Genomic DNA, 49672 nt, shown 5'->3' on the forward strand with positions numbered 1-49672 from the left:
ATCCAGAGGGATGAAAGCCTTACCAGGAAGTTATTTCGGGCATTTCAGCCCTATTTCGTTCCTGAACGAATCGCACTACCCTCCCCAGTATAGAGGCACCCAGGAATAAATTAACAATTATTAATTGTTAATTGTTAATTGTTAATTGTTAATTATCCCCTACACCCCCAATTCTACTGGGTCGCTTTTCAGGGTAAAATCCGAGATATCGGGGAGAGCGGCCCGTTTTTGTCGGTGGTGGGCATCGGCGATCGCCTGTTGGAGGGTTGAGAAGTTGGGCATATCTTGCCAACAGGAGGGACAAAACCAGTGGACTTTGCCGTGGCGGATGTGGGGGAGCAAGGGGGTCGAACAACAAGGACAGTTACTCATCAGATATTATTTCACCCAACTCGACGATTGCGATCAGACTGGCGGAAACTGGAAGGGAAGGGAAAGGAGAGTTCAAACTCATGCGGAGCAGACGGCGGTTTTCGATTTCGCCGGTTCGCTCTCTTGGACCGCCAGTTGCCAGCAGGGGACTAACCGGGCCAAATTTTGAATCACCCGACAGCCGGGGTAAATTTCGAGTTGGGCTTCCGAGACGGCTTCAAACAGCAACCGTTCGCCCGGAAACACGATCCGCTCGAAGTACCACCCGGGGATGTTGGTCACGCGCAGGGTCTGTAGTTGGGTGGTGGAATTATTGTAGTAGCACAAAATTGTATTGGTATAAGCCGAGGGAACGGAATCGAAGACTTGAGACATCGTTAAACCTTCCTTCTAAAATCTTTCATCTCTATCTGTCTTCACAGCTTAAAGAGAAAAGATGAGGAATTTGTGAATTTGCCCGAAATCTTCCTTACGATTTGTAAAGTTTTTATTGATCCCCATGACTTTCCCGGGGTGACGGGGGCGGTTACGGCCGTCGGGGATCGCTGAATGCCGCCGATCCCCGATCGCAACCGTTGGTATACAATTCATTGTAACCAATGTCTGTATATCCGATGACAAATCACTCAAAAATATCGCACCCCCCCTAAAATGCAAAGGTCGTTCTCACGGTTCCGATCGCCAGGTCATCATTGCGATCGCTCTGGTTGGGGTTGGTTATCCAAATGATACCAGGGGTGATGGACAGATAGTCAGTCAACTGATATCGGTAAAACGCCTCAAAATGCCAGGACCCATCGTTGGGAAGGCCCCGTCCCGACTCCCCGTCCAGATGGGCCAGGTACGGTTCCCGTCCCACGACGATGCCGCCCAAACTCCCTTCCCGAAACAAATCCGGGAGTCCCAACGTCAGGGCATAATTCCAAATTTGGCCGTCCCCCACCCCGATCGCCCGGGCTGCGGTGTAGCCCCCCCAGGCGCCCAAAATCACTCGGGGGCTAATTTGCCAAGCCAATTGTACCCCGTAGGAGTTGCTCGAAACCGGGGCGGCGATACCGGCGGGATTGAGCCCCTCCGTCAAACCGTAGAGGGAGTTAGCAATACCGGTGCCCGCATAGCCGTTGAAGGCGTCGATACGGACTTCTCCGGTGGTGCGATCGAATACGGGGCCATTTTGCTCTCCGTTATCGAAACCGAAATTTCCCGGAGTGGAATAGGTGTAATTATAAGTGAGGGCGAATTGAACCGTATCCGCCGGGGTGACGGTCAGTTGGGCCAGAACCGAAAAATCGCCGTTGAATAGTCCCGTCCCCGCCGTTGCATCCCCGGCGCCGGCGGCCAAATAGCCCACGGATAGAGAAGTGGGGCCGAAAATGCTGGCAAAACTGCGATCGCCGAACTGATAGTTAATCCCGATCCCGGTGCCTCCCCCGAGGCGGTAGATGGGGTTCCGCTGTCCGAAGGCACTCAGCGAACCGTTTCCGCCGTCGTAGTCGTCGAGGTAGGGGTTGAGGGTGGGGACGAAATCATCCCAGGTGGCACCCTTAGCGGCGAGGGTGAAATTGAGGCGATCGCCGACGGGGAACTGGTACAATAATCTCGCCAACCGCACGGAGTTATCGGTATCGTCCGTTATATTAAATGTCTGGGTGCCCTGGCCGATGACGCCCCCGTTGAAGGGTTCGGCGTCCCCACTTTCCAGGCGGGTGAGTAACAGATCCCGTCCGGTGAAACTGGTGTTGAAGTCGAGGCGGACTCGGTTTTGCCAGACAGTTTGATCCGATCCGGTATCTTCCCCGAAGGCATCGGTGAGGGCGAAAATCGCCTCCCCCCGCAGTTTGGTGGTGACGGAAAATTGATTGTCGTCTATTTCGTCGAGGCGGACATCGATACCCCGCATATCGCCCCGCAACAGGGCCAATTCCGCCGCAAATTCGTTTTGCAGTCGTTTGAGGGCCAGTAATTCGGCTTGGGTGACACGATCGCGGGTTCCGGCTTCGATCAATTCCTCGATGCGATCAACACAGGCGTAGACTCCGGCGGCGAATTCGTACCGACTCAGCGATCGATTTCCCTTGAAGGTCCCGTCGGGATAGCCCGCGATACAGCCGAACCGTTCCACCAAGGATTGTAACGCTTCAAAAGCCCAGTCCGTCGGTTGGACGTCCGAGAGTTGGGAAACCGAGGTGACTTGGGACTGTCGGGATTTCTGTTTTCGTCCTTCCTGGCTGTATTGTTGAAGTTGGTTCCAGGTGTCTGGATTCGGGCCGGGTGTCGCGATCGCCCCCAACGGCAACAAGATCCCCCCGATGGCGGAAAGCGTGAGCGTCAAAATCCACAAGCGTCCGAAACTGTTGCCGTTCATGAAAAAAATGCGCGAGGTGGGAAGTTCCTAAAATTTGAAAATGTGGGATCGGGCCGGATTCGAGCATCGCACCCCATCGATCACTTCAATCAGTTGTACCACTTCCCGGAACGGTTGAGGATGCGATCGCACTTTCCCCACACAAAAAAAGTAGGGACTCCCTGGCATTCGTCCATTCCCTATTCCCCATTCCCGATTCCCGATTTCCTATTCCCTATTCCCCATTCCCTAATACCGACTCCCGACTCCCCATTCTCTACTCCCGATTCAGACGAATTCGATACAATCCAGACGTTGCGGTGATGTAAAGGGTGCGGCGATCGCGATCGCCCCAAGCCAAATTGGCGGCGGTTTCCGGCACTCTGATAATACCCAGTCGCTCCCCGTCCGGCGAAAATATCCACACGCCGCCAGGTCCGGTACTGTAAATATTACCCTCACCGTCCACTTTCATGCCATCAGGGACACCAGAGAGATCCGGATCTTTGAGTTCCGCAAAGCGTCTCCCATTCGCCAACGTGCCATCTTCTCCCACGTCAAAAACTTGGATGTATCCCTCCTGGGAATCGTTGACATAAAGTTGGGATTCGTCCGGGGAAAAAGTGATGCCGTTGGGGCGGATCATCTCATCGTTGAGTAAGGTCAATTCTCCGTCCGGGGCGAGGCGATAAATTCCGTAAAATCCCAATTCTTCCTGTTCCGATTTGATGCCATAGGGCGGATCGGTGAAATAGATGCTGCCGTCGGAGTGGAGGGCGAGATCGTTGGGGCTGTTGAGGCGTTTTCCATTGTAGCGATCGGCGAGAGTCATGATCGTTCCGTCCGCTTCGGTGCGGGAGACGCGACGGTTATCGTGTTCGCCGGTAATCAACCGATTTTGGTCGTCGAGGGCGTTGCCGTTGGCTTTGCCGGAGGGCTGTCGAAATACGGTCAATTCCCCGTCGGGTTTCCACCGATAAATCCGGTCGGCGGGAATGTCGCTGAACAGCAAAAATCCGTCCGAATGCCAGACGGGTCCCTCGATAAATTTGAACCCCTCCGCCACTTTTTCGAGGGTGGCATCGGGGGGAAATAGCCGATCTAAATTTTGATTCTGTTCTTGGGCGACGGCGCGATCGCCCGCCCCCAATTGTTCGGGTTCGTTCTCGGGAATTGTACAACTAACGGGGAGGGATAAAAATAAAATTAAAGCACTCCCCAATATCAGATACTTTTTCATGATTAAATATCAGTGAGTTGTTGGGCTTCAGCCCCCCAGAGAAAGGCACCGAAGCGCTACAACGGATTTTCACAGTTGTTGGGCTTTAGCCCCCCAGAGAAAGGCGCTAAAGCGCTACAACGAATGGATATGAACTTATTTTAGCCGATCGCTTCGGTCAAGGTAGATATTTCTGCACCACGACCCAGCCGGAGAGGGAGACGATCGCAAAACCTAAGAATAACACGATATTGGTACTGATGTGGAGCGATCGCGCCCAGGGTTTTTTCGGCCCGATTTGGGTGGCACTCCAGGCAGACAGCAACACTAAACCCACCACCGTCAACCCCGCCGGGAGGTGGACCGAGTGGCCGAGGTTTCCGTACTGTCCCAGGGTGCCCACAATGCCGATCGCCAGCAATAATAACACCAACGCCACCATCGTGCCGCCGACAATATAATGGGTCGTTCGCAGTCCGGAGGGACGGGGTTGTTTCGTCTTGCGGGAGTAGAACATCCAACCCCCCGTCACCGCCAGCAACAGGTAGGCCGTGACCGAAAGCCCCATCGACCAAGCCGCGATCTTCCACAGCCACAAAAAAGACGGTAAATCCATCGGCAAGTTCCCCAAATCTAGCAATATAGCAATGTGAAATGATCAGTGAAAACTACAGGGTCAAAGCCCCCAGAATTGGGGGTTTGGGGGCCAGATCTGTTTCAGAATGACTTCACACTGCTCTATTGTCTCAGACGATCGCTTTTCGGCATCCCCAAAATATAAAAAAAAATTTAAATTTTGCCGAATTGTTTGATTTAAAACTTCCGCCGTGCTATGATTGTCTCATAATGGAAATAGTGACAAAAATTTTATTTTCGCAACCACTCCCATTATGAAGAAGATACTTCAATTTTATCAAAAATCCCCGCCCCCGTCAACCCCCCCCGATCGCCAATTTTTATAATTATCAATTATCAATTATCAATTATCAATTGCAAAGCCGACGATCGCTCTCTTCTAACCGGGCATTATGCCGCAGGTAATCCCGCACCCAATCACAGGCATATTCGAGGGTGTCGAGGTTCAGGATGGGGTTGATATTCCACAGAATGATCGTTCCATCGCGATCGCCCGAAGCGAGAATTGTGCCATCGGGGCTAAACTCAACCGTTCTCACCAAACTGCGATGTCCCCCCAACTGGCGAATGCGATCGCCCTGCAAATTCCAGATTCCCACCGTGCGATCGTCGCTGGCGGAAGCGATCATCTGACCATCCGGACTGAAGGCAACTTCAATCACATTCCCCCGGTGGCCGAATAGGGTTCGATCCCAATTGTAGCTGTCTCCGGTTGAGTTCAGTTGCCACAAGTTGACGGTGCGATCGCGGCTTCCGGAGGCGATATAATTGCCGTCAGGACTGAATTCCAAAGTCCAGATCCCGTCCCGGTGTCCGGTGAGGCTGTCGATCAAAGTCCCATCCAAACGCCAGAGTTTGATCGTATTATCGTGGCCGCTAGAAGCGATCATCTCCCCATCCGATCGCACATCAACGCCCCAAACTCCCCCGCCGTGTTCGTCGAAGGAATGTTCGATCTGCCCGTCAAGGTTCCACAGAATCACGGTATTGTCCCAACTCGCCGTGACCAGTTGTCGGCCGTCGGGGGTAAAGTCAACGCCCCAAACCCCCCCTTGATGTCCGGCGAAGGTTTTCTCGGCGGCATCCGATCCCGGAATTTCAAAGTCCGTCCGCCAGAGTTTGGCACTCGCGTCATTGGAGGTGGACGCCAACCATTTTCCGTCCGGACTGAAAGCCAGTTTATTGACCCTTCCGGTATGTCCCGTCAAGGTTTGCAGGAGATCTCCTTCCCGGTTCCACCATTTGATCGTGAAGTCAGCGGAGGACGAAGCGATCGCGTCCGAGATGGGACTGAACACCACATCCCAGACCTCATCCGCATGGGCCTGATAGCTGACCATCAGGGGGTGGCGGGTCTTCCAGAGTCTCACCGTCCGGTCCCAGCTACCCGATACCACCGTCTGGCCGTCCGGACTGAAGGACACCCCCGCCACCTCTCCTTCGTGGCCGTAAAAAACTTGGTCGGCGTGATAGGTTCCGTCCACCCGGCTTTTTTTCCACAGCCGAACAGTTTGGTCGCGACCGGCAGAGGCGATATATTCCCCGTCCGGACTGAAAGCAACATCCCAAACGCCATCCTCGTGGCCGACGAGGGTTTGTAGGACTTCCCCTTGCAAATTCCAGATCTTGAGGGTGTTGTCGCGACTCGCGGACACCATCCGCCGGCCGTCGGGACTAAATGCGATCGCCATCACCTGATCTTCATGTTCCTTGAGGGTTTTCAATAGCGTCCCGTCCGCAGTCCACAGTTGAATCAAGCTATTGTTCTCCAACTCCCCACCCCCGATCGCCAACAGCTTACCATCCGGACTGTAGATGACTTCCCGAAGTTCTTCCCCCGGTGTGGCCAGGGTTTTGAGTAATTTTCCCTCCATCGTCCATAATTTTGCCTCTCCGTCGATGCTAACGGATGCTACGGTGCGATTGTCCGGGCTGATGGCCACCGTCATGGTGGATTGTTTGTGGGCTCTCCAGGAAGCCAATTGCGTCGCACTTGTGGCATGAATTTGCCAGATTTTGATGGTTCCATCCCGGCCGGAAGTGCCGATAAAGCGACCGTCGGCACTGAAATTGAAGCGAAAGGATTCATCTTCGTACCCGGCGAGGGTCGCGAATAATTCGCCGTCTGGCTTCCAGAGTTTGACCGTCCGATCTTGGCTGGCAGAGGCGATCAGGCGACCGTCGGGACTGAAGTTAACGTCAATAACTGAACTGGTGTGTCCCGAAAATCGGTTGACTTCTTGAATGCTGTAGGTGGTTTGCCAGAGGACCGATTGCACTTCCGACTTGATTTCGGGGTCGGACCATCGCAGGGTTTGGAGCGATCGCGTCGCTTTGATGGCTTGTAAAAGGGCTTCCAGGGGTTTGTCGAGGGCGAGGAGACTTTCCGAGGATTGGGTGAGGGCTTTAATTTCGCTGATTTTGGCTTTTCGGTACTGCCAAAAGGTCGCCAAACCGAGGGCAAATGTGATGATAAAGGCGCCACTAACGGCCCCCAACAACAGCCGCTGTAGTCGAGCATTTTTCTTTTCTTGGAGGCGCTTTTGTTGTTCGGCGAGGAGTTTAACTTCGATCGCTTTTGCCCGTTCGGCTTCCAGGGCGTGTTGGACTTCTTGGCGATCGCGATCGACGGAAGCAGCCAAAAATTGATAGTCCGCATCGCTCAAACTTTTGCCCTGGGTCCACTGCTGGGCATCTTTCAACGCCTGCCCCCGCAGCAGTCGGGAGGGGTCGGTTTTTCCGGAGTGAATCCAGGCCTCAAAGGTTTGGGAATAGGGTCGGAGTTGGGTGAGTTGCTGCTGCACCCAGGTTTCATTAAAAATGGCTTTGTAAATGGGATTTTTAACGCTCAGTTTGCCATCTTGTTCGACGACCAATCCCGAGAGGAGGAGTTCGATCTGTTCTCGGGAGTCGTCCGCTTTGATGGAATTTAAATGTAAAATTTGTTGATACAAACTCAGCAATCTTCCGGTGAATTGCGGATAGTAAAAGAGGCGATTGCGGATGGTTCTGAGGTGTTCCGGTTCGTCTTGGGATTCCCAGCGATCGATGATGTGGCGGTGGACGATCGATTCGATCCAAAATGCTTCTAATCCTTGTAATTTTCCGTGGGTTTCCGTTTGGGGGACGAAATGCATCATCAATTTGCAAATTTTTTGCGTCAAAAATGGCTGTCCTTCCGTCCATCGGATAATCTCTCGAAGCAGGGCTTTTCCGCAGCCGAATTTAGCCTCCAAACCCACGGCTAAAGGTTCGGCTTCTTCGACGGTGAATCCGGAGAGTTTGATGGCGGTGCCGATGTTGAAGGGGGTGCGGGTGCGATCGCGGATCAGGTCGGCCGGAGTCGCCACGCCGAACAGGGCAAACGTGAGGCGGTTGTAAGCCCCATTGGTCGCCCGCTGATTGTAGCAAAATCGGATGAAAGCAAAGAAATCATCCGTGGGAAAATCCAACCCCAATAAGCTATCAATTTCATCGACAAATATGACAATATTTTCCCCTTCAAATTGACTCAAAACCCCTTCAAAGATAAACTGGTTCAACCGCTGGATGAGGGACAGCCCCTCCGTCTCAGACCACCATTTTTTATAATCAAATTGCTTGCGAAGTTTCAGACCGAACCACAGGTTGACAACCACCCCTTTGTACCACTGTGCCGGCGTGATCATTTCCCCGCCCACCTGGGTCATGTCCAGGGTGACGCATCTCACCCCATCGGCTTCGAGACGGTGCCGCGATCGCACCATCAAGGAGGATTTTCCCATCTGTCGGGCATTGAAAACATAACAAAACTCGCCCCGCGTCAGGGCTTCGTAAAGTTCGCCATCCGCCTGACGTTCGACGTAACTAAAATGGTCAGTCGGAAGACTGCCACCAACTTGATAAATATATTCATTCACAGCCAATTAGAGAGAGTTGGGAGTCGGGAATCGGGAATCGGGAAGAATTGACAATCATCAATTTAAATAAGCATAAAGCCAACCGTAAAATTTGCCAAATTGCAGGCGGGCCAGATAGTCGGGGACTCAATCATCCCCGAGTCCATTCCGTTCGTTGACGGTGGTGTAAAGTTCCCCAGTTTGGGGGTGAAAGCCAGTCAGCGGGGGCGATCAGGGTCGGATTGTCGGGAATGGGGACGACTTGGGGCGGTTGGGAGGCACTGTCGGTGTGGAAGGGTTCGGGGGTGAGGGTTCGGGTGGCGATCGCTCGATTTGGCCTTTCCTGGGCGAGGGTCGCCGTCCTGACGGGTTCCTCCCAAAATTATTCCCTCAATTGCTGGATTTCTTCCACGCTGAGTCCCGTCGTCTGGCTGATAGTTTAGATGGGTAAGATATCGAGCCGGTTCAGTCGGGTAGGCATTGCCCACCTTGCCAATTAATTAACAGCAAATCCCGTGTAGGGACGCATTAAAGGTTCGCGAAAAGCCAAAACAATATCTGATTTAGGCACTCCTTTTTCGACGAGCTGATTGGCGATACCCATTTCTGTTCCATCATGGTGTATCCAAATTTTGTCTTTCCTAATCGACAAGTGTAAAGTACATCCATACTGAGGTCTGCGGTTTTTCCAGCCCGTATGCACGACTTGATAATGGTCGCGTTGGAGATCAAAAATCAGTTCCGTTTGGGCTTCACCCTCCGATTTAAACGGTTTGGCGTGTTCGGTTAAAAGTTCTTGGATATAGGAACGATAGCGCTCTATTTTTTCCATTCTGAAATCACCTCTTCAACGGCATCATAAATAATTAACGCAATTTCACACCGATCGACAACGAGTTGTACAAATGGAAGAGAGAAGAATTGTTGGTAGATATCTAGGGGAACGGCTAGATAAAGAGTGCGTTCTGGCTGTTCGACTTGTAAGGCAATTCGATAGGTTATGAACTGCCCTACGGCTGAGTGAAATTCATAAATGTTAGAGGAGCCAAGAAAGCTTTTGATTTCAACGGCAATCTTCTCGTTATCTCGTTCTGCGGCTAGGATTTGTTCGGCTCCCAGGTCAATTTTTACGGTAGCACCACCGGTCTTGATTTCTAGGGGGTCATCGGTAATGAGCCAACCTCCTTTTTCTAAGGCATTTTTCACGGCATCATGAAATAGGTCTTTAGCCATGATATGGATTGAGTAAGACTCTAAAAATGATTATATAGCAGCGCAAAGCAGAATACGGTGCGATCGCTCGATTTGGCCTTTCCTGGGCGAGGGTCGCCGTCCCGGTGGGTTCCTCCCAAAATTATTATCTCAATTGCCGGATTTCTTCTACGCTGAGTCCCGTCGTCTGGCTGATGGTTTCGATGGGTAAAATATCGAGGAGCGATCGCGCGATCGCTTCGGCTTTTTGCTTCTCTCCCTGCTGCAATCCTTCTTGCAATCCTTGTTGCAATCCCTGCTGTATTCCTCGCTGCATACCTTGCTGTAAAGCATCCTGTTCCGCTTTCAATATGGCATTGCGGCTGTCTTGTAGGAAAAGCTGTTTGCGTTCAAAAATATCTAACTCTTCCCGACTTAACAAACTCAACTGGGCAATTTGAAACGCCCGTTCCAATGTGGCCGGTTCGTTTAAATTCTCGGGGATGATTTCTAAACTTCCCGCTTCTTTGAGAAAATAAATCCATTTATCCGTCACCGTTTCCAACTGTTCGAGGGGTTTTTTTAATTTCGGTAACTCCACAAACACCAGTTTGATATCGTCATCTTCGGAATAATCCGTTGCATCTTCTCGCTCTTTTAATTGATAATGGGAAATGACTTTGGGACGGTCTGGAAACATCTCAAAATCGGTAATTGTTAACGCTATCACCGGATTCACTTGGTCGTAACCTTGTCCCGAATCCAGTTGCATTGAAAAGGCTTTGCATAAGTTATAAAGCACCCGTTTTTTGAATCCCAAAACGTTGAGAACTTGCATTTCAATGATGACCGTTTTATTGCCCGTGATGCGGGCTTTGACATCCCGGAAGGTGTCTTTCATCCCTTGAAGTTGCGGGGCTTGGTACGGGTCGATAATTTCCAAATCTTCGATGACGGTTCGCCCCTCGTAGAGGAGGGCGTTGAGGAAATCGATCAAAATCGGTTTACTCTGTTGGGAACCGAAGATTTTTTTAAAGGCAAAATCGGTTTTGGGGTTGAGGAAACGCATGGCTGTCACCGCAGGTATTCAAAGTTTCTTCTATAGCAGTGTGAAATGATTCGTGAAAAATTGATCGACTCAAAGCCCCCAGTATTGGGGGTTTGGGGGCTAGACAATTTTACAAATGGTTTCTGATTGCTATATATTAATAATGATAGCAAATTTTTGACACTTTTAGGAGGGCGGGTTTGCGCCCGGTCTGCCATTGCCAATTTCCGGCTAATTGTCGTGGCGAATAAATGGATTGGTTCCCTTTCGATGCCGATCGCCCACCCCGTCGCACAAACTGCGATCGCCCAACTGATTCTGATGATAATAATCCGATCCGACCTCCGGACTGGTTTGCAAATAATCCCGCACCCAATTGCAGGCATATTCGAGTTCGTTCGAGGTTTCCATTTGCTGCAAATTCCACAAAATAACCGTGGTGTCGTCTCCGCCGGAAACGAGAAACCCGCCGTCGGCGGTAAATGCCAGCGATATCACCATCCCCCGATGTCCGGGCAAAGTGGACAATAAATTTCCCTGTAAATCCCACAGTTTCACCGTGTTATCGACCCCGGCCGTGGCGATGGTTTCGCCGTCCGGACTGAAGGCAACGCGGGTCAGTCCCCGGCTGTTTCCGGGAAGCGATCGCACCAAAGTCCCGTCAAATTTCCACAGCTTCAAAGTGTCGTCGCGGCTGACGGAAGCGACCAGATTTTTGTGGGGATGAACGGCGACCCCCCAGACCACCCCATCGTGGGAAAAAGTCGCCCTTGCCGTGCCCTCGATATCCCACAATTTTGCCGTCCCATCTTCGCTGGCAGAAACCAATTGTTTGCCATCGGGTGTAAATTCTAATTTCCAAATTCTCTCTTCGTGGGCGAAAAAACTGTGCCGGAGTTCACCATTTCGAGTCCAGAGTTTGATGGTTTTGTCGTCCCCGGCGGAGGCGATGGTTTGGCCGTCGGGACTGACGGCGACGGCATACACGGACGCCGCGTGTCCGTTCAAAACTTGGGTGCGCCGCATCTCCGATAAGGGTCCCTCGCCCCACTCCCAAATTTCCAGGGTGCCGACATTGCTGCCGAAGATCATCCCCCGGGAATCCGGGGTGAAGGCGACGGCCCGAACTTGTCCCTCCGGGTTGGCGAGGGTGTGCAGTCGCCTCCCCGCCGTGTCCCACAATTGCAGGGTTTTGTCCCCCGCCGAAACCACCCACCGGCCATCGGGACTCGTCGCCACGTCCCAAACCGTATCTTCGTGGCCGTAAAGGGGGTTCGCCAGGTTGCTGTTGCGCCCCCACAGTTTCACCGTCCCATCGTCGCTGACGGAAGCCGCCATCAAGCCGTCGGACTGCAAGGCGACATCCCGAACTACAGCATCATGTTGTTTTAAAGGGCGAACCAACGTGCCGTCCGGCTTCCAAATCTTGATGCCATTATCTTGACCGCCCGTGGCGATAAATGTACCGTTTTTACTGCAATCGACACCGATAATTGCATCTTCCGTCTCCACCGAATTCAGCAATTTTCCCTCCATATCCCACAGTTTAAACGTGCGATCGGAACTGACGGAAACCAGCCAATTCATCGGGGGACAAAATGCCACGTCCCAGACCGGCATCCGGTGTCCTTCCAGGGTTTTTACGGCGGTTCCGTCCACCTTCCACAGTTTAACCGTAGTGTCTACTCCGGCGGAGGCGACCCACTTGGAATCCGGACTGAAGGCGACATTCCAGGGGGCGATATCGTGTCCTGTCAAGGTTCGGAGAAGGGCGGGAGTCGAATTTTTATCCCCGGAAATTGACCACAATTTTACGGTTTTATCGCCGCTGGCAGAGGCGATCAATTTTCCGTCGGGGCTGATGTCAATTCCCCACACCGGGGCATCGTGTCCCCGCCATCTGGCGAGCAATTCTCCGCCGACACTCCACAGATGAATGTTGCCGTCCAAACTGGCGGCGACAATTCGATCGCCCTCGGGACTGAACGCGATGCGGTGGACGGTTCCCCCGTGTTTCAACGTGTGGAGTAGCTGTCCGTTGCGCCGCCAAATTTTGACCGTTTTATCGTTGCTTCCCGTCGCGATTAATTGGTCGTCGGGGCTGATGTCAACGGTCAGAACGGAGCCGTTATGTCCGACGATGCGATTCAATTCATTGGTTCCATAAACAGCTTGTTTCAAAGTATTTTGAACTTGAGATATTGTTTCTTTGTCCGCGCCGACTATCAAATTTTGTAGTTGACGTTTGGCGCGGATGGCGGCGACGATGGAATCCAACTGTTGACCCGAGGCGAAGAGGGCTTCGGAAAAAAAAGCGGTGGCGAGGATTTCGCTGACTTTTGCCCGCTGATATTGCCACAGGGCGACACCACCAATTCCGGCGAAAATTAAGGCAGAAAAACTGGCGATCGCCAACAGTATTTTTTGCAGCCGATTGTTTTTTTGTTCTTGCAGCAGTTGTGCTTGAATGGCTTGCGATCGCTCGGCTTCCAGGGCATTTTGCACTTCTTGGCGATCGAATTCCGCAGAACGGGCTAAAAATTGATAGTCCAAATCGCCCAAACTTTTGTCTTGTGCCCAACCTTGAGCTTCCCGGAGTACCCGCCCGCGCAACAGCCGAGATTCATCCGTTTTTTGGGAGGAAATCCAAGCGTCTATTTCTCGATAATATGGGCGGATTTTTTCCAGATTTTTTCTCGCCCATATCAAATCAAATACGGATTCATAAATGAGATTTTTTGCTTTTAAGTTTTCGCTCAAATTTTCAACTATTCCGGACAACAAAAGTTCGACATGAATGGCACTTCCGTCAAATTTTACCGAATATTTTTGCAATATTTTTTGATAGACTGATAGCGCCCCGGCACTCTGATTCGGACTTCTCAACAGGCGGTTCGATATGGTTTTCAAATGTTCCGGTTCGTCCTGGAAGTGCCAATTATCGACGATTTTTGCGATCGCAATTTTTTCCACCAGTTCCGCCTCGGTTTGAACCGATATTTTTTGGGAGTCCCGAACCGTCAAAACGATCAGCTTGCACAGCTTTTGCGTCAAAAAGGGTTGCCCCCCCGTCCAAGATAAAACTTCCCGCAGTAATATCCGAGGATCGAAGCCGGGAATTTGCAATCCCTTTTCCAGGGGTTTTGCTTCTTCCAGGGACAGGCCGGAGAGGGGAATTGCCGTGCCGATGTTGAAGGGCGTTTTCTGGCGATCGCGGATCAGATCCGAGGGGGAAGCGACCCCAAAAATGGCAAACGTTATTCGGTTAAATTCGGGGGCGATCGCCCGCTGATTGTAACAGTATCGGATCAGGGCGAAAAAATCATCGACGGGAAAATTTAAACTCAGGATATTATCGATTTCATCGACAAAAATAAACAGGCGATCGTCCGGAAATAACCGCAGCAGTTCTTCAACAAATTCTCCCAACCGCTGCAACAGCGATACGTCCTCTCGTTCTTTCCACCACTTTTTTAAATTGAAATGGCCGGCTCCGAATTTTTGGCACAAAACGGTCACAATTCCCTTGTACCACTGCAAGGGCGTAATGTCTTCATTGCCGATCAGCGTCATGTCCAGGGTCGCACATCGAAATCCCTCGTCTTTCAAGCGGTAGCTGGTCCGCACCAGCAGGGAAGATTTTCCCATCTGGCGACAGTTGAGAACGTAGCAAAATTCTCCCCTTTTTAAGGATTCGTAAAGTAGCGTATCCGCCGCCCGCATGACGTAGCTGGGAGCGTCTTTTTCCAGGCTTCCGCCGACTTTAAAAATGGCATCTGCATCCATCATTTTTCCTCCGCACGATCGCACAAACTCCGCTTTTCCGACTCCACGCGATCGCTGTAATTCAGATAATCCCGAATCCAACCGCAGGCAAAATTAAGGGGGTCGAAATCGCGCAGTTTTTCCACATTCCACAGGGCGATCGCACCGTCATCTCCCGCCGAAGCCAACCGCCGGCCGTCCGGGCTGAATTCGACATCGAAAATAACGCCCTCGTGGTGAATCAATGTTATCAACTTCGTGCCGTCCGCCTTCCAAAGGCTCAGATTTCCATCCATTCCCCCGGTGGCGATGAGGTCGCCGTCGGGACTGAAAGCGACGGACAATGACCCCCCGGAACCCGTCGCGATCGCCCGCAGCAATTGACCGTCAAAGTTCCAAATTTTGAGGGTATCGTCGAGGCTGGCGGTGGCGATTTTCGTGCCGTCCGAAGAAATAGATAAGCCGGAAATCGCATTGTCGTGGGCGGGGATATCGTGCAGCAGCGTCCCGTCGGATTCCCAAATTTTTAAGGTGTGATCCTGACTCACCGATGCGATTTTTTTGCCGTCCGGACTGAACAAAACTTTGTAAATTCCGCCCCCGTGTCCCCTCAAAGTCCGCTCCAACTCCCCCCGCAAATTCCACAATTTTATCGTTTGATCGTGGCTCCAAGACGCGATCGCCCCCCCGTCCGGACTCACCGCCACCGACGACCAACTGCGGTGGACGGCGGGCAATTCCCGCACCAACTCGCCCGTTTTCGCATCCAGAAATCGAATTCCCCCGCCGCTCGTCCCCGTCGCCAACAGCGGCCGCCGGGGCAGAAATTCCGTCTCCATTTTCGGGGTAAAAAACTGGGGTTTGACCGTCCCGACACCCTGGGGCCAAATTTGCACCGAAGAACCGTCCGCCGCCCACATCCGCAGCGTCTCGTCGGCACTCCCCGAGGCGAGGGTTTTCCCGTCCGGGCCGAAACTCACGCCCCACACCCGCGCCTCGTGTCCCGGCAACACCGTCAGCAGGGGGTGGAGGAGGGGCACGAGTTTCACCGTCCCGCCGTCGGCGGCGAGGGCCAAAAACCTGCCGTCCGGGCTGAAGGCCAACGCCTGGGGCGTGGACTGGGAACTCTGAAACTGCTGCCAGAGCAGGCCCGGGGTCTTCCACAGGTTCACCGTCCCGTTTTCGTAGCGGGCTGCGATCCACGTTCCGCCCCCGCCGACGGCGATCCGGTACACTTCCCGGCCCGGTTCGGGGAGGGTTTGCAGCAACCGGCCTTCGCCGTCCCAAAATTTCACCGCCCCGTCCCGACTCCCCGAAACGATCGCCTCCCGGGTGCCGCCCCCCTCCTCCGGCCACTCCACGAAGGCCACGTCTTTAATAGCATCTCGGTGGACCGGGACGGTATGCAGCAGTTGACCCCCAGAAGTCCGGATTTGCAGTTCGCCCTCCCGAGTCCCGAGGGCGATTTTATCCCCCCCGAAAGAAAACGCCAAACCCACCGCCTCGACCCCCTCCAGCGTCCTCAAATTCTCGCCCCGCCGGTTCCAAATTTTGACGGTTTTATCTTCTCCGGCCGAGGCGATTGTTTCTCCGTCCGGGGCGATCGCCACCGTCCAAATTCCGGAGTCGTGGGCAGGAATAGTCCGCAACAAACGGCCGTCGGGCTGCCAGAAATAAATCGTGCCTTTTTGCGTGGAAGTCACCAACGTTTTGCCGTCGGGGGTGAAGCGCAGGCTGTAGATGCTGGCATCGTGGTCGAGGGTTTGGAGTAACTCGCCGTTTCGCTTCCACAGGCGCGCGATTTTGTCGTAACCGCCGGTGGCGATCGTCCGGCTGTCGGGGCTGATATCGATCGCCGTCACCACCCCCTCATGGGCGGAAAAATGATTGAAAGGCATGGTGGGATCGAAAATGGCTTTTCCCAAAATCGCATCGACTTGGCCCCGTAATTCCACCGGAGTTTCGACCCCATTCAATTTTATTTTGGCTTCGATCGCCCCCAACAAGGCTTCCAAATGGTGCGGAGAAAACAACAATTTCTCGGCGGACAAACTCAGGGCTTTAATTTCATTGATTTTCGCTTTTTGGGCTTCTTCGACAGCCCGCAAATACTGCCAATACAACAATATTCCCAATACGATAGCGACGGAAAAAGCCGTTGCGAGGGCGAATAAAAATAATCGCTGAAATTTCGCGGTTTGTTGTTCTTGTTTCAGCCGCGCTTCGATTTCTTGCGTCCGCTTGGCTTCCAAAAATAGCTGCACTTCCCGGCGATCGCACTCTACAGAAGCCGCCAAAAATTGGTAGTCCAGATCGCCCAAACTTTTGCCCTGCGCCCACCGGTGGGCGTCTTGCAGGGCTCGCCCCCGCAACAGCCGCGAGCGATCGCTCTGTCCCGATGCCGTCCACGCTTCCAACGCCTGAGAATAGGGGCGGATGTCGTCGAGTTGCCGTCGCACCCAGTCCGAGTTGAAGACGGCTTCGTAAATGCGATTTTTGACTTGCAAATAGTTGCCATTGACGGCGACCAATCCCGACAGCCGCAGCTCGATCTGTTCCCGGCTGTCATCGCTTTTGACCGCTTCTCCCCGCACAATTTTTTGATAGATTCCCAACAACCGGCCGACCTTGTTGGAGTCGGAAAAAAGGCGATTCCGAATCGTCCGCAAATGTTCGGGTTCGTCCCGCGCTTCCCAACTTTCGACGATTTCATTTCGGACGACAGAATCGATCCAAAAAGGGGGAAAATCGAAATTTTCTGTGATAAAATTTTTGCTTTTTTTTGCGACTATAGTTGTCAGTATTTTACACAATTTTTGAGTGAGAAATGGTTGGCCGGATGTCCATTTTAAAATTTCTCGGAGGAGCGATCGCCCCACCTCCGAGCGGGGCGACAATCCCCGCGCCAAAGGTTCCGCTTCTTCCGGGGTAAAACCGTGGAGCGCGATCGCCGTCCCGATATTGAAGGGGGTGCGGGTGCGATTCGCGATAGCGCACCCATCGCGGATCAAGTCGGACGGGGTTGCCACGCCGAAAATGGCGAACGTGATGCGATCGTACTCCGGGTTGAGCGCCCGTTGATTGTAGCAAAAACGGATCAGTGCGAAGAAATCATCCGCCGAAAAATCGAGCTTCAAAACGTTGTCAATTTCGTCGATAAAAATGACGATTTTTTGATCCGGAAATTGCCCCAATATTTCCTCGATAAATTCCCCGCACCGCTGCACGAACGGACGCTCTTCTCGCTCCGCCCACCAAGATTTTAAATTCAGCTTTCGGATCAGTTTCAATTTCTGCCACAGGGCCGCGACGATCCCTTTGTACCACTGCTGCGGCGTGATATCCTGGTTGCCGATCACCGTCATGTCCAGGGTGGCGCAGAGATATCCTTCCTGACGCAAACGGTGGCTCGTCCGCACCAGCAAAGATGATTTTCCCATCTGTCGGGCGTTGAGGAGGTAACAAAATTCCCCCCGTTTTAAAGCTTCGTAGAGTTGAGTATCCGCCGCCCGTTCTACGTAACAGGGAGCGTCATTGCGGAGGCTGCCGCCGACTTGGTAATAAGATAAATTCATGACACAAATTGCGATCGCTCGGCGGGTCGGAGAAACTAGAGTTGTTGGTGAAAGGGCGCGGCCGTCAGATCTTTAGCCGTGACCCGATCGCGACCCCGAGATTTCGATTCGTACAGCGCCTCATCCGCCGCCGCCACCAACGTTGAAGGATCGAGGTTTCGCCTCGGAATCATGCTGACGACTCCGACACTCATCGTAACGATTTTTTCGCCGGTGAGAGAGGTTTCGTGAACAATTTGTAACGCTTTCACATTTTTGCAGATGGTTTCGGCGATATGTCGGGCTCCGACCGGGGTGGTTTGCGGCAGGATGACGGCAAATTCTTCCCCCCCGTAACGAGCCACCACGTCCGACGATCGCCCCACGCTCGACTGCAGGGTTTTTGCCACCAGTTGCAAACAGCGATCGCCCGCGATATGTCTGTAAGTATCGTTGTAGGCTTTGAAATAGTCGAGGTCGCACATGATCAGGGAGAGGACGTCCCCCCGCAGGGCGTGTTGTTCCCACTGCGTTCGCAAGTAGGAGGCGAAAAAGCGCCGGTTGGCGACTTGGGTCAATTCGTCCACATTCGCCATTTTTTGCAATTCCCGGTTCATCTCCTCCAACTGTTCGAGCCGCGATCGCTGTTTCAATATGCCCCGTTCGCACAGAATTCTAAAATACTGGCGGTAGAGTTCGCAACCGATCGTGGCTTGATTTCCCGTCAGTTTCACCAACCCCAAACTTTCCAATTTGTAGGCAGCGATGGGTTCGATTTGGGTTCCCCCTTCCGCCATCACAACGGCTTCCAAACCGTCCAACAATTCCGGTCGATCTTCGAGAATAGCCAGCAGTTCGCACAGGTGTTGATTGTAAATCCCGGCTTGGGTGGTGGCGGTGTCGAAAATCGTGTCGAGGCGACGGTTATAATTGCCATTTTTGCCCCCCTCGGACGAACTGACCAGGTCGTACAACGCCAGCCGTACCAAATAGGGATGACCCCCCACCATCTCCATCAATTTTGGCACCATCTTTTCAATCTTATAGTCCAGTCCGTGACGTCGCGCCAAATCTTCGACCTGTTCGCCCGTGAAGGGAGGAAGTCGGATCGGCAGTCCGATATTAAACGGAGATTGATTTAATTTCAGGGGGACGTAAATTTCCGTCGAATGGACGATCGCCAACCGCAACTTTTTTAACACTTCCACCTGCCGCGCCTCTTCGTACCACGACCGCAGCAACGGCAGAAATTCCATCGCCACTCCGGGGTACTCGAAGAGATGATTTACCTCGTTGAGGGCGATAAATAAGGGGCGATCGATCTGGGTCAATATATAATCCTGAAAATAGATCGTGCAGCTAATTTTGCTGCCGATATCTTCGTCCCAATAGTCGTCCAATTGAGGGGGGAGATGGAGGTGATGGCAAACGGCGGCGCAAAACCAACGTAAAAACCGATTCAGATCCGACAAAATCGCAGTTTCTGCCCGGGTAAAATCGATGCTGACCGTATGATAACCGCACTGTTGAGCCCGCGCCAATATTCTGTAAAGGAGGGAACTTTTGCCCATTTTTCTGGGGGCGCGGATGCGAATGACACTGCCCGGTTGCTCAATTTCTCGGTAAATTCGCTCTTCGATCGGCGGTCGGAAAATATAGAGAGGCGAGTCGAGAGGAACGGGGCCGCTGGGATCTTCAAATTGCATGATTTTGACTGGCAACATCCCATAATTGACGAATATCAGAGCCGGTGTCGAACTGGAATTGATCGCGGATTCCCCAGCCCTCCCCTTCGCCGGGGGGGAGTCAAAGCGATCGCTCGACATCTGGGCATTGAACCGGATTTAGCTATAACCCTATCATAATCGCTTGAAATCACCCACCTGACGGACAAAACAAAACCCGGTAGGTGTCGATTCTACCGGGTTTTTACGGGTTTAATGGACTGCGGAACGGGCGATCGGGATTACATCATCCCCATGCCGCCCATGCCGCCCATGCCGCCCATGCCGCCCATGCCGCCCATGCCGCCCATGCCGCCCATGCCGCCCATGCCGTCCATGTCGGGCATCGGGGCTTTCTTCTCGGGCTTCTCGACGACCAGGGCTTCGGTCGTGATCACCATTCCGGCGATCGATCCGGCATTTTGCAGCCCGGAGCGGACCACCTTCGCCGGGTCGATGATGCCGGCCGCGATCAGGTCTTCAAACTCGCCCGTCAGGGCATTGTAACCGACGTTGAAATCGGTGCCGCGGACGTGCTCGACGATCACCGAGCCTTCCACCCCAGCGTTGTTGGCGATCTGACGCAGCGGCGCTTCCAAGGCCCGGGCCACGATCTGGGCGCCGAGCTTCTCTTCTTCGATGGTGAACGTCGCCATCAATTCTTCCACCTTCTTGCTCAGGTGAATCAGAGTCGTGCCGCCACCGGGGACGATCCCCTCGTCCACCGCCGCTTTGGTGGCGTTGAGGGCGTCTTCGATGCGGAGTTTGCGGGATTTGAGCTCGGTTTCCGTCGCAGCCCCGACTTTGATCACCGCCACGCCGCCGGCCAGTTTGGCGATGCGCTCCTGCAATTTCTCCTTGTCGTAGTCGGAATCCGTTTCCGCGAGTTGCTGGCGCAGTTGGACGATGCGCTGTTCGACGTCGCCCTTATTCCCCGCCCCGGCGACGATGGTGGTGGAATCCTTGTCGATGGTGATTTTGGTGGCCGTCCCCAGCATATCCAGGTCCGCCGTCTCCAGGCTCAAACCGATTTCCTCGGAGATCATCTGGCCGCCGGTGAGGATGGCGATGTCTTGCAGCATCGCCTTGCGGCGCTCGCCGAATCCCGGCGCTTTCACGGCCGCGACGTTCAGCACGCCCCGGGCCTTGTTGACGACCAAGGTGGCGAGGGCTTCGCCTTCGATGTCTTCGGAGATGATCAGCAGCGGTTGGCTGGCGCGGGCGACTTTTTCGAGCACGGCGACGAGATCCTGGATGGCGCCGATTTTTTTGTCGGTGATCAGGATGCGGGCGTTATCGAGCTCGACGGTCATCCGCTCGTTGTCGGTGATGAAGTAGGGGGAAAGGTAGCCGCGATCGATCTGCATCCCTTCCACGACTTCGAGTTCGGTGGTCAGGGATTTGGACTCTTCCACCGTGATCACGCCGTCGGTGGAGACTTTATCCATCGCCAAGGCGATCATCTCGCCCACTTCCGCGTCATTGCCGGCGGAAACCGTGGCGACTTGTTCGATCGCGCTCCCTTCGACGGGTTTGGCCAGGGCTTCGATTTCTTTGACCAGGTGCTGGACTGTCTTATCGATCCCCCGCCGCAGTGACACCGGGTTGGCTCCCGCCGCGACGTTCTTCAACCCTTCCTGGATCATGGCCTGGGCTAAAACCGCGGCGGTGGTGGTCCCGTCCCCAGCCACGTCGTTGGTTTTGGAAGCCACTTCTTGAATCAGCCGGGCGCCTGTATTTTCCAGGGGATCGCTGAGTTCGATTTCTTTGGCCACCGTGATCCCGTCGCTGATGATGTCCGGCGCACCAAATTTTTTCTCTATCAGCACGTTGCGACCTCTCGGCCCGAGAGTGACGCGGACGGCATCGGCTAGGGCGTTCACGCCCCGCTCGATCGCCCGCCGTGACTCTTCGTCAAACGCTACAATTTTCGCCATAGGAACCTTAATTTAGCTCTCCAAATAGTCAATTTAGCACTCATGGGGTCTGAGTGCTAATTCGTGGAAACCGTACAGAGTTGGGGTGTGGGGTGTGGAGGGAGCGGAGGGAGCGGGGGGAGCGGGGGGAGCGGAGGGAGCAGAGGGAGAAGAGGGAGCGGGGGAAGCGGAGGGAGCGGAGGGAGCGGAGGGTGGGATATCCGGATCGCTTGGGAATCAATTCCCGAGGGCGCAAACCTTGCGCCCCTACAAGCGAAAATCATATTCAGATGATTGGGGAGTGTGTACGGATCTTATATAAACTAGCCTCCTCGGCCTCCTCCGCTTCCTCGGCCTCCCCGACTCCCTAATACCGACTCCCGACTCCCTAAGCCATTACCATGCCGCCATCGACGTTGAAGACTTGGCCGGTGATATAGGCGGCGGCGGGGTCGGCGGCGAGGAATTTCACCAGGCCGGCGACTTCTTCGGGTTCGCCGTAGCGGCCGAGGGGGATGAATTTCAGGATCTCTTCGCTATTTTTCAGGTCCTTGGTCATGTCCGTGGCGATGAATCCGGGGGCGACGGCGTTGACGAGGACACCCCGGCTGGCGAATTCTTTGGCCAGGGTTTTGGTCAGGCCGATGACTCCGGCCTTGGCGGCGCTGTAGTTGGCCTGGCCGGGGTTGCCCATCTGGCCGGCGACGGAGGCGATGTTGACGATCCGCCCCGATCGCCGTTTCAGCATCAGTTTGCCGATCGCCCGACAGCAGAGAAACACCCCGGTCAGGTTCAAATTGATCACGGCCTGCCAATCTTCCGGTTTCATCCGCAGCAGCAGGGTATCGCGGGTGATGCCGGCGTTGTTGACCAAAATATCGATGCCGCCCCACTCGTCGGTGATGTTTTTAACCAGGTTGTCCACTTCGGCGGCTTGGGAGACATCGGCTTTCAGGGCGATCGCTTCCCCCCCGGCAGCGGTGATTTCGGCGGCCACTTCCTCGGCCGCAGCGCTCGAACTGGCATAATTGACCACAACCCGAGCGCCTTCGCCGGCCAGGGCGATCGCGATCGCCTTGCCGATGCCCCGGGATGCCCCGGTCACGAGGGCGACTTGTCCGTTCAACCGTCCCATGGGTTCGGGTAGTCCTTCCATATCGGTTTTTCCTTTAATTTACGCTCAAACTCAACCATGATATAGCGATGGGGGGATCGCAGTGCCGCGATCGCGCCTTCAACCCCCCCTCCCATCTCCGAGAACCGGGCGGATTTCGCCCCCGAGATGGATGTCGCCTCAAAAAATAATGTCCCACTTTCTCAACCGTTTGACCGCCTCGAAGTCGCCCCCCCCAAAATCGAGCCACGCCGGTGAAGGGGGAGACTCAACTGTTTCCGGAGGTCGAGGAATTTACACTCGGGGGACTGTACTATAATTGGAGAGCAAAACCGACGAACCCGTTCAGATTATGGCCGTTCACAAGCAGTTTAACAACTTTCAGGAACTTCTCGACAGTTCTGACGTTCCCGTTTTGGTCGATTTTTACGCAACTTGGTGCGGTCCGTGCCAGATGATGGCCCCCATCTTGGAAGAGGTCAACCAAGAAATGAAAGAACAAATCAGAATTGTCAAAATTGACACGGACAAATATCCGGACATTGCGTCCACCTACCAGATTATGGCGCTGCCGACCCTGGTTTTATTTAAAAATGGCAAGCCCGCCGATCGCATTGAGGGGGTCAAACGTGCTCCGGAACTGATTCAGTGGTTGTACGGATTACTTTGATTCGTTATATTTGAGGGGGCGATCGCCCGGAAAGTCGGCTCGAATTGAGGGGGGCGAGTTTTTACTGGAGCTGACCTTGAGTCGTTTTTCTGCTGTTTGAAAGCGGGCGATCGCGTCTGGAGAATGGGAAATTTTGTGGCGTTTCGAGCCTTGATAAATATCGGTAGCGATCGCGGAATTATCCCGAATTTAAAATCTTCCCAAATCACTCCCGATCTGGGCGATCGACTTGAAATTCATAAATAAATGTCTTATGATTTCTACGCTTTGTGAGATAACAGGTTGAGTGGGAGTGCGCGGATGTATCCCTTTTCTGGCGAGGGTTGTGGGGAGACGAGACGACCAAATTTGAGTCCGGATGAGGTTTGCCGTCTTCTACCCGTCCCGGAGGGGCCGCTGCGGATTCCTCCGACGGCTTCGCGATCGCCCGATTTGGACCGACCGGAAATTCTCCTCTCGGTCGCCATCCCCACGTTTCGGGAACGCCAGAACCTCCCCATCCTGATCGATCGCCTCGTCGGCTTGTTGGACCCGGCGATCCCCGGACAGTACGAATTGATTGTCGTGGACGACGACAGCCCCGATCGCACCGGGGAAGTGGCCGCGGCCTTGACGGAGTTTTACCCCCAGTTGCGGGTGATGCGCCGCCGGGGGGAACGGGGCCTTTCGACGGCCGTGATTCGGGGCTGGCAGATCGCCCGGGGCCGGGTGTTGGCGGTCATCGACGCGGACCTGCAGCACCCCCTGCACACCTTATTGGAATTGTGGGCCCAAATGGAAACCGGGGCCGATCTGGCGGTGGCGAGTCGCCACGTCGAGGGCGGCGGGGTGAGCGACTGGAGTTTGGCGCGACGGCTGCTGTCTCGGGGGGCGCAGGTGATGGGGCTGATGGTCTTGCCGGGAGTCCTCGGCCGGGTTTCGGACCCGATGAGTGGCTATTTTATGGTGCGCCGGGATGCGATCGCCCAAATCAATCTTAATCCGGTGGGGTACAAGGTGTTAATTGAGGTGCTCGGGCGGGGTCAGATCGCTACAGTGCGGGAGGTGGGCTATGTGTTCCAGGAACGGCAGGAGGGGGAGAGCAAGGTCACTTGGAAGCAATATTGGGAATATCTCGAACATCTGCTGCGGCTGCGGATGGCCCGCTGGCCGGTGGGTCGATTTTTAAGATTTGCGATCGTGGGGACGAGTGGGCTGTTGGTGGATATGGCCATCTTTTACTTATTGCTGGATGGGTGGGGCTGGCCTTTGACGCTGAGTGCCCTGCTGTCGGCGGAAATCGCCCTCCTCAACAATTTTTTCTGGAACGACCGCTGGACCTTCGGGGACATCTCCCGCCGCCAGTCCGGCTGGCATCGAAGGTTTAAAAGATTGTTAAAATTTAATTTAATTTGTCTGGCGGGGCTAGGATTGAATGTAGTTATACTCAACGCCTTGGTTTGGGGCTTGGGTGTCGGCGCTTATCTGGCGAAATTGGGTGCGATCGCGATCGTGACACTTTGGAATTTCTGGGTCAACCTGAAATTGAGTTGGCGGGTGACGGAAGTTGATGAAGATGTCAGATTGAATGAAAGGCGATGAAAAACTAGAGCAAGCGTGAGGAAAACACGAGAATGTCCAGTGGCTCAAGCAGCGATCAATTCACACGAGAAGTCGCTTCTCAACCCTCAATTGCCGTGTTTTACCCAAATTTTGCAGGGGGAGGGGCGGAAAGTGTCGGCCTGTGGATTCTAGAGGCTTTAAAAAATCAGTATGATGTCACACTTTTAACTTTATTTCCTCTCGACTTCCAACAGATCAATTCAGCCTATGGAACCCAACTTTCGCCCCAAAATGTAGCCGTAAAATCGATGTTTCCACGCGCCGCCCAGAAGAGCTTGCAGTTTTTAATCGCCAACAATAGTGGGGTCAAAAAGTGGGTCAATCATTCTTTTATCGGTTGGTTTAAAGCCCAAACTCAAGACGATGATTTGGTGGTGTCAGCTTACAATGCAGCCGACTTGGGAAAAAGAGGGATTCAATACATTCACTGGATCAACGTTTTTGACAAAGACGACAGATTTTATAAGAACATTTCCCACTTTTCTGATGATAGGATGAAAGGCAATATATCCATCTCCAATTCTTACGTTGTGGCTGATTCAGTCCGGGATGAATATGGTATCGAGTCAACCGTAATTTACCCTCCCGTCGTTTTGGAGGTGCAAAATATTCCCTGGGAACTCAAAGAAAATGCCTTTATCTGTAGCGGCCGATTGACCGTTGCCAAGCAACCCCACAAAGCGATTCAAATTCTCAAAAAAATTCGAGAAAAAGGCCACGATGTCCAACTCTATCTCACCGGGGGTGGCGGTGGCTTGTACGGTTGGAAATACGTTCGATTTCTCAAAAAAATGGTCGCCGAAAATTCGGATTGGGTGACGTTGTATCAAAACTTACCCTACCCGGACTACGTGAAGGTTTTGGCCAAGTGTCGCTATGGAATTCACTACAAAAAAGAACCCTTTGGGATTTCAATTGCCGAAATGGTGAAAGCCGGGGCCATTCCGTTCGTCCGCAGTGTCGGCGGCCAGGTCGAAATTGTCGGGCCGGAGAATCGAGATTTATTTTTTGACAGCGAAGAAGAAGCCGTCGAAAAAATCTTATTTGTGTTGGAGCATCCCGAGAAGCAGCAACAACTCCGACAAACTTTAGAGGAACGTCAGTCCATCTTTTCGACCGAACATTTTACGAAGGAAATCGGGGAATTTGTCAACCATGAATTGCAACTCTCTCAGTCCGGGACATCCGAACCCTGAGTTTCCAACGGTTGTGGCCCGTTTAAAAAACCCCCAAAATGCCCCAGCCCTGCCACATTGATTCCCGGATGTGTCGGTCGGGTTCGGCAGTACCGGCGATCGCAGTCGTGACACTTTCAAGGTTTTAGGTTAACCTAAAGTTGAGTTGGCGGGGGGCAGAAGTAGACCGATCAATCAATCTCAGACGGGCGGGGGTAGAAACTTCGTGAAAATTTCCTTAATCGTTAGCGATCTGTCGAGCAGTGGAGCCGGGAGATGGGGGGGCGCGGTCCGCCCTTTTCTGCTTTCCCAAGCCCTGCGACAAATTGGGTATGATGTCGAAATCTTGGGATTTTGCCAGGACGGTTCGCCGATTAATTTTGACAACAGCCCGGTGCCAATCGTTGCCATTCCGAGTTCCAAGTCTTATCCCCAATTTTGGCGATCGGCTCAAAAATTACTAGCCCGAATCACGGGAGATATCATTTACGCTTACAAGCTCAAACCCACCAGCTTTGGTTTGGCGCTGCTCAAAAAAATGCAGACGGGTCGCCCGGTCTTTTTGGATATCGACGATTGGGAATTGAGTTGGCACGGAGGAGACAACTGGAAGTATCGCCCGACGGTCAAACAGTTCGCAAAGGATCTGTTAAAAGCCGACGGCGCTTTGCGACAACCCGACCATCCCTTTTATTTGAATTGGATCGAAAAATGGGTGTCAAAAGCCGATCGCGTCACGTTGCACACCCGGTTTCTGCGGGAGCGTTTCGGCGGCATCTACCTCCCCAACGGCAAAGATACGAAGTTATTCGACCCGGCAAATTACGACCCTGACGCGAGTCGAAATCGTTACGGGTTGAGCGGATATCGAGTGTTGATGTTTCCGGGGGCTCCCCGGCCTTACAAGGGAGTGGAAGAGGTGCTGACGGCGCTCGATTTATTGGACGAATCGGATCTGAGATTGGCAATTGTGGGCGGCAGTCCCTACGACGATTATGATGCTAAACTGAATGAAAAGTGGGGGCGGTGGATCGTCGAGCTTCCCAACTCCCCGCCTCAAATGATGCCGGAGATTGTGTCGGCCGCTCACCTGGTTGTTGTGCCCCAACGGGATCACCCCGCCACTCGGGCACAGTTCCCCCTGAAGCTGACGGATGGCATGGCGATGGCCAAACCCGTCTTGGCGACCCGCGTCGGCGACATCCCCGAAATTTTGGGAGAGACCGGGTATTTGGTCGATCCGAGTTCTCCCCGACAAATTGCCACCCAAATTCAGTGGATTTTCAATCATTTAGATGAGGCAAATCAGCTCGGCATCCAAGCTCGTGCCCGGTGCGTCAAGCACTACGGTATTGATCGGATGTCTGAAATTTTGTCCGAGGTGATAGAAAACTATCGTTAGGGTGATTGGCGTCGGGGGCGATCGCCGTTCAAGTTGAATGAAAGGATCGATTTATGTCTGGCACAAATGCATTTGTTATCAACCTGATAAAACGCAATCCATTCAAAGTATTTTTCAATATTTTATTGGGTTTTTCTAGCGCGATTTTTAACGGTGTCAATACGGCACTGATCGTCCCCGTACTGCTACAGATTGCGGGTCAAGAAATCGAACTCAAAGGCTCTCCACCCATCATCAAAACCCTGTTTTCTCCGTTCGAGTCGATTCCGGAGCAGTACCGACTGATCGTCATGCTGGCGGTTATTGTTTTGACGATCGTCCTGAAAAATGGAACCAATTATCTGAGAAATTTGCTCTCCGTCGCATTCAATCGCAGTTTGGCGAATACGGTCAAATCGGAAATGCTCATCACTTTGATGGACACCGACCTGGATTTTTTTACAAAAATGAAAGTCGGAGACCTGACCAAGCGATTGGGATCGGATACGGCCCAGTCCGTTCAGACCATCAATGCGTACATCAATTTGGTCACACAAAGCATCACGATTTTAGTCTTTGTGGGATTGCTGGTGTCGATTTCATGGCAGCTCACATTAGCCTCGACTATTTTAATTATTTTAATTCTGTTCATCAACCAAAATATTATCCGCCGCTCGAAGCAATATGGAGATCTCCTCAATCAAACTCAAAAGGGTTATTTTGTCAAAGTTATTGAAACCTTAAATGGAATTCGATTGATCAAATCTGTGGGGAGCGAAAATCGAGAATACGAAACCATCAGAGACCTGATGCTGAAACTTGAAAATATCGCTCTCAAGTCGGAGATGAACTCTTCACTCATCCAACCGATCAATGAAATTACCAGCATTCTGGCAATCATCGTTATCTTGGTGTTGGGCCGCAGCTTATTCTCCGATCAAATCGAAGCCATATCGGCCGTCTTGCTGACTTACTTGCTCGTCTTATTTCGCCTGCTCCCGGTGGTCTCCAGTTTGAACGGCATTCGCAACCAAATTTCTCGGGGATCTGCGAGTTTTAATATGGCTTATGACCTGTGGAGACGGGACAACAAACCGATCATGGAACGGGGGTCGATTCCCTTTGAAGGTTGTCACGACAACATCAGTTTCAACGACGTTTTTTTCTCCTACCCGGGGCAAAGTCACCAGGCGCTCAAAGGCATCAACCTGACGCTGCCCAAAGGACAGACATTGGCATTAGTCGGAAGTTCCGGGGCGGGAAAGTCAACTTTTGCAGATTTGCTGCCCAGATTTTACGACCCCACCTCGGGCTCGATTACCATCGACGGCACCGACCTTCGCCAATTCGATTTGGTCAGTCTTCGGCGGTCGATGGGAATTGTCAGTCAAACGACTTTTCTGTTTAACGATACCGTCAGAAATAATATTATTTATGCCCGTCCGGATGCTACGGAAGATGAAATCGTGAATGCCGCCAAACAGGCGAATGCTTACGAGTTTATCATGAATTTGCCCAAACAGTGGGAAACGGAAATCGGCGATCGCGGCGTCATGCTCTCGGGGGGGCAGCGTCAGCGGTTGGCGATCGCCCGAGCCTTACTTCAAAAGCCCCAAATTCTGATTTTGGACGAGGCAACCAGTGCTTTGGATACCGTTTCCGAGCGTCTGGTTCAAGAGGCGATCGACCGGTTGAGTCGCGATCGCACCGTGCTGGTGATTGCCCACCGCCTCTCCACGGTTCAAAAAGCAGATACGATCGCCGTTTTAGAGCAGGGAGAGGTCGTCGAAGTCGGCAGCCACAAACAACTGCTCCAAAAAGAAGACGGTTATTACCGTCGCTTATATTCCATACAATTTGCCGACAAGGAGAAAGAAGAAAACTATTTGGACGAACAGGTTCTGGCCAAAGCGTCTTACGAAGCTCGCGGTTTTCTCAATTCAATTATTGGTTCCCTGAGATTGCTGGCAGACGAGATTGTAGACACGCCCGACGAGCAAGCGGAACTCACCGAAGAAGCCTATCAATCGGCTATCTATTTGTTGAGAACTATAGAGGTGTTTGAAAATAAACTGCATGAAAAGTAGTTGCACCCCCAAAATGAGCCGGGTCAGCCACCGTTTCCGGCAATTGACCCTCCCGGAGCGCGATCGCCGAAACCGTCAGCGAGGGGGCGTTCCGGAAATAGTGGGGCAACCCATTTGTTCTCAAGTCCGCCGTCAAAGCTGCCGCCATTCCGACGATTGCCTTTACATTTCTTTAATATTAAAAAACGTGCAACTCAGCCGGGTGTGTGCTATCATAAAAATGCCAATTCGATCAAATTGATGGGTGTAAACTGGGACTGAATTGACGAAAAGCGTCCTGCAAATTCGAGTTCAATCATTCAAGTCAAGTGAGCGAAAAAATTATCGGAATGTTAACCAGCTATCCGCAGCTCAATCAAAGCGATTGGCTGTGGAAGCAAACTCCTCACAGCTTTGGCAAATGGGGAAATATCATCATGCAAGCCAATCACCCTCGCCCCGATTACCTTCTCCTTTACCAATTCGATTTTGCCCGCAAGAAGCCGAAAAAGAGTCCGACTTTACGTCAGCAGTTGAAGCAGATCCTCAAACCGCAGCCCCAACCCGAAGAACCGAGCCTGCCCGAAAAGCTTCGGGGGGTTCCGAAAGAGCGAATCATTTATTTATTGCGGGAACCTCCCCTGGAAGAAATTCGGGAAATCAACAAGGTCAATTACGAACAAGCCCAGAATTATTGCGGGTATATATCCGGGCCGGATGATTTCGCTCCCGTGCCGGACTATATGCCCGCCATTTGGTATCACAGCAACTCATTTCGCGAACTGGATACTCTCGAAGCTCCCGCCAAAACTAAAGCCTGTTCTTGGATCACATCCGGTATCAACCGCACTTTAAATCACCAGCGACGCCTCGACTTTCTGCGACAAATTAAATCGGAGATGGACATTGATATCTACGGGCGGAACTTGCCCGACTGGTCCCAATCGGGCGGTTCTCTCAGCAATAAATGGCATGGAATGGCTCCCTATTACTACAATCTGGCGATCGAAAATTATGCCGAAAATGACCTGTATGTGAGTGAAAAATTGTGGGACTCTTTGCTGGCCTGGTGTTTGCCGATTTATTACGGGGGGCCGGCGGCTGACAAGTTGTTGCCCCCCGGCAGTTTTTTAAGATTGCCGAGTTTGGATGAAAAGGGCATCTCCTACGTGAAAGAGGTCATTTCTGACCCCGATCGCTGGCATCAGGCATGGCCCGCGATCGCCGAAGCTCGACAGATTATTTTGCACAAGTTGAACCTCCTCAACTGGCTGTCAGAATTTGTTGCTTAGTGGGTTGAAATAATGGATGGAATTTGTACCTTAGCCAATGATAAAGTTTACGATCAGCTCGTCGCCCTCTTAAATAGTATCGAAGCCAATCAGGGGGCTGATATACCGGTTTGCGTTTATCCCTACGATGATAATACGGAGCGGATCGCCGCGGAAATTAACCGCCGCCCTCAAGTGCAGCTTTATGGCGATCGCGAATCCATAGAACGCTGGGACCGTTTCGCCCGCCAAGTTTGGGACGCCCACCCCTCGGCCCGCCAAACTTGGGCGCAGCGGGGCTACGAACCTTATCATCGGGTCGGGACTCATCGCCGCTACTGCGCTTTTGACGGGCCTTTCGACCGGTTTATCTACATGGATGCCGACGCCTTACTTCTGTCGCCGGCGGTGCCCATTTTTCGGCAGTTAGAGCGCAGCGATTGGGTCGTTTACGACTTTCAATTTAAAGATCCCGGCCACGTTTACGACCTGTCTTCAAACAAATTGGGGGAAGTCTTTTCGCCCGATCGCATCGAGTCGGAGATCTTTTGTTCTGGATTTTATGCCACATCGAAAAGAATATTTGAAGAGCAGAAAAGAGAGCAACTGCTGCATCAGCTCGAAGCGGGCGAAGCCGAAATTTTATATTTGATGGCTCCCGATCAAACGGTGCTCAATTATATGGTGATGAGGTCGGATCTCAAGGTGTGCAATTTGGCCCGGAGCTTGCCCGCCGACGAAAAAACGGGAAATAGCGTCACTTCCGCCCACTTCCAAGAAAAAGATCATCTCGTTTACGACGGCGGAAAACGTCTGACCTACCTGCACTATATCGGCGTATCTTCCAAGATTTTTGCCCGGGTCTGTGCCGGAGAAAACCTCGATTTTCCCTATCGAGAGACCTTCCTCTATTATCGCTATTTACACGAACCGGAAAAACGACCTCGATTTGACTCCCAACCCGAACCGTACAAGCGCCCCCCAAATTTATTCCGACGAGCTTTGAATCAATTTAAGTCAACTTTCAACTGATGAGGACAATTCTATGAGTCGCGGCATTTATATCACGGCGAATGACAAGGTGATCGAACAGGCGATCGCACTTATGAAGAGCATCCGGATGTACGACAGCGAGACACCGGTTGTTTTGATCCCCTACGACGATAACTATCAAAAAATTGCCTCGATATTGACCGAATCCTACGGCGTCGAAATCTATCAAGATCTGGAATTTATAGACCGCCTGTCCAACCAGTTATACCAAATCTTTGGCGAGGGGTTTTTCGCCCGACCCAATCAATTTCGCAAACAGGCTTGCTGGTTCGGTCCGTTTGAAAAATTTATTTATATCGATACGGACATTGTCGTATTTGACAAGATCATCGAGACGACCAATTATTTGGATGAGTCCGATTTTATTTGTTACGACTATCAGCATAAGGGGGGAATCACCAATGTGTTCACCCCCAAAATATTTGCAGATGGTGTCCTCGAAGAAAGTGACATTCAAGATCTGTTCAACGGCGGATTTTGGGGGGCGCGTAAAAATTTGATTTCGGAAGAAACTTTATATGAAACGTTTTCCGAATGTGCCGCCCACCCCGAATATTTCGACTTTTCTCAAAAAACGTCAGATCAACCGATCATCAACTATATGATTTTGAAAAAAATCCCGCGTCGCTTCAACATCGTCCGTCGGCCTGGGGGGGCGCCGGGAAGCTGGGCGGGTAGCAAGCATTTTCAGGTGACAGGAGAGCGTCAAATCGTCGATCCTAACGTCAATCAACCACTGGAATACTTGCACTGGGCGGGAATTCGCATCAAACCCGGTTGTCCTTACTGGGAGATCTGGAAATATTATCGGTATTTGGACGAACCCATGCCGGATGATGAGTCCTTACAGCCCAAAACGAAAAGCAATTTATGGCAGACCATCAAAAAAATAGTTGGGGAGCGCTTTTGAAGTGTATTTGCCAATTACTTATTCTGAAGTTTAGCATCAAAATTGAGAGGGCAGAAAAAACGGTCAGATTCAATGGAAGTTGACGCAGTGGCTATTCTAGTTCTTATCTGTTAGATAAGGTATCTGAATATTGATGTTATTAGAGGTTAAAGTATCGTATGAAACTACAAAATAGAGACTTTTGCTTTTGTACCTTTGCCGCCGGCAAAGTCTACCGAAATCTCGTCAAAAATTTGATTCAAGATTGTCAGAAATACGCTCCCGGAACTCCTTTCATATTATTGACAGATAGACCGGGGGATTTTAGTGACATCAAAAATAATGATGTTCTGATCTTTGGTCATAAAAGGCAAGGAGTTTTGTGTTACCACGAACGGAGATTTGCGATCGCAAATGCTTTGTCAAAGTTCAACTCTTGTATGTATTTAGATGCAGATATACGTATCTGCGCTCTCATACCAGACAATCTGTCCTGGTTCCCCGGAATAACGGCTCGAAGTTGTACGAGCATGATGAAGCATATTCGAGGGCGACTTGACAAAACCAATCCCCCGAGGCTAACTTTGGTTAAAGAGTTTAATTTTTACAAAGATATGGCAAAAAAAATCGGCTTGGACTTGGAAAAAGATCCGATTACGTTTGTCAATGAATTTTTATTTGTGGTGACTCGTGATGGGGGCAAAGAAATTGAGTTTTTAGAGCAATGGCAAAAACTCGCACTGTACGCCGAACTACATCAACACCACAAGCACCCCGCTTATGCCATCGGGCTGGCGGCTGCAAAAGTTGGTTTTCCCATTCGACATGATACGATGGAAGGAATCGATTTTTTTGACGATCGCATCGAAAAAGTCAGGATAGCAAAAGGACAATCCGACCCGGAAGCGAAAAAAATGTATTTTGAAGTTCAGAAAAAAATTGAAAATTCAAATTCTTCTATTTTTGATAAAATTGTCCGGAAAATAACAAAAAATATAGAATATATATATCACTCAGTTCGTCTGAGGTCGTATTTTTAGGTGTGGGTCGCTCCTTGGCTCCCGAGTTCAAAACTGATTTCTGGAAACGGAGCATCAAGGAGTTGGGATTGAACTGGTCTTTTAGAGGACCGGGAAAACGAGGATAAGGCTGGAAGGACTTTGGCGACATAGATGTAATGATTGCCGTCCGTCAGTTTGAATGTACCGATAATTTTGCCTGGAAACCGGCCACCAAGCTTTTCAATGCTTGGCATGGGGGCGTTCCCGCCATTTTAGGATGGGAGTCTGCCTATCAAGCCGAACGGAAAAGTCACTTGGATTATTTGGAAGTTACAACAGTAGAAGAAGCCCTGGCGGCCCTCAAGAAACTTAGAGACGATGTGCTGTTCCGCCAATCGATGGTCGAAAATGGCAGACGGCGAGCATACGAAACTCAGCCGAATATCTTAACTCAAGAATGGATCGAGTTTCTGACAGATGTGGCCGTTCCCGCCTATCACAGATGGTGTTCTAATCCGGTGCTACATCGGAAACGGTTTTTTCTCAAACGTCAAACCGCCCTGTCTGCAGACCGACTTCAACGTTTTGTCGGATTCAAAATTGAGGGATTACAAAAACGCTTAAATGCATTCGGCAAGTTTTTTGATGTCCAACAATGAAGCACACAGACCAGCCCTCGAAGGCTCTATTGACAAAATCAACGCCCGCCAGGTTTCCGCAACGCCAGGGGTAGTGGCGCTCGCGATCGCACCCCGAGCCAGTATAATCGACAAAAGCAGCCCGATCGCACCCCCATGAACCCGGAACAGAAACGATCGCTCATCAACCACCTGCAAGAATTCGCCACCCCGGAGCGATCGCGCAAAATCCAAACCATCCTGCGCGAGCGCACCCGCCAGATCGCCGTCGTCCTCGAAGACCTCTACCAACCCCACAACGCCAGCGCCTGCCTGAGAAGTTGCGACAGCTTCGGCATCCAGGACGTCCACATCATCGAAAATCGCAACCGCTTCGACCTCAACCGGGAAGTCAGCGTCGGGTCCGATCGCTGGCTGACCCTGCACCGCTACAATCGACCCGACATTAACAATACCGAAACCTGCCTCAATTCCCTCAAAAAACAAGGATATCTCCTCGTCGCCACCACCCCCCACACCGACGACATCTCCATTCACGACCTCCCCCTCGATCGCAAAATCGCCCTGATGTTCGGCACCGAACTCACCGGACTCTCCGACGGCGCCATTTCCCGGGCCGATCGCTTCGTCAAAATTCCCATGTTCGGCTTCAGCGAAAGCTTCAACATCTCCGTTAGCGTCGCCCTCTGCCTCTACGAAACCACCACCCGACTGCGGGAGCAACCCCCCCAAACCTGGGGCTTGAGCGAAGCTGAAATCCTCGATTTAGAAGTCGCTTGGCTGCGCCAGTCCATCCGGGGCGGGCCGCAAATCGAAGCTCGGTTTTTGAGCCAATCTAGTTGCTAGGGGGAAAATAGGCCTCTTCCAAACCCCCGGAATTTTGAAAACCGTACAATTCATCCCGCAACACTTGCTCGTAAACCCGGGGTAAGGAACTCGTCATCAAATTATCCTCGATGCCGTATCCCAAACTCGTCCAAGTCCCCGAGAGCAACTTCAAAACCTCGTCGAGTTGCCCCCGCCGCAGCATCCCCGAAATGTCCGCATCCCAAAACGCCTCATCCAACAGCCAGCGGTAGACCACCAGATCTTGATATTCCGGATCAAAACTATAGGGATGCCAATACCAAAATCTAGCAGGTTTTGGGTGGTAGCGATCGGCCATCTGTTCCCAGGTCGTCGTCAAAAACTGATACCGTCCAGCCGCGGTGGTGCATCTCCCCCGATTCGGGCCGGCAACGATCGTAACACAGCGATCGGGGTGGCGGCTCAGATCCCAGACGTACTTCCCGCCGTAGATAACATGGTAGGGGTGTGGATAGTTGGACTCGCTGGCCGAAATCGTCCGCATCAGGGCCCGGATGTAGGGGTCGCCCCCCCGCATCACCAGCGGGGGCCACTGTTCCTCGACCCGAAGATCGCCCCCCAATTGTCCTAAAGGCGATCGCGTCACGAGATTCGACCACCCCCAACTCAGACCATACAGGATCAAAAATCCCAGAATCAGCGGTTTGAGCAACCGCCGTCTCGGCGTCGGTCGCGGGGGTCGGGTGACAAATACGGGGGGATCGATCTCGGAGGCCGATTGCTCGATGCGATCGCGCCTCCGCCGGGGTCTGGATGGGTGCATTACAATTAAGCGACACTGGCAAATAACTGTTCCGGGGACTTCTCAGCCGCCTCCGGTTTGGCAATCACCTCCACAATCTTATTCTGAGACGCGGGAACAAACAACGCCTCCACGCAAACCCGGGCCACCTGCGATCGCGGAATACTGCCGTCGGACAACCGATCCGCCGACTCCATCACCACCGGATATCCGTTCTCCTCATTTTTCAGACCCCCCGGCCTGACGATGGTATAAGTCAACCCGCTCTTTTGCAAATACTCCTCCGCCTGCTTCTTCCAGAACAAAATCAGCCAGAACAGATTCAGGGGGTGGAAAAACTGGGACGTGCACAGGGAAGACACGAACACGAAATGCTCGATCCCCTTTTCCTTGGCCACATCCACCAAATGCTTCGTCCCCTCGCAGTCCACCCGGTAGGGGGCGGTGAAATCGAAACTCGGTGTCGCACCCGTGGCACACAATACAACCGTACTGTCACCGATGGAATCGGGCAGCTTTTGCGGCTCGGTCACGTCCCCGACAACAATCTCAACATTCGGGGGCAAAACTTCCTGCGCTTTCTCCAGATTCCGCACCAGGGCGCGGACGGGGATATCTCGCTTCACGAGTTCCTCGACGATGCGGCGACCCGTCTGACCGGTCGCACCTGCTACAAAAGCCTTCATATCTCCCACCTATGCTAAAACAGATGTTATATTTTGTCCGATTCTACTCTCAAAATTTCAGTATATTCATTGTAGCGGTCTCACCTTGTCACGAGGCATTCTAGAGATAGAGGCACATGGCATATTCCAGGAGAACCCATCATGCAGCACGATTTGGTCAAACTTCAGCCTGTGGCAGCATCCGATCCCTACTTGCGCGAGCCTTTCGATCTGCAATCCTCAGATTCTCAAAATCGTGAGGCATCGGGCGATCGCGCCGAAACCATTTGGTTCCATACCCAGTACGAGGACTGCATGGAGATGTTTGCCGATCTCGATACGGTCGCCGAATATCTGGGAACTCACCGGGGTTGGTTCTGTCGGTGTGCCCAACCCATGAAAACCGAACCCATCGGGGAAAACGCCTACGCGCTGATCGTCGGGCGCTTCGGGGCCTTCGGCTACCAAGTCGAAGCCCGAGTCGGTTTGGAACTGGTTCCCCCCGACGAAACCGGGACCTACCGCATCCGCACCACCCCCATCCCGGATTACGTCCCCCCGGGCTACGAAGTCGATTTTCAATCGATCATGAAATTGGTGGAACTGCCCCTCGAACAGGTGTGCGAGAAATACGGCCTCGACCCGAAGGATTGTCCGGCCACCGTCGTCGGCGCCAAGTGGCACCTGGATCTGGCCGTGGGCGTGAAGTTTCCCCAGTTTATCCTGTCGATGTCGCGATCGCTGATCCAAAAAACCGGCGACGGCCTCCTGAAACGCATCGTCAACCAAGTTTCCCGCCGCCTCAGCTACAAAACTCAAATGGATTTCCACACCACCCACAACCTGCCCTTCCCCCTCAAAGGCAAAAAACGGTGAAGGGATGTTCCGATTCTCTGCGGAGATGCGATCGAAAACGCGGGGACGACTGAACTCAGTCGCCCCCATTTTTTTGGGATTACATTTTTTCGAGAATCCGCTGGAGAATTTCGATCCCCGTCAACGCCTGCCAGCCAAAGAGGCCCAACAAAGCGACATTCAGGGCGATGTGGCTATATCGTGCCCAATCGACTCCCTTTTGCATCAAAGGACTCAAGGATGCCGAAACGGCGATCAACCCCGTCATCCCCAAACCGGCCAGCAGGTGGGGGCCGACGAACAATTTGCCATTGTTGATGTAGGTGACGGCCATTCCTCCGATGGCGCCGAGAACCATCAAAGCCAGAAGGATCGAACCGGCTTGATAGTGCCTGACATTAAATTTACCTTTGATCAGTTCCTTTTTCTCGTCTCCCTCAGCGGCCCGGGTGCGGCGGATCTGCACCCCGAGGTACAGCGCGTAAAACGAGAGGGCCAGCAAAACCCACATGATCGCCGGGTGGATAAAATTCAGGTAAGGCTTGATCGACTCTGGAATGGGAAGCTCCATAGTATTCTCCGAATGGTAATATCGTCAGATCTTCACAAAACTTAGTATATCAGCCGTTTAAAGATGGGAGTCGGGAGTTGGGAGTCGGGAGTCGGGGAGGCAGGGGAGCGGAGGGGAAAATCTAAAATCTAAAATCTAAAATCTAAAATCCCCACACCCCTTGCCCTGAGCGGAGTCGAAGGGCCACATCCCACACCCCAACAAAAGGGATTGACGGTTTTTGATAGATCCTGCGAAGATTCAATTGACATAACTGCCGGCTTCCCCTCCGCCGGGGGAATCGTCGTTCTGTTCTCCAACCGACGAGTGGGGTGAAAAGCAGATTTCATGGGATCGACAGCACAGCGGGACAGTTCTTTAATTCGCGCCGTCAAAACCGGCAATCTCATTCATACCCGCGCCCTGCTGGCCAAGGGGGGAAATGCCAACGCCCGCGATCGCAACGGCGCGACGGTTTTGATGTTGGCGGCCCGGGCCGGATATACGGATATTTTACGATCGCTTCTGGATCGGGGAGCCGAGGTCAATTACAGTAGTCGGCACCACAACATGACGGCCCTGATGGCGGCTGCAGCGCACCGGAAACTTGATAGCGCCCGCTTTTTGCTCGAAAATGGGGCGGATGTCAACGCCCGCAATGAGGACGGCAGCACGGCCCTGATGGCGGCCGCGTCGAAGGGCGATCGCTCGATGGTGAAACTGTTGCTGGAGGCTGGGGCGGAGGTGAATGTGGCCGATCGCGATCGCGACACGGCGTTGAAATTGGCGCTCTCCAAAAATCATCTCGATATCGCCGAAGATCTGATCGAGGCGGGGGCGACTCCCGACGACGCCCGGACCGATTCCCAACTGCTGCTGCAAGTGGCCCGGACGGGCAATCCCGAAGCGCTGAAAAGCTGGCTGGAGGCGGGGTCGAACCCGAACGTCCGCAACGCGGAGGGGGAGACGCCGCTGATGTTGGCCGCGGACGGGGGGGACTGGCAGGGGGTGGAACTGTTGCTGCAAGCCGGGGCGGACGCGAACGCCCGAAATGTGGACGGTGGAACGGCCCTGATGGCGGCGGCGGCGGCCGGGGACCTGACGATCGCGAGTACCTTGTTGAAAGCGGGGGCCGATATTTATGCGTGCGATCGCGACGGGGAGACGGCCCTGCACCTGGCGGTTTTGGAGGGATATCCGGACATGGCGAAACTGCTGCTGGGTTGGGGGGCCGACGTCCACGCCGTCAACCGGTTCGGCGATACCCCGCTGATGGTGGCCGCGCTCCAGGGACACGCCGAAATCGTGGCGCTCCTGGTCCCGCGCATCTCCCGCGATCGCCGGGATGCCCTCCTCAACGTCAAAATCGGCGAGGAAACGATCCTGATCCTCGCGATCCGCCAGGGGGATTTGAAAGCGGTGCAGCTCTTGTTGGAGGGCGGTGCCGACATCAATTTGACCGGGGAGGGAAATAAAACGCCTTTGATGGCGGCGGCAGAAGTGGGAAATACGGAGATTTTGGAGCGTCTTTTGGAGGCCGACATCGATATTAATATCAGAGATGATACCGGATCGACGGCTCTGATGCGGGCCGCCTACGCAGGTCACGGGGAAGCGGTGCAATTGCTCGTCGATCGCGGCGCGGACGTGAACCTGAAAAATCGGGGCGGTTACACGGCGTTGATGTTGGCCGAATTTAACCGCCATCGGGAGGTAGTGGAACGGCTCAGAAATGCCGATGCTATCGAATGAAGCGATCGCCGGTCGATAGCACTCCGCATATCGATCGGGATATTGCAAAAAGCCGAACAGCCCTTGTCATCAAGTTTTGAATTTTGAATTTTGAATTTTGAATTGCGCGTAGCGCTATATTGTCGTCAAAAATAGGCAAGAATTTTGAACGAACCGAACCGAAAAAAAATCGATGTAATCGGGTGGCGCGAGTGGCTGGCTCTTCCCGATTTGGGCGTAACTGCAATTAAAGCTAAAATCGACACGGGGGCGCGATCGTCGGCGATCCACGCCTTCGACATCCACCATTTTTTTGAAGGGGAACAGCCGATGGTGCGCTTCAAAATGCACCCCATCCAGCGCAGCACCACCCAGACGGTGGAAGCCCGGGCAAAAGTCCTCGATCGCCGCCACGTCCGCAACTCCGGGGGGCAGGCGGAGGAGCGCACCGTCATCCTCACCACCGCCCAACTCAAGGAGCACAAATGGGCGATCGAATTGACCCTGACAAATCGGGACGTGATGGGGTTCCGAATGCTGCTCGGACGCGCCGCCGTGCGGGATCAATTTTTGGTTCATCCGGGGCGATCGTATTTGTTGAGTCACAAGCCTGTAGTAGGGAGTCGGGAGGACAGATATGATGAAGATTGAAGACCGAGCCTGGCTCGAAAAAGCGATAGAAATTGTCCGTTTTTCTGATATATAATTGAGGGATGAATTCCCCGAAGCGGAAGTCGATAAGTTCAAAGAAAAGGCGATCGCACGACTTTAAAATCTGTGGGAAGAACGGGTCGATTTTACACCGCAACTCGATGTCTATCCTTTGACACTGGAAAATTGTCACATTGCCGAGGAACAATTAATCTCGGGAATCGAGGCGCGAATGCAAGATCGGGACTTTTAAGACTCAAGCCCCCTAAATCCCCCAACTTTGGGGGACTTTGTCTTTTGGGTTTCCGGATTCTCGCAATTGGTCTGTGAAGGGTTGCACTATCGAGAATTTTCGGGCTAGACTGGATATTTCTCCCCTCGCCCAGAATTGGGAGAGGGGCTGGGGGTGAGGGCAAATCAAAGATTTTCGGGTTAAACCGGACATTTCTCCCCTCGCCCAGAATTGGGAGAGGGGCTGGGGGTGAGGGCAAGAAGTGCTTTTGGATAGATCGATAAGTATTTTTTCAGTATACAAATATACAAAAAAAATTCGCGATCGGTGAATCAGTTTATCAACTATACCTTAGCCATCCGAAATCACGGCGAGATTGTTCCTCAAGTCAATGGGGAAGAGTCGCCACGAGGGCAATTTGACAGAGAACAGCTCAAGCATATCCAACACTGTTTTCGTTTCTTAACCAACGGTAGATTTCAAGAACGAGATGACTTTACTTATTTAGGAAATTTACTGTTTGCAGCCCTCCTTAAACCCGTAAATGGCAGCTTTCATAGTGAAGTTTGGAAGCTCATCACTCGTGATGATGCCTTATCTTTGCGGTTTCGGATTGTTTTTGAGGAAGTGAATGAACGCACCGAACTCGCCAGCCAGATTATTAACCTGCCTTGGGAGTTTCTTTGCTATCCCGATGATAATCATACATTTTTGGCGACCCATCCCCGCGTCGCCCTCTCCTGCGGCTATCAAACTTGGCTGAATAATCCCCTGGAGGGATATGCCGTCCGAGACTTGCCGCTGCGGGTTTTGTTCGTTTGCGGTCGGCTTTCAAAATTAGAAGCGGTTGGTTTTGTCAGTTTGGTTAATCGAGTATTGAGTGAATTGGGGGATAGCGTCGAAGTTGAAACGTTAGACAACCCGACACCGGAGATATTGTCCGAAACGCTGAAGGAAAAATCCCCGCATATTTTGCATTTTTTAGGACAAGGAAAAAAGGGGGCGTTGGCCTTGGGAGACTTGCCGGATGGCGAAACATCCTGGTTGTCAGACCAATCGCTGTCCGATGTTTTGCGGGTAGGAGGTGTGAAAGGCGTGAAATTGGTCGTCCTGCAAGCCTGCGAGGGGGCATCTCCGTCGGAGGAATTGGCGTTCACGGGAACCGCAGCGACGTTAGTTGAGACTCACATTCCCGCCGCCGTCGCCATCCGGTATCCGATTTCTCAACCCCAGGCGTGGAAGTTTGTCAAAACTTTTTATGGCAAATTGGCGGCGGGGAAACCCGTGGATGTGGCGGTGCAGGCGGGACGGGAACAGTTGGCAATTGGCAATCAATCCCATAACCGTCGGGATTTTGGGGCGCCCGTTTTGTGGATGCGGTTGCGGGACGGACTCTTGTTTGCCGGGGATAAGGAACGTCCGGAAGAAGAAGGGGAAACAGATGCGGAACCTTTAAGGGATGAAACGGGTGAAGTTATCTGTCCCTATCAGGGGTTGAAGTCGTTTACGGAGGAAACCCGGCAATTTTTCTTCGGTCGGGTTCGGAAGGTCGAAGAAATCGAACAGAAGTTGAGTCGGCGGAATTTTGTTCCGGTTATCGGGGAGTCCGGTAGTGGCAAATCGTCGGTGGTTTTGGCGGGGGTCATGCCTCGGTTTAAAGAATTGGAGGGTTGGAATATCCTGTCAACTATTCGACCGGGGAGTCAGCCGCTGCATCAAATTAAAACAGTTTTCAATCCTTATTTTAATCAATCTATAAAAGAGCGGAAAAAGCTCAATGATTATATCAAAAAAAATCCGCCAAACTTGCCGGGTTTGATTGAAAGATTGCCCGGAACGGAGCGTTTTTTGTTGGTCATCGACCAGTTTGAGGAATTATTCACGCTTTGTGATAACGAAGACGACCAGAAACAGTTCATCAACCTGCTGTCTCAGGTGGAAACTCAGTCGCGCCTGTCGGTGGTTGTCACCCTGCGGTCTGATTTTTTGACGGAGTGTTTGAAGGATGCAGACTTGAGTCAGTTAATCGAAAATCCAGTTTTTATGCCCTATCTGGAAAGAGAAAATTTAGTAACTGTCATTGTCAGACCTGCGAGACGGCAGGGTTATGAATTAGCCGGGGGACTGTTGGGGGAAATCCTGCAAGATGTAGCCAAAGAACGGGCGACTTTACCGCTGTTGGAGTTTGCGTTGACGCGGCTTTGGGAACGGCGGGATGAAAAACGGAAACAGTTGACTTTAGAGGGATATGAAGCGATTGGTCGGCTGGCCGGGGCGCTGGATGAACACGCGACCAAGGTTTATCATTATCGGGATTATGAGGAAGAGAATCCCCAAGACCGGCGTTCGGAAATGGAGAAAGATTTAATCCAGAAAATTTTCTTGAAACTGCTACAAGTTGGGGAGGGGGAAAAGGAGACGAGGCTGCCCCAATTGAAAGCCGATATTTTCTCCATCGGCGGAGATGACTGGGAAAAGCGGGAACGGTTGACAGAATTGATTGATGGGGACTGCGGGTTGGTGAAAGGTCGCCTGTTGGTGGCGGGGGAGAGTGAAGTGGATTTGACCCATGAAGTGTTGATTTCCGGGTGGAAACAGTTGGATGCGTGGCGGACGGAGACGCGGAAGAGTCGGAAGTTTGCGAAGCAGTTGGAACGGGATGCGGAAGATTGGTGGAAACACGACAAATCCGGGGATTTTTTGTGGCAGGGATTGCGGCTGGAAGCCGGGGAAAAAGTCTTGGAAGAATACGCAACGGTGTTATCCTTCTCGCCGTTGGCGCGGGAATTTTTAGAGACGAGTTGGCACCAAGAGTTATGTAATTATCTGACAGACAAGAAGGTTGATAGTTTAAATCAGCAAGGATTGGAAAAAGACGCGGCTGATAAATCCTATTTGACGAAGGATAACCTGGGGAAACTTCTGGACAGTGAGAGGGAAGAAACGAAGGTGAGGTTGGCGGCTTCTTGGCTGCTGAAGCGGTGGGGGGAGGATGTGCCGATGCGGACGGCAAAGACGGATAGGGAAGGGAATGTCTGGCTGCGCGTGATTGATTCCCCGCCGATAGAAATTGAGGATTTGGGGGATGGCATTTATTTGGAATTGGTGAGGGTTCCGGGGGGTGAATTTTGGATGGGTTCGGAGGAAGGAGAAGTCGGCTCATATAATGATGAGTATCCGCGACACAAGGTTCGGGTGTCGGGCTATTGGATGGGCAAATATCCGGTGACTCAAGCCCAGTGGCGGGCGGTTGCAAATTTACCCAAGATTCAACGCGACCTCAAACCCTACCCTTCCTATTTTAAAGGGGAAGATCTTCCCGTCGAACGGGTTTCATGGTATGATGCGATCGAGTTTTGTGCTCGACTCTCCCGCAAAACGAATCGGTGCTATCGCCTGCCCAGCGAAACCGAATGGGAATATGCCTGCCGTGCCGGAACGAAAACGGCTTTTGCCTTTGGAAATACCCTGACCGGCGATTTGGCAAATTCTACGGCAGCAAGTCGCAACCGAACCACTCCGGTGGGAAGGTTCCAAGTGGCGAATGCCTTTGGTCTGTACGATATGCACGGGAATGTTTGGGAGTGGTGTGCAGACCCGTGGCATGATCACTATGACGGTGCACCCTCAGATTCTCGGGTGTGGGATGAGAAGAGTGATAAAAGTTATTATAGTCAATACATTAATTTTATAGTTAAATTATTGGGTGATAAACGCAAACGGGTGCTGCACGGCGGTTCGTGGTCTTACAATCTTGAAAACTGTCGCTGTGCCCACCGCTCCTGGGACGTCCCGGACTTCCTCTACAACAGCCTCGGTTTCCGCGTCGTCTGTCCCGCCTTGGAGACTCTTTCCCCTTAGCTTTTTTCCCTTGAATTTTGAATTTTGACTCTCGCCCCCAAACCCCCAATTCTGGGGGCTTTGATTGATGGGTTTTTGTGAACTGTTTTGCATTGATAATTCCCTCAAATTTCTCTTCGATCCCCCCCCGCCCCCCTTAAGAAGGGGGGAGCCAGAGGAGGTTTCACCTCGTCAGTTTGGGAAATGCTACAGCAATTTTCAATTCAATGGGGTACACTGACCCATTCAAAGTCCCCCTTTTTAAGGGGGATAATGGGGGATCTTCCGTCTCTCATTGGATCGGAAACTGCTATATAATAAACCTCAGTATCAGATCATCCGACCGATGGTTATAAAAAGCCCGATCGCATCTCAAGTTCTCTACCCCGACTCGGACGGCAAGCCGATGGCCGAAAATACCGTTCAATATCGCTGGATTGTCCGCCTCGTCACCAATTTGAAGCGGTTATTGCAGGGACAAACGGCTTTTGTCGCCGGGGATTTACTCTGGTATCCGATACAGGTGGAAACGCCGCCCGCCCCCTGCCTCGCCCCGGATGTGATGGTGGCTTTGGGGCGCCCGGATGGAGACAGGGGCAGTTACAAACAGTGGGAAGAGGACGACATCGCGCCCCAGGTGGTGTTTGAGATTATTTCCCCCAGCAATAGCGCCAGAGAAATGCTGAATAAACAGTTATTTTATACCCAGCACGGCGTTTTAGAAATGTTTTTTTACGATCCGGATTCCCGCGATTTCTGGGGCTGGGTACGAACCGATCCGACACAGGATTTCACCCCCGTTACTCCTCTGAATTTTCCCTGGACTTCCCCCACACTCAACATTCGCTTTGAGATGTTCGAGGACGGTTTGGCTATATTCTATCCCGACGGGGAACCGTTCAAGGAACCGGAGGAATTTATCGAAGAACGCGATCGCGCCTTTGCCAAGTTGCGGGAATTGGGCATCGATCCGGAACAATTATAAAAAGGATTGCCTAACCCCCGATCCCCAAGCGACTCGCCAAAGCGGGGGTGAGGGGAAACAGGGTGGCGATCATCAGAAATAGCGCCAGCAGTCCCAGCGCCGCCCGGGTGTCGTCGGGTTCGGTGAGTTCGTTGAGGCTGGGGCGTTCCAAATTGCGCTGCAAAATCAGGATCACCGCCGCCCAGTACAGGGCGAGGGGATTGACCAAAGATGCGATCGCCAGCACGATAAAGGTGGCGAAGGTGGATCGTCCGGCGACCTTGCGGCCGTAGATGGACTGCATGATCCGGCCCCCGTCGAGTTGTCCGGCGGGCATCAAGTTGATCGCCGTGATCACCAACCCCAACCAGCCGATAATCGTGAGGGGATGGACGTCAACGATGGTCTGATTCAAGGCCGAACCCAGGATCGCCTTGGCTAGGGTTCCCACCAATACCGAACCTTGGAAAAAGGCTGTGGGAACTTGGAACAGACTGCCCTGGTGGGAGAGGATCAACCCCGCCAGCAGCATCAGCAGGGACAGCAGGCCCCCCGCCGCGGGTCCAGCCAGGGCGACGTCGAACAACACCTGCCGGTTGGGGATCGCCGACTCGAAGCGGTTGAAGGCGCCAAAGGTGCCGATCTGGACGGTGGGGATGAAAAAGGGCAGGCTGAATTTGACGTCGTAGTGGCGGGCCATGACCTGGTGGGCGATTTCGTGGGCGGCGAGGACGGCCCCCACCCCGACGACGATGGGCAGAATTTCCCGGTAGCGGTTCAGTTCGCTGAAAAAGTCGAATCCCATCAGCAGGCCCCCGGCTTGGAAAGTGGTGGCGACGGTGATGGCGAGTAAAATCAGGGCGAGGACCGTTTGGGGGACGGTGGTGGGTTTGGGGTCGTTGCGACTCGGGAGGACGATCGCGACGGGTTTGCCCTCGGGATCTTCGATCAAAAACAGGCGGTAGCGATCGCCCATTTTGTCTTCCAGGCTGGCGGAGAGGCGGTTGTAAGCCTCGTCGGGGTCGCTGCGGAGGTTGCCTTTGAAGATGGCGCCGTCTTGGTAGGGGAAGGTTTCGGTGGCGAAAAAGGTGTCGATGCCGAAAATCCCCTGGATCACTTTCAAATCTTCCGGGGGGATGGGGGCGGGTTCCGGCGCCGGTGTCGCGTCGGGTTCGGGGGTCGTCCGGGTTTCCGCTTCGCCGGGGGAGGACTCGTTTTCCGCGGCGTGGGGGGCATCCGAGGGCGCGGGGGGGGTCTCGGGGGTTTCTTCGTCCGCGATCGCCCGCATCCGTCGCCCCAGGTAAATGTAGAGCCCGGTGGAGGCGACGAACAGCAGCAGGATGCTGACGAAGTTGATATAGATGCCGAAGGCGGCCAGCCCGAAAAATAACAGCCACGGCGCCATCAGGGAGGCCGACTGCAACCAAGAGAGGAGTCCGGCTTTTCCGTAGGGCCGGGAGCGATAGTACCCCCACCCCAGGATTCCCAGGGCTATCAGCAAGATAAAGATCGTGGTGTTGTCCGATGCAATAAACATTCTCTTCCTTTTGTCAGTCACCCAAAATTCGGCGATCGCGCAGTCTTTGCGACCCAAAATCGCGTCCGTCAATTTTCCTCTCTATTTACAATAACCCCTGACGGCGATCTGGTGGGTGCGACAGTCCGCGATCGGGGTGTGGGGAAGAATTGATAATTATCAATTATCAGTTATCAATTGATCCCCGTTCCCGGCGCGAAGCGCCCTGTCAGTGTTGCTGCACTCGCACGGGTTCGGTTTCGAGGAGGGGGGGAGATTCCGGGGAAAATATCGGCGTTGGCGTTTGCGATCGCAGTTTCCTCGCGTCCACCATATCCCGCCGCGTTGCCTCCCGCAACTGTTCCCGTAGGGCGGGCATGACGGCCAGAGCCCTCGTCCAGTCGGGAATTTGCGCCCCGGCCGGGTTCCTGAAATATTCTTCTCCCGCCTCGGCGATCACCTGTTCAAACAGTTCGACGGTGATTTCTTCTTGGTGGCGATCGTAGTGTAAATTATTGAACCGGGCATCCACGAAATACTGGCGGGTGTAGTCCTGGGCTTCGCGGCGGAATTTGATCCGCAGGGTGTGGATGTGTTCCCGGTCGATCGTCACCCGTTCCGTTTCGGCCAGGGTTCTCAGGATCGACCGGAAAATGTCCCGGCACATCTTCCGCAGCCCCTCGTTGCTGGAGGTTCCGACGATTTGATGTTTGTGGTCGAAAATCCCCAGATCGATCTGGGCGATCCGCTTTTCCGCCACGTTGCGGTACACTTCTGCCAGCAGCCCGATCTCCAACCCCCAGTTGCCGGGGATGCGGGTGTTGAGGGCGAGGTCGTTGGTGAGGGCGAATTCTCCCGAGAGGGGGTAGCGGTAGGCGCCGAGGTAGCGGAGGTAGTTGTGGTAGCCGAACACGTCCATCATGGCCGTCAGCAGGGGGGTGACGAACAGGCGGACAACCCGGCCGTGGAAGCTGGGGGGGTTGCCGCCGATGCGGGCGTAGTAGGCTTTGTTGAAGGCCAGACCCAGCTCTTTCTCCACCAGGGGAAATAGCAGTTTCAGGGGATAGGATTTGTCGTAGGTGGTGATGTCGGCATCGTGGAGGGCGATCGCTTCGGCGTGGAGGGTGGCCACCCCCAACCCCAGCCAGACGGCCTGACCTTTGCCTTTGAAACTCAACAGGTCCAGCCCTTTTTCCCGCAACTTCTCCATCAGTTGGGTGACGCGCGGCCCGTTTTCCCAAATCACCCAAATCGGCTGGGGCAGGACTTCAAAAAATTCCACGGCCCGGGCGTACTGTTGGGCGGTTTTGGCGTACACGCAGACGACGATGTGTTTGACAAAGTCGCACCCTCGCAAACAGTCCCGAATTTGGGTCAGCGCCGGCCTTTCGAGTTCTTCGTACAGGGCCGGGATCAGGACGGCGGTCGGAGACACTTCACTGAGTTGGGTTAGGCGACCTTCGAGCAATTCCAGATCGCAGCCAAAGTCGTGAATTGTAGTGATTAATTCTTGTTTGTAATCCATAAAAAACACCCAACTCCCAAACGATCGGACGTTGTCATGATACGATCTATTGTACCATCTCACTGTTGGAATTGATACAATTTATTACATTTTGATTTTCGGGGGGCGACTTCGACCCGATCGCCGCTCCTTTTGCCGCGCCGATCGCGGTCGATGTCAGAGCGAAATTCGCTTCGGTTCAGAGTAGATATTGAACCGCCGGCCGTGCAAAAATCCGGCGTCGGAAATCGATGTCCGAGCCACTTCAACGCCTCGATACTCGCCTTTCCGCACAGGCTGCAGGCGCCGGTGGTCAAAAAGTGGCGATCAAGGCAGGCGAAGTCCGGGTTCAAACCCGATCGCAATTCGATATTGACAATATTTTGCCCTTGTTCCCCGTCGATTTCCGGATCAACACAGTAACTCATTTTGGCGATATCGTCCCGGCGGGCAATAATTCCCTCCCCGTACAGGAAACCAGCCCCCGGCATCCGCCGGGGTGATGGCGACGGTTTTTTGGGGGGAAGGAGGCGGATTTACCGGGGTTCTTCGGTTGTCACCTGATCCGTCCGCGATCGCGCGCCATTTTCGACGACCACAATTTTAGATTTCGTCTGACGTCGGATTGATGCCATTTTTCTAAGTTTGAATTGCAAAGTCTTCCGGATCGATCCCCCAATTCACCCACCGGATCGCCTCCCGCGCCGAAGTCATGTTGGGAGGCACCCGCAGCGCGTGAATCGAATCCGTACTCGGATCGGTCATTTTCAACAGAACAATCGGTTCATTTTCCCGGGGACTTTCGATTCTCAATAACGTATATTCTTCCCAACTGTCCAACTCCACCGATCGCAATTCCTGGCAAATTCGCCCGTAGCCAATTTCTCGGATCAGTATCCGCCGCAATTCCGCATTTTCTTCTTCCAACAACCATTCGGACTTCCACTGGCGGGGATGGACTCGACCGTATGTTTCCGGCAGTCTCACCCCGTGATGAAAATAGAGGCGATATCCGTCCGAAAATTCGATCGCGGCTTCCCCTTCGGCG

The 49672-nt window shown here is 52.9% G+C and carries 38 protein-coding genes; 17 read left to right on the forward strand and 21 right to left on the reverse strand.

All coding sequences use genetic code 11. The annotated features are described in order from the left end of the window. Positions 1 to 159: 159 nt before the first annotated feature. From AC0QHF_RS12585 to AC0QHF_RS12610, 6 genes are all read right to left on the reverse strand, one after another. Complete coding sequence (locus tag AC0QHF_RS12585) at positions 160 to 372, reverse strand: hypothetical protein (protein WP_324704565.1); 213 nt, start codon at positions 370 to 372, stop codon at positions 160 to 162. A 78-nt stretch (positions 373 to 450) separates the two neighbouring features. Further along, on the reverse strand, positions 451 to 747 hold the full coding sequence (locus AC0QHF_RS12590; RefSeq protein WP_324704566.1) for a DUF1830 domain-containing protein: 297 nt from the start codon (positions 745 to 747) through the stop codon (positions 451 to 453). Between the two features lie 271 nt (positions 748 to 1018). Beyond that, positions 1019 to 2737 carry an iron uptake porin gene (locus AC0QHF_RS12595; RefSeq protein ID WP_324704567.1) on the reverse strand — a complete coding sequence of 573 codons (1719 nt, stop codon included), beginning with the start codon at positions 2735 to 2737 and terminating at the stop codon, positions 1019 to 1021. A 256-nt stretch (positions 2738 to 2993) separates the two neighbouring features. After that, a complete protein-coding gene (locus AC0QHF_RS12600) occupies positions 2994 to 3956 on the reverse strand; it encodes an SMP-30/gluconolactonase/LRE family protein (protein WP_324704568.1) in 963 nt (320 codons plus the stop codon). A 157-nt stretch (positions 3957 to 4113) separates the two neighbouring features. Then, positions 4114 to 4551 carry a DUF4079 domain-containing protein gene (locus AC0QHF_RS12605; protein WP_324704569.1) on the reverse strand — a complete coding sequence of 146 codons (438 nt, stop codon included), beginning with the start codon at positions 4549 to 4551 and terminating at the stop codon, positions 4114 to 4116. Positions 4552 to 4921: 370 nt separating this feature from the next. Further along, positions 4922 to 8470 (reverse strand): WD40 domain-containing protein, encoded by a 3549-nt coding sequence (locus tag AC0QHF_RS12610; RefSeq protein WP_324704570.1) that lies wholly within the window; start codon positions 8468 to 8470, stop codon positions 4922 to 4924. Positions 8471 to 8700: 230 nt separating this feature from the next. Here AC0QHF_RS12610 and AC0QHF_RS12615 point away from each other — a divergent pair, with 230 nt between their 5' ends. Next, the gene (locus tag AC0QHF_RS12615; RefSeq protein ID WP_324704571.1) at positions 8701 to 8892 is read left to right on the forward strand and encodes a hypothetical protein; all 192 of its coding nucleotides are present in this window, start codon (positions 8701 to 8703) and stop codon (positions 8890 to 8892) included. A gap of 53 nt (positions 8893 to 8945) precedes the next feature. Here AC0QHF_RS12615 and AC0QHF_RS12620 read toward each other — a convergent pair whose 3' ends face one another. From AC0QHF_RS12620 to fabG, 8 genes are all read right to left on the reverse strand, one after another. Next, positions 8946 to 9281 carry a XisI protein gene (locus tag AC0QHF_RS12620; RefSeq protein WP_324704572.1) on the reverse strand — a complete coding sequence of 112 codons (336 nt, stop codon included), beginning with the start codon at positions 9279 to 9281 and terminating at the stop codon, positions 8946 to 8948. Then, the gene (locus AC0QHF_RS12625; RefSeq protein WP_324704573.1) at positions 9269 to 9682 is read right to left on the reverse strand and encodes a XisH family protein; all 414 of its coding nucleotides are present in this window, start codon (positions 9680 to 9682) and stop codon (positions 9269 to 9271) included. Before AC0QHF_RS12625 ends, AC0QHF_RS12620 begins: the two co-directional genes overlap by 13 nt. A 124-nt stretch (positions 9683 to 9806) precedes the next feature. Beyond that, positions 9807 to 10709 (reverse strand): Rpn family recombination-promoting nuclease/putative transposase, encoded by a 903-nt coding sequence (locus AC0QHF_RS12630; protein ID WP_324704598.1) that lies wholly within the window; start codon positions 10707 to 10709, stop codon positions 9807 to 9809. Between the two features lie 210 nt (positions 10710 to 10919). Next, complete coding sequence (locus AC0QHF_RS12635; protein WP_324704574.1) at positions 10920 to 14477, reverse strand: WD40 domain-containing protein; 3558 nt, start codon at positions 14475 to 14477, stop codon at positions 10920 to 10922. Further along, on the reverse strand, positions 14474 to 18028 hold the full coding sequence (locus AC0QHF_RS12640) for an AAA-like domain-containing protein (protein ID WP_324704575.1): 3555 nt from the start codon (positions 18026 to 18028) through the stop codon (positions 14474 to 14476). The genes AC0QHF_RS12635 and AC0QHF_RS12640 overlap by 4 nt, the downstream gene beginning before the upstream one ends. Positions 18029 to 18063: 35 nt before the next feature. Continuing rightward, the gene (locus AC0QHF_RS12645; protein ID WP_324704576.1) at positions 18064 to 19731 is read right to left on the reverse strand and encodes an AAA-like domain-containing protein; all 1668 of its coding nucleotides are present in this window, start codon (positions 19729 to 19731) and stop codon (positions 18064 to 18066) included. A gap of 242 nt (positions 19732 to 19973) precedes the next feature. Then, positions 19974 to 21668 carry a chaperonin GroEL gene (groL, locus tag AC0QHF_RS12650; protein ID WP_324704577.1) on the reverse strand — a complete coding sequence of 565 codons (1695 nt, stop codon included), beginning with the start codon at positions 21666 to 21668 and terminating at the stop codon, positions 19974 to 19976. 367 nt (positions 21669 to 22035) lie between these two features. Next, positions 22036 to 22803, reverse strand: a complete 768-nt coding sequence (gene fabG / locus AC0QHF_RS12655; protein ID WP_324704578.1) for a 3-oxoacyl-[acyl-carrier-protein] reductase — start codon at positions 22801 to 22803, stop codon at positions 22036 to 22038. 310 nt (positions 22804 to 23113) lie between these two features. Between fabG and trxA the strand changes: the two genes are divergently transcribed. From trxA to AC0QHF_RS12710, 11 genes are all read left to right on the forward strand, one after another. Then, complete coding sequence (trxA, locus tag AC0QHF_RS12660) at positions 23114 to 23431, forward strand: thioredoxin (protein ID WP_324704599.1); 318 nt, start codon at positions 23114 to 23116, stop codon at positions 23429 to 23431. Between the two features lie 300 nt (positions 23432 to 23731). Further along, complete coding sequence (locus AC0QHF_RS12665; RefSeq protein WP_324704579.1) at positions 23732 to 25012, forward strand: glycosyltransferase; 1281 nt, start codon at positions 23732 to 23734, stop codon at positions 25010 to 25012. Positions 25013 to 25107: 95 nt separating this feature from the next. Beyond that, a complete protein-coding gene (locus AC0QHF_RS12670) occupies positions 25108 to 26229 on the forward strand; it encodes a glycosyltransferase (protein WP_324704580.1) in 1122 nt (373 codons plus the stop codon). A gap of 205 nt (positions 26230 to 26434) precedes the next feature. After that, positions 26435 to 27610, forward strand: coding sequence for a glycosyltransferase family 4 protein (locus AC0QHF_RS12675; RefSeq protein WP_324704581.1), 1176 nt, complete (start codon positions 26435 to 26437; stop codon positions 27608 to 27610). Positions 27611 to 27663: 53 nt separating this feature from the next. Further along, on the forward strand, positions 27664 to 29676 hold the full coding sequence (locus tag AC0QHF_RS12680; protein ID WP_324704582.1) for an ABC transporter ATP-binding protein: 2013 nt from the start codon (positions 27664 to 27666) through the stop codon (positions 29674 to 29676). 308 nt (positions 29677 to 29984) lie between these two features. Further along, entirely contained in the window at positions 29985 to 30947 is a 963-nt protein-coding gene (locus tag AC0QHF_RS12685; protein ID WP_324704583.1) for a glycosyltransferase family 10 domain-containing protein, read from the forward strand. A 12-nt stretch (positions 30948 to 30959) separates the two neighbouring features. Continuing rightward, positions 30960 to 31958 (forward strand): Npun_R2821/Npun_R2822 family protein, encoded by a 999-nt coding sequence (locus tag AC0QHF_RS12690; protein WP_324704584.1) that lies wholly within the window; start codon positions 30960 to 30962, stop codon positions 31956 to 31958. Positions 31959 to 31971: 13 nt separating this feature from the next. Then, positions 31972 to 32889 carry an Npun_R2821/Npun_R2822 family protein gene (locus tag AC0QHF_RS12695; RefSeq protein WP_324704585.1) on the forward strand — a complete coding sequence of 306 codons (918 nt, stop codon included), beginning with the start codon at positions 31972 to 31974 and terminating at the stop codon, positions 32887 to 32889. Between the two features lie 158 nt (positions 32890 to 33047). Then, positions 33048 to 33908 (forward strand): hypothetical protein, encoded by an 861-nt coding sequence (locus tag AC0QHF_RS12700; protein ID WP_324704586.1) that lies wholly within the window; start codon positions 33048 to 33050, stop codon positions 33906 to 33908. A 137-nt stretch (positions 33909 to 34045) separates the two neighbouring features. Beyond that, positions 34046 to 34528 (forward strand): hypothetical protein, encoded by a 483-nt coding sequence (locus AC0QHF_RS12705; RefSeq protein WP_324704587.1) that lies wholly within the window; start codon positions 34046 to 34048, stop codon positions 34526 to 34528. A gap of 135 nt (positions 34529 to 34663) precedes the next feature. Beyond that, entirely contained in the window at positions 34664 to 35353 is a 690-nt protein-coding gene (locus tag AC0QHF_RS12710) for a TrmH family RNA methyltransferase (RefSeq protein WP_324704588.1), read from the forward strand. Here AC0QHF_RS12710 and AC0QHF_RS12715 read toward each other — a convergent pair. Continuing rightward, on the reverse strand, positions 35343 to 36137 hold the full coding sequence (locus AC0QHF_RS12715; protein WP_324704589.1) for a glycoside hydrolase family 24 protein: 795 nt from the start codon (positions 36135 to 36137) through the stop codon (positions 35343 to 35345). The two genes, AC0QHF_RS12710 and AC0QHF_RS12715, sit on opposite strands and share 11 nt — an antisense overlap. Positions 36138 to 36142: 5 nt before the next feature. Further along, complete coding sequence (locus AC0QHF_RS12720; RefSeq protein WP_324704590.1) at positions 36143 to 36802, reverse strand: NAD(P)H-binding protein; 660 nt, start codon at positions 36800 to 36802, stop codon at positions 36143 to 36145. A gap of 141 nt (positions 36803 to 36943) precedes the next feature. Between AC0QHF_RS12720 and AC0QHF_RS12725 the strand changes: the two genes are divergently transcribed. Continuing rightward, positions 36944 to 37657 carry a DUF1997 domain-containing protein gene (locus AC0QHF_RS12725; RefSeq protein ID WP_324704591.1) on the forward strand — a complete coding sequence of 238 codons (714 nt, stop codon included), beginning with the start codon at positions 36944 to 36946 and terminating at the stop codon, positions 37655 to 37657. A gap of 79 nt (positions 37658 to 37736) precedes the next feature. Here the strand turns inward: AC0QHF_RS12725 and AC0QHF_RS12730 are convergent, their stop codons facing one another. After that, complete coding sequence (locus tag AC0QHF_RS12730; RefSeq protein WP_324704592.1) at positions 37737 to 38207, reverse strand: DUF4079 domain-containing protein; 471 nt, start codon at positions 38205 to 38207, stop codon at positions 37737 to 37739. Between the two features lie 327 nt (positions 38208 to 38534). Between AC0QHF_RS12730 and AC0QHF_RS12735 the strand changes: the two genes are divergently transcribed. From AC0QHF_RS12735 to AC0QHF_RS12750, 4 genes are all read left to right on the forward strand, one after another. Then, entirely contained in the window at positions 38535 to 39938 is a 1404-nt protein-coding gene (locus AC0QHF_RS12735) for an ankyrin repeat domain-containing protein (RefSeq protein WP_324704593.1), read from the forward strand. Between the two features lie 144 nt (positions 39939 to 40082). Beyond that, positions 40083 to 40568 carry an ATP-dependent zinc protease family protein gene (locus AC0QHF_RS12740; RefSeq protein WP_375341420.1) on the forward strand — a complete coding sequence of 162 codons (486 nt, stop codon included), beginning with the start codon at positions 40083 to 40085 and terminating at the stop codon, positions 40566 to 40568. A gap of 859 nt (positions 40569 to 41427) precedes the next feature. Further along, positions 41428 to 44661 carry an nSTAND1 domain-containing NTPase gene (locus AC0QHF_RS12745; RefSeq protein ID WP_375341421.1) on the forward strand — a complete coding sequence of 1078 codons (3234 nt, stop codon included), beginning with the start codon at positions 41428 to 41430 and terminating at the stop codon, positions 44659 to 44661. Between the two features lie 325 nt (positions 44662 to 44986). Beyond that, positions 44987 to 45625, forward strand: a complete 639-nt coding sequence (locus AC0QHF_RS12750) for a Uma2 family endonuclease (protein WP_324704594.1) — start codon at positions 44987 to 44989, stop codon at positions 45623 to 45625. A gap of 10 nt (positions 45626 to 45635) precedes the next feature. Here the strand turns inward: AC0QHF_RS12750 and AC0QHF_RS12755 are convergent, their stop codons facing one another. From AC0QHF_RS12755 to AC0QHF_RS12770, 4 genes are all read right to left on the reverse strand, one after another. After that, positions 45636 to 47141, reverse strand: coding sequence for a site-2 protease family protein (locus AC0QHF_RS12755; protein ID WP_324704595.1), 1506 nt, complete (start codon positions 47139 to 47141; stop codon positions 45636 to 45638). Between the two features lie 208 nt (positions 47142 to 47349). Continuing rightward, a complete protein-coding gene (locus AC0QHF_RS12760) occupies positions 47350 to 48645 on the reverse strand; it encodes a glycosyltransferase family protein (RefSeq protein WP_324704596.1) in 1296 nt (431 codons plus the stop codon). Between the two features lie 59 nt (positions 48646 to 48704). Then, positions 48705 to 49052, reverse strand: a complete 348-nt coding sequence (locus AC0QHF_RS12765) for a hypothetical protein (protein ID WP_324704597.1) — start codon at positions 49050 to 49052, stop codon at positions 48705 to 48707. 211 nt (positions 49053 to 49263) lie between these two features. Further along, a partial coding sequence (locus AC0QHF_RS12770; RefSeq protein ID WP_375341422.1) for a DUF6745 domain-containing protein occupies positions 49264 to 49672 on the reverse strand: 409 nt, incomplete at its 5' end.

It is taken from the genome of Lyngbya sp. CCY1209, from assembly GCF_055795065.1.

What these genes read in the sequence shown, in the direction of transcription:
- AC0QHF_RS12585 (WP_324704565.1), bottom strand. Translation starts at nt 372, where the DNA reads ATGAGTAACTGTCCTTGTTGTTCGACCCCCTTGCTCCCCCACATCCGC.
- AC0QHF_RS12590 (WP_324704566.1), bottom strand. Translation starts at nt 747, where the DNA reads ATGTCTCAAGTCTTCGATTCCGTTCCCTCGGCTTATACCAATACAATT.
- AC0QHF_RS12595 (WP_324704567.1), bottom strand. Translation starts at nt 2,737, where the DNA reads ATGAACGGCAACAGTTTCGGACGCTTGTGGATTTTGACGCTCACGCTT.
- AC0QHF_RS12600 (WP_324704568.1), bottom strand. Translation starts at nt 3,956, where the DNA reads ATGAAAAAGTATCTGATATTGGGGAGTGCTTTAATTTTATTTTTATCC.
- AC0QHF_RS12605 (WP_324704569.1), bottom strand. Translation starts at nt 4,551, where the DNA reads ATGGATTTACCGTCTTTTTTGTGGCTGTGGAAGATCGCGGCTTGGTCG.
- AC0QHF_RS12615 (WP_324704571.1), top strand. Translation starts at nt 8,701, where the DNA reads ATGGGGACGACTTGGGGCGGTTGGGAGGCACTGTCGGTGTGGAAGGGT.
- AC0QHF_RS12620 (WP_324704572.1), bottom strand. Translation starts at nt 9,281, where the DNA reads ATGGAAAAAATAGAGCGCTATCGTTCCTATATCCAAGAACTTTTAACC.
- AC0QHF_RS12625 (WP_324704573.1), bottom strand. Translation starts at nt 9,682, where the DNA reads ATGGCTAAAGACCTATTTCATGATGCCGTGAAAAATGCCTTAGAAAAA.
- AC0QHF_RS12630 (WP_324704598.1), bottom strand. Translation starts at nt 10,709, where the DNA reads ATGCGTTTCCTCAACCCCAAAACCGATTTTGCCTTTAAAAAAATCTTC.
- AC0QHF_RS12635 (WP_324704574.1), bottom strand. Translation starts at nt 14,477, where the DNA reads ATGATGGATGCAGATGCCATTTTTAAAGTCGGCGGAAGCCTGGAAAAA.
- AC0QHF_RS12640 (WP_324704575.1), bottom strand. Translation starts at nt 18,028, where the DNA reads ATGAATTTATCTTATTACCAAGTCGGCGGCAGCCTCCGCAATGACGCT.
- AC0QHF_RS12645 (WP_324704576.1), bottom strand. Translation starts at nt 19,731, where the DNA reads ATGTTGCCAGTCAAAATCATGCAATTTGAAGATCCCAGCGGCCCCGTT.
- groL (WP_324704577.1), bottom strand. Translation starts at nt 21,668, where the DNA reads ATGGCGAAAATTGTAGCGTTTGACGAAGAGTCACGGCGGGCGATCGAG.
- fabG (WP_324704578.1), bottom strand. Translation starts at nt 22,803, where the DNA reads ATGGAAGGACTACCCGAACCCATGGGACGGTTGAACGGACAAGTCGCC.
- trxA (WP_324704599.1), top strand. Translation starts at nt 23,114, where the DNA reads ATGGCCGTTCACAAGCAGTTTAACAACTTTCAGGAACTTCTCGACAGT.
- AC0QHF_RS12665 (WP_324704579.1), top strand. Translation starts at nt 23,732, where the DNA reads ATGTATCCCTTTTCTGGCGAGGGTTGTGGGGAGACGAGACGACCAAAT.
- AC0QHF_RS12680 (WP_324704582.1), top strand. Translation starts at nt 27,664, where the DNA reads ATGTCTGGCACAAATGCATTTGTTATCAACCTGATAAAACGCAATCCA.
- AC0QHF_RS12690 (WP_324704584.1), top strand. Translation starts at nt 30,960, where the DNA reads ATGGATGGAATTTGTACCTTAGCCAATGATAAAGTTTACGATCAGCTC.
- AC0QHF_RS12695 (WP_324704585.1), top strand. Translation starts at nt 31,972, where the DNA reads ATGAGTCGCGGCATTTATATCACGGCGAATGACAAGGTGATCGAACAG.
- AC0QHF_RS12700 (WP_324704586.1), top strand. Translation starts at nt 33,048, where the DNA reads ATGAAACTACAAAATAGAGACTTTTGCTTTTGTACCTTTGCCGCCGGC.
- AC0QHF_RS12705 (WP_324704587.1), top strand. Translation starts at nt 34,046, where the DNA reads ATGATTGCCGTCCGTCAGTTTGAATGTACCGATAATTTTGCCTGGAAA.
- AC0QHF_RS12710 (WP_324704588.1), top strand. Translation starts at nt 34,664, where the DNA reads ATGAACCCGGAACAGAAACGATCGCTCATCAACCACCTGCAAGAATTC.
- AC0QHF_RS12715 (WP_324704589.1), bottom strand. Translation starts at nt 36,137, where the DNA reads ATGCACCCATCCAGACCCCGGCGGAGGCGCGATCGCATCGAGCAATCG.
- AC0QHF_RS12720 (WP_324704590.1), bottom strand. Translation starts at nt 36,802, where the DNA reads ATGAAGGCTTTTGTAGCAGGTGCGACCGGTCAGACGGGTCGCCGCATC.
- AC0QHF_RS12725 (WP_324704591.1), top strand. Translation starts at nt 36,944, where the DNA reads ATGCAGCACGATTTGGTCAAACTTCAGCCTGTGGCAGCATCCGATCCC.
- AC0QHF_RS12730 (WP_324704592.1), bottom strand. Translation starts at nt 38,207, where the DNA reads ATGGAGCTTCCCATTCCAGAGTCGATCAAGCCTTACCTGAATTTTATC.
- AC0QHF_RS12735 (WP_324704593.1), top strand. Translation starts at nt 38,535, where the DNA reads ATGGGATCGACAGCACAGCGGGACAGTTCTTTAATTCGCGCCGTCAAA.
- AC0QHF_RS12750 (WP_324704594.1), top strand. Translation starts at nt 44,987, where the DNA reads ATGGTTATAAAAAGCCCGATCGCATCTCAAGTTCTCTACCCCGACTCG.
- AC0QHF_RS12755 (WP_324704595.1), bottom strand. Translation starts at nt 47,141, where the DNA reads ATGTTTATTGCATCGGACAACACCACGATCTTTATCTTGCTGATAGCC.
- AC0QHF_RS12760 (WP_324704596.1), bottom strand. Translation starts at nt 48,645, where the DNA reads ATGGATTACAAACAAGAATTAATCACTACAATTCACGACTTTGGCTGC.
- AC0QHF_RS12765 (WP_324704597.1), bottom strand. Translation starts at nt 49,052, where the DNA reads ATGAGTTACTGTGTTGATCCGGAAATCGACGGGGAACAAGGGCAAAAT.